At 34.0% G+C, this 57671-nt stretch carries 48 protein-coding genes and 1 other annotated feature (2 of these 49 cut by a window edge); of the genes, 45 read left to right on the top strand and 3 right to left on the bottom strand.

Features of this window, described 5'->3' with window-relative positions; genetic code table 11:
* From WBF61_RS08565 to WBF61_RS08550, 4 genes are all read left to right on the top strand, one after another.
* Positions 1-548, top strand: the 3' portion of a protein-coding gene (locus WBF61_RS08565; protein WP_424255659.1) for a DUF1836 domain-containing protein. Its footprint begins 37 nt before the window's first position; the window shows 548 of its 585 coding nt (coding positions 38-585); the start codon falls outside the window, past its left edge; its stop codon occupies positions 546-548.
* A gap of 10 nt (positions 549-558) precedes the next feature.
* Positions 559-1425: a DegV family protein gene (locus tag WBF61_RS08560; RefSeq protein ID WP_424255658.1), complete on the top strand. Its 867-nt coding sequence runs from the start codon at positions 559-561 to the stop codon at positions 1423-1425.
* 104 nt (positions 1426-1529) lie between these two features.
* The gene (gene recJ / locus WBF61_RS08555) at positions 1530-3866 is read left to right on the top strand and encodes a single-stranded-DNA-specific exonuclease RecJ (RefSeq protein WP_424255657.1); all 2337 of its coding nucleotides are present in this window, start codon (positions 1530-1532) and stop codon (positions 3864-3866) included.
* Positions 3867-3889: 23 nt separating this feature from the next.
* Positions 3890-4402: an adenine phosphoribosyltransferase gene (locus tag WBF61_RS08550; protein ID WP_424255655.1), complete on the top strand. Its 513-nt coding sequence runs from the start codon at positions 3890-3892 to the stop codon at positions 4400-4402.
* 123 nt (positions 4403-4525) lie between these two features.
* Here WBF61_RS08550 and lexA read toward each other — a convergent pair whose 3' ends face one another.
* Positions 4526-5149 (bottom strand): transcriptional repressor LexA, encoded by a 624-nt coding sequence (lexA, locus tag WBF61_RS08545; RefSeq protein ID WP_424255653.1) that lies wholly within the window; start codon positions 5147-5149, stop codon positions 4526-4528.
* A gap of 160 nt (positions 5150-5309) precedes the next feature.
* Between lexA and WBF61_RS08540 the strand changes: the two genes are divergently transcribed.
* The 3 genes from WBF61_RS08540 to WBF61_RS08530 all read left to right on the top strand — a co-directional run bounded on the left by WBF61_RS08540 (position 5310) and on the right by WBF61_RS08530 (position 8031).
* A complete protein-coding gene (locus WBF61_RS08540) occupies positions 5310-5549 on the top strand; it encodes a DUF896 family protein (RefSeq protein WP_424255651.1) in 240 nt (79 codons plus the stop codon).
* Between the two features lie 106 nt (positions 5550-5655).
* Positions 5656-7650 (top strand): transketolase, encoded by a 1995-nt coding sequence (tkt, locus tag WBF61_RS08535; protein ID WP_424255649.1) that lies wholly within the window; start codon positions 5656-5658, stop codon positions 7648-7650.
* 144 nt (positions 7651-7794) lie between these two features.
* On the top strand, positions 7795-8031 hold the full coding sequence (locus WBF61_RS08530; RefSeq protein WP_424255647.1) for a YneF family protein: 237 nt from the start codon (positions 7795-7797) through the stop codon (positions 8029-8031).
* Positions 8032-8477: 446 nt separating this feature from the next.
* Here WBF61_RS08530 and WBF61_RS08525 read toward each other — a convergent pair whose 3' ends face one another.
* Complete coding sequence (locus tag WBF61_RS08525) at positions 8478-9098, bottom strand: lysophospholipid acyltransferase family protein (protein ID WP_424255645.1); 621 nt, start codon at positions 9096-9098, stop codon at positions 8478-8480.
* Positions 9099-9369: 271 nt separating this feature from the next.
* Between WBF61_RS08525 and WBF61_RS08520 the strand changes: the two genes are divergently transcribed.
* The 35 genes from WBF61_RS08520 (at position 9370) to dtd (ending at position 52369) form a co-directional block, all read left to right on the top strand.
* Complete coding sequence (locus WBF61_RS08520; RefSeq protein ID WP_424255643.1) at positions 9370-12597, top strand: SNF2 helicase associated domain-containing protein; 3228 nt, start codon at positions 9370-9372, stop codon at positions 12595-12597.
* Positions 12598-12601: 4 nt separating this feature from the next.
* Positions 12602-12913, top strand: coding sequence for a hypothetical protein (locus WBF61_RS08515; protein WP_424255641.1), 312 nt, complete (start codon positions 12602-12604; stop codon positions 12911-12913).
* A gap of 192 nt (positions 12914-13105) precedes the next feature.
* Positions 13106-13894: a 30S ribosomal protein S2 gene (gene rpsB / locus WBF61_RS08510; RefSeq protein WP_424255639.1), complete on the top strand. Its 789-nt coding sequence runs from the start codon at positions 13106-13108 to the stop codon at positions 13892-13894.
* A gap of 131 nt (positions 13895-14025) precedes the next feature.
* The gene (gene tsf, locus WBF61_RS08505; RefSeq protein ID WP_424255638.1) at positions 14026-14907 is read left to right on the top strand and encodes a translation elongation factor Ts; all 882 of its coding nucleotides are present in this window, start codon (positions 14026-14028) and stop codon (positions 14905-14907) included.
* A gap of 167 nt (positions 14908-15074) precedes the next feature.
* Complete coding sequence (gene pyrH, locus WBF61_RS08500; RefSeq protein ID WP_424255636.1) at positions 15075-15800, top strand: UMP kinase; 726 nt, start codon at positions 15075-15077, stop codon at positions 15798-15800.
* Positions 15800-16357: a ribosome recycling factor gene (frr, locus tag WBF61_RS08495; protein ID WP_424255634.1), complete on the top strand. Its 558-nt coding sequence runs from the start codon at positions 15800-15802 to the stop codon at positions 16355-16357. Before pyrH ends, frr begins: the two co-directional genes overlap by 1 nt.
* A gap of 428 nt (positions 16358-16785) precedes the next feature.
* Positions 16786-17565, top strand: coding sequence for an isoprenyl transferase (locus tag WBF61_RS08490; RefSeq protein ID WP_424255632.1), 780 nt, complete (start codon positions 16786-16788; stop codon positions 17563-17565).
* Positions 17566-17583: 18 nt separating this feature from the next.
* Complete coding sequence (locus WBF61_RS08485; RefSeq protein WP_424255630.1) at positions 17584-18366, top strand: phosphatidate cytidylyltransferase; 783 nt, start codon at positions 17584-17586, stop codon at positions 18364-18366.
* A 55-nt stretch (positions 18367-18421) separates the two neighbouring features.
* Positions 18422-19564 (top strand): 1-deoxy-D-xylulose-5-phosphate reductoisomerase, encoded by a 1143-nt coding sequence (dxr, locus tag WBF61_RS08480; protein ID WP_424255628.1) that lies wholly within the window; start codon positions 18422-18424, stop codon positions 19562-19564.
* Positions 19565-19576: 12 nt separating this feature from the next.
* Positions 19577-20851: an RIP metalloprotease RseP gene (rseP, locus tag WBF61_RS08475; protein ID WP_424255627.1), complete on the top strand. Its 1275-nt coding sequence runs from the start codon at positions 19577-19579 to the stop codon at positions 20849-20851.
* 53 nt (positions 20852-20904) lie between these two features.
* The gene (locus WBF61_RS08470) at positions 20905-22617 is read left to right on the top strand and encodes a proline--tRNA ligase (protein ID WP_424255625.1); all 1713 of its coding nucleotides are present in this window, start codon (positions 20905-20907) and stop codon (positions 22615-22617) included.
* Between the two features lie 109 nt (positions 22618-22726).
* Positions 22727-27070: a PolC-type DNA polymerase III gene (locus WBF61_RS08465; protein ID WP_424255623.1), complete on the top strand. Its 4344-nt coding sequence runs from the start codon at positions 22727-22729 to the stop codon at positions 27068-27070.
* 212 nt (positions 27071-27282) lie between these two features.
* The gene (gene rimP, locus WBF61_RS08460; protein WP_424255622.1) at positions 27283-27756 is read left to right on the top strand and encodes a ribosome maturation factor RimP; all 474 of its coding nucleotides are present in this window, start codon (positions 27283-27285) and stop codon (positions 27754-27756) included.
* A gap of 33 nt (positions 27757-27789) precedes the next feature.
* On the top strand, positions 27790-29067 hold the full coding sequence (gene nusA / locus WBF61_RS08455; RefSeq protein ID WP_424255621.1) for a transcription termination factor NusA: 1278 nt from the start codon (positions 27790-27792) through the stop codon (positions 29065-29067).
* A gap of 14 nt (positions 29068-29081) precedes the next feature.
* Complete coding sequence (gene rnpM / locus WBF61_RS08450) at positions 29082-29366, top strand: RNase P modulator RnpM (RefSeq protein ID WP_424255619.1); 285 nt, start codon at positions 29082-29084, stop codon at positions 29364-29366.
* Positions 29363-29668, top strand: a complete 306-nt coding sequence (locus WBF61_RS08445) for a L7Ae/L30e/S12e/Gadd45 family ribosomal protein (protein WP_424255617.1) — start codon at positions 29363-29365, stop codon at positions 29666-29668. The genes rnpM and WBF61_RS08445 overlap by 4 nt, the downstream gene beginning before the upstream one ends.
* Before the next feature lie 14 nt (positions 29669-29682).
* Positions 29683-31968 carry a translation initiation factor IF-2 gene (gene infB / locus WBF61_RS08440; RefSeq protein ID WP_424255615.1) on the top strand — a complete coding sequence of 762 codons (2286 nt, stop codon included), beginning with the start codon at positions 29683-29685 and terminating at the stop codon, positions 31966-31968.
* Positions 31969-32016: 48 nt separating this feature from the next.
* The gene (gene rbfA / locus WBF61_RS08435; protein WP_424255613.1) at positions 32017-32367 is read left to right on the top strand and encodes a 30S ribosome-binding factor RbfA; all 351 of its coding nucleotides are present in this window, start codon (positions 32017-32019) and stop codon (positions 32365-32367) included.
* Between the two features lie 148 nt (positions 32368-32515).
* Positions 32516-33112 carry a hypothetical protein gene (locus WBF61_RS08430; protein WP_424255611.1) on the top strand — a complete coding sequence of 199 codons (597 nt, stop codon included), beginning with the start codon at positions 32516-32518 and terminating at the stop codon, positions 33110-33112.
* Between the two features lie 95 nt (positions 33113-33207).
* The gene (gene truB / locus WBF61_RS08425; protein ID WP_424255609.1) at positions 33208-34125 is read left to right on the top strand and encodes a tRNA pseudouridine(55) synthase TruB; all 918 of its coding nucleotides are present in this window, start codon (positions 33208-33210) and stop codon (positions 34123-34125) included.
* Positions 34126-34140: 15 nt separating this feature from the next.
* Positions 34141-35091: a riboflavin biosynthesis protein RibF gene (gene ribF, locus WBF61_RS08420; RefSeq protein ID WP_424255607.1), complete on the top strand. Its 951-nt coding sequence runs from the start codon at positions 34141-34143 to the stop codon at positions 35089-35091.
* Between the two features lie 339 nt (positions 35092-35430).
* Complete coding sequence (hrcA, locus tag WBF61_RS08415) at positions 35431-36468, top strand: heat-inducible transcriptional repressor HrcA (protein ID WP_424255605.1); 1038 nt, start codon at positions 35431-35433, stop codon at positions 36466-36468.
* A gap of 20 nt (positions 36469-36488) precedes the next feature.
* Complete coding sequence (gene grpE / locus WBF61_RS08410) at positions 36489-37049, top strand: nucleotide exchange factor GrpE (RefSeq protein ID WP_424255604.1); 561 nt, start codon at positions 36489-36491, stop codon at positions 37047-37049.
* A 48-nt stretch (positions 37050-37097) separates the two neighbouring features.
* Positions 37098-38924 carry a molecular chaperone DnaK gene (gene dnaK / locus WBF61_RS08405; RefSeq protein WP_424255602.1) on the top strand — a complete coding sequence of 609 codons (1827 nt, stop codon included), beginning with the start codon at positions 37098-37100 and terminating at the stop codon, positions 38922-38924.
* A gap of 134 nt (positions 38925-39058) precedes the next feature.
* Positions 39059-40213 (top strand): molecular chaperone DnaJ, encoded by a 1155-nt coding sequence (gene dnaJ / locus WBF61_RS08400; protein WP_424255712.1) that lies wholly within the window; start codon positions 39059-39061, stop codon positions 40211-40213.
* Positions 40214-40354: 141 nt separating this feature from the next.
* Positions 40355-42181, top strand: coding sequence for a translation elongation factor 4 (lepA, locus tag WBF61_RS08395; protein WP_424255600.1), 1827 nt, complete (start codon positions 40355-40357; stop codon positions 42179-42181).
* Between the two features lie 243 nt (positions 42182-42424).
* On the top strand, positions 42425-43159 hold the full coding sequence (locus WBF61_RS08390; protein ID WP_424255598.1) for a hypothetical protein: 735 nt from the start codon (positions 42425-42427) through the stop codon (positions 43157-43159).
* A 59-nt stretch (positions 43160-43218) separates the two neighbouring features.
* A complete protein-coding gene (locus tag WBF61_RS08385) occupies positions 43219-44379 on the top strand; it encodes an aminotransferase class I/II-fold pyridoxal phosphate-dependent enzyme (protein ID WP_424255596.1) in 1161 nt (386 codons plus the stop codon).
* 157 nt (positions 44380-44536) lie between these two features.
* Complete coding sequence (locus WBF61_RS08380; protein WP_424255594.1) at positions 44537-46267, top strand: Na/Pi cotransporter family protein; 1731 nt, start codon at positions 44537-44539, stop codon at positions 46265-46267.
* Positions 46268-46473: 206 nt separating this feature from the next.
* Complete coding sequence (locus WBF61_RS08375; protein ID WP_424255592.1) at positions 46474-47124, top strand: DNA-3-methyladenine glycosylase; 651 nt, start codon at positions 46474-46476, stop codon at positions 47122-47124.
* Positions 47121-47612, top strand: a complete 492-nt coding sequence (locus WBF61_RS08370) for a DUF3013 family protein (RefSeq protein WP_424255590.1) — start codon at positions 47121-47123, stop codon at positions 47610-47612. Before WBF61_RS08375 ends, WBF61_RS08370 begins: the two co-directional genes overlap by 4 nt.
* Before the next feature lie 35 nt (positions 47613-47647).
* The gene (prmA, locus tag WBF61_RS08365; RefSeq protein WP_424255589.1) at positions 47648-48598 is read left to right on the top strand and encodes a 50S ribosomal protein L11 methyltransferase; all 951 of its coding nucleotides are present in this window, start codon (positions 47648-47650) and stop codon (positions 48596-48598) included.
* A gap of 1 nt (position 48599) precedes the next feature.
* Complete coding sequence (locus WBF61_RS08360) at positions 48600-49364, top strand: 16S rRNA (uracil(1498)-N(3))-methyltransferase (protein ID WP_424255588.1); 765 nt, start codon at positions 48600-48602, stop codon at positions 49362-49364.
* 311 nt (positions 49365-49675) lie between these two features.
* Complete coding sequence (locus WBF61_RS08355; protein WP_424255586.1) at positions 49676-51886, top strand: RelA/SpoT family protein; 2211 nt, start codon at positions 49676-49678, stop codon at positions 51884-51886.
* 36 nt (positions 51887-51922) lie between these two features.
* Positions 51923-52369, top strand: a complete 447-nt coding sequence (dtd, locus tag WBF61_RS08350) for a D-aminoacyl-tRNA deacylase (protein WP_424255585.1) — start codon at positions 51923-51925, stop codon at positions 52367-52369.
* Between the two features lie 50 nt (positions 52370-52419).
* On the opposite strand, the gene WBF61_RS08345 is transcribed toward dtd, so the two are convergent.
* A complete protein-coding gene (locus WBF61_RS08345) occupies positions 52420-53742 on the bottom strand; it encodes an N-acetylmuramoyl-L-alanine amidase (protein WP_424255583.1) in 1323 nt (440 codons plus the stop codon).
* A 198-nt stretch (positions 53743-53940) separates the two neighbouring features.
* Positions 53941-54147, top strand: a binding site (T-box leader).
* Positions 54148-54207: 60 nt separating this feature from the next.
* On the opposite strand from WBF61_RS08345, the gene hisS reads away from it, so the two are divergent.
* The 3 genes from hisS to sppA all read left to right on the top strand — a co-directional run.
* Positions 54208-55536, top strand: coding sequence for a histidine--tRNA ligase (hisS, locus tag WBF61_RS08340; RefSeq protein WP_424255581.1), 1329 nt, complete (start codon positions 54208-54210; stop codon positions 55534-55536).
* Positions 55537-55554: 18 nt separating this feature from the next.
* The gene (gene aspS, locus WBF61_RS08335) at positions 55555-57324 is read left to right on the top strand and encodes an aspartate--tRNA ligase (RefSeq protein WP_424255580.1); all 1770 of its coding nucleotides are present in this window, start codon (positions 55555-55557) and stop codon (positions 57322-57324) included.
* 118 nt (positions 57325-57442) lie between these two features.
* Positions 57443-57671: the 5' portion of a signal peptide peptidase SppA gene (sppA, locus tag WBF61_RS08330; protein WP_424255578.1), read on the top strand. The gene runs 809 nt beyond the window's last position; the window shows 229 of its 1038 coding nt (coding positions 1-229); the start codon lies at positions 57443-57445; the stop codon falls past the right edge of the window.

The following is a 57671-nucleotide window of genomic DNA, read 5'->3' as shown; positions in this document are numbered from 1 at the left end:
AAGAGATAACGCAATTTAATTTCCCACGCTGGGAAGAATTGCCAGATTTTGATTTATATATGGATCAGGTGTTAAACCTAATAGATAATTATCTTTATGTTTTCAAACCAGAAAAACAAGATAAAATAATTACGGCATCTATGGTGAATAATTATGTCAAGTTAGATTTAATCCCTGCTCCAATAAAAAAAAGATACAATAAAAAGCATTTAGCTTATTTAATTGCTATATCTGTATTGAAACAAGTTTTAACTATTTCAGAAGTTAAAGAAGGTATTACGTACCAAGCCTCTGTAAGTGGGATTAGAGAAGCATATGACTTATTTTGTACCGAACAAGAAGCGGCTTTAAGTGCTATTGCTTCACATATAGAAATGAATAAGAATCAACCGTTACCTTTAATGCCTAATAATACCGAAATAGAGAATCTAGTTGTGCGTACTTCTTGTATAGCTGTTGCATCAAAAATTACAACTCAAAAAGTTCTTGTCTTTGTTAAAAACAATAAATCTAACACTGAAAAAAATAATATGAAAAATGAATTGTGAGGTAAATGATATGAATAAAGAAAAAGTTGCTTACTTGGTTGACTCAGGTTCCAATGTTCCTGAAGAGTACGTTAAATTAGGAAATATGAATGTTATTCCACTTAAAATTATTTATAAAAATGAAGAATTTATAGACAATGTAAACATCAGTCCTCAAGAAGTTTATGACCGTTTACCTGATGAAATCCCAACGACTTCGCTTCCTAGTGGAGAGGTTATTTCAACTATTTTCAAAAAAATACAAGATGAAGGCTTTGATAAAGTAATATGTGTTACTATTTCTAGCGGATTAAGTGGAACAAATAACATGGTCAGAGTAATTTCAGAAAGTTTTACTGATATGGATATTTTAACAATAGATTCCAAGAATATTGGTGTAGGTAGTGGGCTAATTGCTGTTCAAGCTTTTAAATACGTTGAAGCTGGGTTAAACTGGGAAACCATTAAGACGAAATTAGAAGAGGATGTTTTAAAATCAAAAATTTTTTTCCATGTGCCAACTCTTGAATATTTACAAAAAGGCGGTCGAATTGGTTTGGTAGCATCGATTTTAGGAAATATGCTAAATTTAAAACCAGTTATTACCTGTAATGAAGATGGTGTATATGATACAGTTGCTAAAGTAAGAGGAAATAAAAAAAGTGTTCAAAAAGCTATCGATCTAACAGCTGAATTCGCAGGAAATGCAAAGAAATATAACTTAGCTATTGCGTATGGTGGGAAAACAGCTAAATCTCAAGTAGAAGAGATACGTTCTAGTCTACTGAAAGAATTGCCTTTATTTGATGAGGTTTTCGAAGGAGAAGTTAGTCCGGCCTTAGGGGTTCACACTGGTCCTGGATTAATCGGAATTGGAATCATCGTTACTGAAGAGTAAAATCTAAAAAACGAAAAAACTTTCCTGAAAAAGGAAAGTTTTTTCGTTGTGCATTCATTTTTCAGTGATTTTTGGTATACTATTGAAGTTGGGAGTGAAACGATTTGTCAACGACAAAAGATAAATGGAAAGTTATAAAAACACAATATGATAATGTTAATGAAATAGAAAAAAAAGAACTAGAATCTAAATATACTCCACTTTTTATTTCTCTCTGCTTACAAAGAGGTTTAGATTCTGTAGAAAAGATTCAAAATTTTATAAATCCAAATGATTCTTGGATTCATGATCCCTATCTTTTAAATGATATGGAAAAAGCCGTTACTCGCATTATGGAAGCTATTGAGAAAGGTCAATTAATTACGGTATATGGTGATTATGATGCAGATGGAATTACGAGCACAGCAGTTTTAAAAGAAGCCATTGAGATGATTGGTGGAGAGGTAAATTATTATATTCCGAATCGGTTTACTGATGGTTACGGACCTAATACAGTCGTTTTTGAAAAATTGATATCAGAAGGTACAGAATTAATCTTAACATGTGATAATGGTGTGTCAGGACATGAAGCCATCTCAAAAGCAAATGAGTTAGGTGTTGATGTGGTAGTAACAGATCATCATGAATTACAAAGCACTCTACCTGATGCCTATGCGATAATTCATCCTAAACATCCAAATGCAGATTATCCATTTAAAGACTTAGCTGGAGTAGGTGTAGCTTTTAAATTAGCTACCGCTTTGTTAGGAGAAATACCTTTAGAAATGCTGGATTTAGTAGCAATTGGAACGATAGCTGATTTAGTTAGTCTAACAGGGGAAAATCGAGCGCTAGTTAAACAAGGTTTAGCAATATTAAAGGAATCACAAAGAATAGGGCTAATGGCTCTATTCAAAATTGCTAGTATTAAGCAAAGTGAAGCTGACGAAGAAACAATAGGATTTACTTTGGCGCCACGTCTGAATGCTGTTGGACGCTTGGGAGATGCGGGTCCAGCTGTTGAATTATTGACCACTTTTGATGAGGAAGAGGCGCTTCGTTTATCAGAAATGATAAATAAAAAAAATAGCGAAAGACAATTGATCGTAGCAGAAATAACTGCGGAAGCTTTAGAGATGGTTGAGTATGAAGATCCTGATCAAGGTGTTTATGTGCTGGCAAAAGAAGGTTGGCATGAAGGAGTACTAGGGATTGTAGCGAGTAAAGTAGTATCGAAAACTGGCAAACCAGCTATTATTTTGAACATCGATCAAGAAAAAGGCTATGCAAAAGGTTCTGGTAGGAGCACACCAGTCTATCACTTATACAATGGTCTTCAAGACACGGATCATTTATTAACAAAATTTGGTGGTCACCATATGGCGGCGGGGCTCACTTTACCAATTGATAATATAGCTAGTATAAAAATAGAACTTAACGCTTTTTTACAACAAAAACAAGGAAGCATGCTGTTAGAAGAATCACATGTAGTTGATAAAAAATTACATATAGCAGATGTTGAGTTGTCATCAATTGAAGAGTTTCAAAAATTAGCACCTTTTGGTACAGATAATCCAAAACCTGTTTTTCTTTTTGAAAAAGTTCACGTTCAAGAGATTAAAAGAATCGGTAGTGAAAAAACGCATCTGAAATTGCAATTGATTGAAGAGAACGAAACACTTGATGCTATAGGTTTTCATCTTGGAGCTATGGCTGAGAAAATAGGAGCAAAAGCTGAACTATCGGTTGTAGGAAAACTTAATATTAATGAATGGAATGGTTTACGTAAACCACAACTAATGCTAGATGATATAGTTGTTAAAGGAACTCAACTATTTGATTTAAGAAGCACTAATATTTCATCAACCATATGGCAATTACCAGAGGCTGATTACATCTTTTTTAATGAAAAAAATGTGAGAAAATATCAAGAAGATATTCCCAGAACGGGTTATACTCACTTTATAACTGAATTGAAGGATAGTGAGCACTTTGAAATGAAAACAGATAAACTTGTTTTGGTAGATTGTCCAGATGATTTAGAATTATTAAGTAAACTTTTACAAGGAAGTAAACCAACTAGTATTTATGCGAGTTTCTTTAATCAAGAGAGTGCCTATTTAGATGGCATACCAAGTCGGATACAATTTTCACATGTGTTTAAATACATCGCCTCACATAAAGATATTGATGCTAGACATAAAACTAAACTATTGTCAGGACATTTAAAAATAAAAGAAAATATGCTGATTTTTATAATCAACGTGTTTTTTGAAGCTGGTTTTGTTACAATACAAGATGGTATTATGAATATAGCTTCGAATATTGAAAAAAAAGAATTAACAGATACTAAAGTATATAAAAAACGATTGGGTAAGTTTGCTGCAGAAGAAATACTTATTTACAGTCGTTTTACAGAACTAGAAGAGTGGATTAAACTTCAAATAAAGAAAGAGTCATAATTTTGAAACGGAGGTAAATTTTAATGGATTTAAAAAAATATATAGCAGATGTACCTGATTTTCCAGAAAAAGGAATTATTTTTCGTGACATTTCTCCCTTAATGGCAGATGGTGAAGCTTATCGATACGCTACAAATGAAATTAGTAAATATGCAAAAGATAAAGGTGTAGATATGATCGTAGGACCGGAAGCACGCGGTTTTATTGTTGGTTGTCCAGTAGCTTATGAGTTAGGTATTGGGTTTGCTCCCGCTCGAAAAAAAGGGAAATTGCCGCGTGAAACAGTAGAAGTTAGTTATGGCTTAGAATACGGAAATGACGTCTTACAAATCCATAAAGATGCTATTAAACCAGGTCAAAAGGTGCTAGTTTGTGATGATTTGTTGGCAACAGGAGGCACGATTGCAGCGACTATTAAGTTGATTGAACAATTAGGCGGAGAAGTAGTTGGAACAGCCTTTTTAGTAGAGTTAAGTGAGCTAAAAGGTCGTAATAAAATTGAAGGTTATGATATTCTAGCATTAATGGAATATTAAAGGTACTTGTTATATTATAGTTTCAAGACTTAATAAATTTAACGATTAAAAAAAGCACGTCTTTTATTTATGGTTTCTCCATAAATCTAAAGACGTGCTTTTTTTGAATTACTGTTATAAAAATTAAAAAATATGACTGCGGTATAAACTGACTACTTTACCAAGGATTGTTACTTCATCTAATAGAATATCATTCATAGAATCATTTTCTGGTTGAAGACGATAATAATTGTCCTCACGGTAAAATCTTTTACAAGTTGCTTCATCTTCATTCGTTAGAGCGATAACGATATCTCCGTTGTTTGCGCTAGATTGTTTGCGAACAATTACTTCATCTCCATCAAAAATTCCAGCATTAATCATGCTTTCGCCACGTATTGTCAACATAAATAGAGTATCGCTTTCTTGTCTTAAATTAGGAGGAAGCGGAAAATAATCAGAGGCTTCTTCGACAGCTAAAATAGGTTCACCTGCCGCGACTGTTCCTAACAAAGGTATCTGTTCAAGTTGAATCCCTAATTTTGTTAATCCTTTTGAAGTTAATTCAATCGCTCGTGGTTTGCTAGGGTCTCTTTGTATAAACCCGTTCTTCTCAAGTCGCGACAAATGACCGTGTACAGTTGAAGTAGAAGATAGTGAAACAGCTGTTCCAATTTCACGTACGGTTGGTGGGTAACCTTTTAATTTTACTTGATCATGAATGTATTGCAAGACCTCAATTTGTCTTGATTCTGGTGTTTTACGCATAAATAGATGCACCTCAATTCTTTTATTATTTCTTATAAAGAATAACATAAATTTACCATTGAATCAAACAAATGTTCGCTAGCATTTAAAACGATTTTAATGCATTGGCGAAATATTTTTGGTATAGTATTTAAATAATAAGAATTAAGAGGTGTATAAAATGATATCTAAAGAAAGAATTGCAAGAATCAATGCCTTAGCAAAAAAATCTAAAAATGAGGGTCTAACTATTACTGAACAGGCAGAGCAAAAAAAATTAAGAGAAGCCTATTTAGCTGCTTTTAGAGGAGGTATGCGTAACCACATTGAGGGATTAAAGGTTGTTGATGAAAAAGGAAATGATGTAACACCAGAAAAATTAAAGAAAATCCAAAAAGAAAAAGGTCTTCATGACCGTTAAGATAAAGAGTATAAAAATACTTATTTTACCTATATAGCTTTCAACCGTTGATTTAAAAGCTAAAAAACAGTAAAATAGAGTTAACACAATTGAGAGGATGATTTAATTGTTTGACAACACTGACCAGTTAGCGATTAATACGATAAGAACACTTAGTATGGATGGGGTTCAAAAAGCCAACTCTGGGCACCCTGGATTACCAATGGGAGCAGCTCCAATGGCTTATACACTTTGGACAAAACACTTAAAAGTGAACCCTAAAAATTCGAAATGGGTGGATCGTGATCGTTTCGTCCTTTCTGCTGGACACGGATCAATCATGCTTTATAGCTTATTGCATTTAGCAGGCTATGATGTTTCAATTGAAGATTTGAAAAATTTCCGCCAATGGAATAGTAAAACTCCTGGACATCCAGAAGTGCATTTCACAGACGGTGTAGAAGCTACAACAGGTCCATTAGGCCAAGGAATCGCAAATGCAGTAGGTATGGCAATGGCAGAAGCTCATCTAGCAGCAACATATAACAAAGAAAACATGAATATAGTAAATCACTATACCTATGCTTTATGTGGTGATGGCGATTTAATGGAAGGGGTTTCATCTGAAGCGGCTAGTTTAGCTGGTCATTTAGAACTTGGGAAGCTAATCATGCTCTATGACTCAAACGATATTTCTTTAGACGGACCAACATCAAAAGCATTTACTGAAAACGTTGGACAACGTTTTGAAGCTTATAAATGGCAACATATTTTAGTAAAAGATGGCAATGATATTGAAGAGATTAACGCAGCAATTGAAGCTGCTAAATCTGAAACAACAAAACCAACTATTATCGAAGTGAAGACGGTTATTGGTTTTGGTGCTCCAAATGAGGGGACTCATAAAGTGCACGGTGCTCCGTTGGGTGCTGAAGGCATCCAATCAGCTAAGAAAGCTTATGGTTGGGAAGGTAAAGACTTTTTCGTTCCAAAAGAAGTAAGTCAACGTTTTGAAGAATGTATGGTTGATAAAGGTGCGCATTCAGAAAAAGAATGGCAAGTATTATTTAATGATTACCAGACTGCATATCCAGAATTAGCAGAACAATTTGAACAAGCGATGAACAATGAACTTCCAAAAGAATGGGATAGCCAGTTACCTAGCTTTGCGGAAAGAGATTCTGCTTTAGCTTCACGTGTTACTAGTAGCCAAGTGTTAACAGCTATTTCTAAAACAGTTCCTGCCTTCTGGGGTGGCTCTGCAGATTTATCTTCTTCGAATAACACAATGGTAGCAGGAGAAAAAGATTTTCAACCTGGACAATATGAAGGAAGAAATATTTGGTACGGTGTACGTGAATTTGCTATGACAGCTGCAGCAAACGGTATTGCCTTGCATGGTGGATCTAAAACATACGTAGGAACATTCTTTGTTTTCACAGATTACCTAAGAGCGGCAGTTCGTTTGGCAGCAATTTCTAAACTACCTGTAACGTACGTCTTTACACATGACTCAGTTGCTGTTGGGGAAGACGGACCAACACATGAGCCTGTTGAACATCTTTCTAGCCTACGTAGTATGTCTAACTTAACTGTATTACGTCCTGCTGATGGCAACGAAGTGGTTGCAGCATGGAAAATTGCTATGAATTCAACAGATCATCCAACGATGTTAGTATTGTCACGTCAAAATTTACCAGTGCTGCCTAAAACAAAGGACTTAGCACAAGACTTTGTAATGAAAGGTGCTTATGTTATTTCACCACAGGATGGAGAGACTCCAGAAGGTATTTTAATCGCAACTGGGTCTGAAGTTGCATTAGCAATAGAGGCACAGAAAGCTCTTAAATCAGCAGGGAAAGACGTTTCTGTCGTTTCTATGCCAAGTTTCGATTTATTTGAGAAGCAAGATGCACTATACAAAGAGTCTGTTCTACCTAATGCAGTTCGCAAACGCGTTTCTATTGAGATGGGTTCAAGTTTTGGATGGGAACGTTACGTAGGGTTAGATGGAGCAATGGTTGCAATCGATAAATATGGTGCAAGTGCACCTGGCGATAAAGTAATTAAAGAATACGGATTTACAGTAGAAAACATTGTTGAAAAATACAACAAGTTATAAAAAATAAAATTTAATTTGCGACTATGTAAATTGATTTTTCGTCAATTTACATAGTTTTTTTTTTGAAATCAGTTTGCCTATTTATTTTTGAACAAAACTCTAGTACAATTAGGCAGTGAGAAAGTTTGAAAGGAGTGAATACAAATGAATACAGGTTTAGCAATTGTTTTAATAGTTGTTGCACTAATTGCCGGTTTAGTTGGAGGGTTTTTCATAGCAAAAAAATATATGATGGATTACTTCAAGAACAATCCGCCTATTAATGAAGACACCTTACGTATGTTAATGATGCAAATGGGACAAAAACCATCTGAAAAGAAAATTAGACAAATGATGGCGTCTATGAAAGTTCAATCAGAAAAACAAAACAAGAAAAAATAAGATAATAATTTAACTTATACTTATCTTTCAAATCATGCGAACAGGTTATATCTGTTTGCATTTTTTTGTGTAATTTTAGAAGAAAGAGTTGGTTATCAATACTCAAATGAACATTAATAAAAAATTAAAAGAAAAAAGTAGACATTTTTTGGAAGATTAATTTTTAATGAAGAAGCTCAACTAGGATTCCTAAAATAGAAGAGTTGATACAATAAAATCTTGGGAAGATAAAAAAGGTAGGAAGATAGTAGCCACTGTTATTATTTTTCAATAATTTGAGAAGGAAACTCGATTAATTTATTAGGTTATGATAAAAAAAGGAAATAGAAAAACGTGTTAGGCTATTAGTCTAAAGAGAGTTTATATAAAACGCTGGAAATTCAAAAAAGTAAAACACTATATAATAAAAAACGGCTCTTTTTAAAATAAAAGAGCCGTTTTTATTATTAAGGAGTAATTTTATAAACGTAAGTTGGATCAATCTCATGGTCTAACTGATCAAAAGATTGCTGGATTTCTAATTCAATTTCCTTTAGTCTATCTTTTGTTAGTTTTGTGCTCTTATCAATGTAGATGGGGTCACCAAAGCGCACTGTTACTCTTTTTCTCTTTAAGAGATCTATTAAAGTTAGCGGTCCTTGATAAACAGCTGGTATTATTGGGACACCACTCAGTTTGGCGATAGTTGCTGCTCCTCCTTTTAATTCAGAGGAGTGCCTAGTTCCAGTTGGGAAAATAACTAAATTCAAATTCCCTTCTTTTAAAATTTTCACTGGAATTTTTATAGCGCTAGGTCCTGGATTATTGCGATCAACTGGAAAAGCATTGCAACGTCGAATGACCCAAGCTAAAAGAGGATTTTTAAACAATTCTTTTTTTGCCATGAATGAAAACTCATGTGGTTTTGCAGCCAATGCAAGATAAACGGGATCAATCCAAGTTCGATGGGGAGCTACTAATATAAACGATTCTTCAGTAGGTAATTTCCCTTTATTCTGATAGTGTGCTTTGCCGTTTAAGAGTAGCAATAATAAACCAACAAAGTCTCGTAATGTTCTGAAAAACAATAGACCTCAACCTTTCATAATAAATAAACTAAAGTTACATAATAATGATATAATTATGTATGAGATAATCTGTTTTAGCAAGCTTTTTCAAAAGAAACTAATAATAAGTGATATGAATAAAAATAATTGAGTTAAAGAGACTATAGTTAATTGAACTTCTTTTATTCTAAAATGAAATAGTTTTCTTTTTGTTTGATAATGGCGTACAATGAAGAGATAGAAAAATTCGAGATGAAAACTTTTAAAACGTATGAAAGTAGGGGAACGTTGAATGAAATGGAGTATTCCGGAAAGAATTATCGATCAAGGAAGAAAATATGTTGCTGATAAACGAGTTCTTTCAGTTAATTCAAACTTTGAAACGAAAATATGGAACGCTGAAGTTGTTGGAGACCAAAGATATCGAATTGAATTAGATGGTACAACTAAAGAAGAAGATTTCTGTGAGTGTCTTTATTGGAAAGAACACGGTTATTGTAAACATACAGTTGCTGTAGAATTAGAACTGCGAGATAGAGGGATTAGTCGTATTATGACAAAAGAAAATGCTAAAGAAGTTGCAACGGATTCGCCTAGTCCGGGCCATGAATTGACTGAATCCTTTACGCGTATTTTCTTGAACGAGCATAGAGAATCACTTTCTGTCTCAGGAAAAGAACGAGTGTTAGAACTAGAATACAAGATTGAAATAAAACCCATGAGTACGGCTCTTGTTCGCACAAAAACTGAAGTTTTAGCTCTAAGTATTCGCGTAGGAGTTGAAAAATTATACATTGTAAAAGACTTGCCTGCTTTTTTTGAAAGCTATATGTCACAGAGTGTTTTTGAACTAAAATCAAATCAAACTCTTGATTTTAAACAGGTTCATTTATCTGAAGAGGACCAAGAAATTATGGATTTTCTTCAGAAACAATTCTACTCCAATCAATTAATGGTTGGTAATCAAAAAGAACCTGTTCTTTTAACAAATAACAAAAGATTTTTAATAATAACGCCTATATTAGCTGAAATTACACTGCAAATGCTACAAGATAGTGGCAACCTTCAATTCGTTAATGGGAAAGAGAAATATAAAAAAGTAATATTTATTGAAAATCAAATGCCTATCTCATTCGAATTATTTCAAAAAAATGAATCTATTACATTAGATATTTTGAATTTAATAGATGCCTATTTAGAGGAATACCAATGGTTCATCTCTTCTAATGTTATTTTCCAACCATCTAAAGAACAAATACGTGCTAGCCAACCATTAGGTTACTTTCTTGAACGATATGATGGGAATGATATCGAAATAAACCCTCAAAACATGCCTGATTTTACAGCATATGTTATGCCGTTGCTAACTAAAATAGGAGAAGTAAGTATCGATGAAGAATTGAAAAATTCATTTATTCAAGAACCTTTAAAGACAATAATTTACTTTAAATATGATAAAGACACAGTACATGCGACAGTTGAATTCAATTACAAACAGCTAGTTCTATCGACAAATGTTGAAGAAAATCATTTGCCAGATCCAGGCGTACAAATTATACGCGACAGTCAGCAAGAAATGAATGTATTGAATCGTTTAAAAGAATTTGACTATCACCGTACAACGACGACTTATGCAAAGCGAATGGTAAGAGATGATGATTTTTATACTTTATTTACTAAAGAAATTCCGACGCTAGAATTAGATGCTACTGTTTATGTGGATGATTTGTTAGATAGTATGTTTTTAGATCAAATTGATCCAGAAACAAATATTGATGTTCAAAAAGATGGCTCATTATTAGATATTCGATTTGATATTGGTGGCATTACTCCAGAAGAGATTGACAGTGTATTAAAAAGCTTAAGCGAAAAGAAATCTTTTCATAAACTAGATAATGGGACATTAATTGATTTAGAAACTGAAAAATTCAGACAAATTAGTGATGTTCTTACTGAGTTACGGGTATCGAAAAGTTTTCAAAATGGTAAAATAAGTCTACCTAGTTATCGTGGATTAGAGTTACAAGAAAAATTTGGTTTAGAGGAAAAGAATAAGCAAACATTGTCTAGGAAATTTCAAAACTTAATTGAAGATCTGAATTTTCCAGAACAATTCGAAGCAGATTTGCCAAAAAGTCTTAATGCAGATTTGAGACCTTATCAAGTTGTTGGATTCAAATGGCTGAAGATGTTATCGAAATATGGGTTTGGTGGTATTCTTGCAGATGACATGGGACTTGGAAAGACTATTCAAGTAATCACGTATATTCTATCTGAAATTGAAGAGAAAAAAGAAAATAGTCCCTTTCTAATCGTTGCTCCCGCTTCTTTAATTTACAATTGGAATCACGAGTTAATAAAGTTCGCTCCATCTATTGATAATTTTGTTGTTGCAGGTACAGCTGAGGAAAGAATGGATATTATTCAAACTGTAAAGAGTAATCAAGTTTTGATTACTTCCTATCCAAGTTTTAGACAGGATGCGGATATCTACAAGAAACAAGAATTTAGTTTATTAGTATTAGATGAATCACAAATGGTGAAAAATTATCATACCAAGACAGCCCAAGCACTTAGAGGGTTGAATATAAAAAAACGATTTGCATTAAGTGGAACCCCAATCGAAAATAAAATAGAAGAATTATGGGCTATTTTCCAGTTAATCATGCCCGGGTTTTTCCCAACCATTAAACAATTCAAAACATTACCTTATGAGCAAGTTTCTAAAATGATTCGTCCATTCGTTTTAAGAAGACTTAAAAAAGATGTTTTGAAGGAGTTGCCGGATAAGATTGAAACAAATCTTTATAGTTCAATGACAAAAGAACAAAAAACAGTCTATCTTGCTTACCTACAAAGGATACAAGAGAGTGTACAAAAAATGTCCGGTGATGATTTTAAAAAGAATCGAATTGAGATACTATCAGGATTAACTAGACTGCGTCAAATTTGTTGTGATCCGCGATTATTCCTTGATGATTATGAAGGTGAGTCAGGAAAGCTTGAACAATTAAAAGAATTACTAGAAACAGCAAAAGAAAGCAAAAAACGCGTACTAATTTTTTCTCAGTTTACTTCTATGTTATCAATCATAGAGCGTGAACTGGCTGAGGAAGGGATAGATACTTTTTATCTAAGTGGACAAACGAAACCAAAGGATCGACTGGAAATGGTCAATCGCTTTAATGATGGTGAAAAAGAAATATTCCTTATCTCTCTAAAAGCTGGTGGAACAGGATTAAATCTAACAGGTGCTGATACCGTTATCTTATACGATTTATGGTGGAACCCTGCGGTTGAAGAACAAGCAGCGGGCCGTGCTCATCGATTAGGTCAAAAGAAAGTTGTCGAAGTGTGGCGTTTAATTGCTGAAGGAACAATTGAAGAGAAAATAAATTCAATGCAACAAGAGAAAAAAGCGTTATTTGATCAAGTTATTACTTCAGAAGGAAAAGAGCAACAATCAATAAACCAACTGACAGAAGCAGATATTCGCGAAATTTTAAGTATCGGTAATTAATAAGGTGATTATCCATATTAGTGAAAAAGAAAAATGGTCAACTGCATTGAGAAATACCGGGAATTTAAATAAAGAACAGATAGATTTTGAAATAGAAGTCGTAGTAAATGATTCAGCTATAAAAGGGTATTTAGAACCCGAAGTGACAAAAATAATTGAAACGTATCTGTTTTCTACTATACTATTTGTTGCTTGTGATAACTCTATGAAAAGTCACAATATGAAAAAAAGAACAATTAAATTCAAACATAAGAATTGTTTCTTCTGGTATTTTAGAAATTATCGAACAACAACATGCAGGAGCAGCCTATGTTAAACCATAATAAGAGTAACTATTAATGAATTTCTACTTGATTTATTTCGTAATAAGCCTTATAATAATAAGCGGTGTTGAAACACCAACTAATTTCACACCCCAGCGGATGTAAAGGACGGTGCTTGAGCAATCAAGTCTCCTTACAGTTGAACTTGGGGGAGGAAAAAATAAAACCAATGGAGGAAACAAATCATGGCAGTAATCTCAATGAAACAATTGCTTGAAGCAGGCGTACACTTTGGTCACCAGACACGTCGTTGGAACCCAAAGATGAAACGTTTTATCTTTACAGAAAGAAACGGTATCTACATCATCGACTTACAAAAAACAGTTAAGTTAGCTGATGCTGCATATACGTATATGAAAGAAGTATCTGAAAATGGCGGAATCGCTTTATTTGTAGGTACAAAAAAACAAGCACAAGAAGCAATTAAAGAAGAAGCAATCCGTTCAGGACAATTCTACGTAAATCACCGTTGGTTAGGTGGAACATTAACTAACTGGGATACAATCCAAAAACGTATTAAACGCTTAAAAGAAATTAACAAAATGGAAGCAGACGGAACTTTTGAAGTTCTTCCTAAAAAAGAAGTTGGGATCTTACTAAAACAACGTGATCGTTTAGAAAAATTCTTAGGCGGAATCGAAGATATGCCTAGAATTCCAGACGTTATGTTTGTTGTTGACCCACGCAAAGAACGCATTGCAATTCAAGAAGCTCACAAATTAAACATTCCTATCGTGGCAATGGTTGATACAAACTGTGATCCTGATGAGATTGATGTAATTATCCCATCAAATGATGACGCAATTCGCGCTGTTAAATTGATTACTTCAAAAATGGCTGATGCTATGATCGAAGGAAATCAAGGAGAAGACGAAGTTGTTGAAGAAACTTTTACAGCTGAGGCACCTGTAGCTGCTGAAACTGCATCAATCGAAGAAATTGTTGAAGTAGTTGAAGGTAAAAACGCTGAATAATTAAATGACTAACAGCTGTCTCGAGCAAAGGGAGAAGTGAGAAGCGACTTTAAACGAAGCGGCATCATTTCAACTATAGCTGGGACAGCTATTTTTATAAAGAATTAGAAATTATTAGGAGGAATAGTAAAATGGCACAAGTAACGGCTAAGTTAGTTAAAGAATTACGCGATATGACAGGCGTAGGCATGATGGATTCAAAAAAAGCTTTAGTAGCTGTTGATGGGGATATCGATGCAGCAGTTGACTATTTAAGAGAAACAGGGATGGCAAAAGCAGCTAAAAAAGCTGACCGCATCGCTGCTGAAGGACTAGCAGGAGTATTTGTTAATGGAAACGTAGGTTCAATTACTGAAATCAACTCTGAAACAGATTTTGTTTCAAAAAATGAGCAATTCCAAAAATTAGTTAAAGATGTTACTGAAGCAATTGCTGAAGGAAATCCTGCAACTGTTGAAGAAGCTCAATCATTAAAAGCAGGTAACGGAACAATTGAAACTGAAATTCTTTCAGGAACAACTAAAATTGGTGAAAAAATTGAGTTGCGTCGTTTCTCACGTGTTGAAAAAACTGACGGAGACGTATTTGGTGCTTATACACATATGGGTGGACGTATCGCAGTTTTAGCTGTTTTAGAAGGTTCAAACGACGAAGATTTAGCACGCGATATCGCAATGCATATTGCTGCAATTAATCCTAAATATGTTTCTCGTGATCAAGTTTCTCAAGAAGAAATTGACCATGAAACTAAAGTCTTAACGGAACAAGCTTTAAATGAAGGCAAACCTGCTAATATTGTTGAAAAAATGATTGTTGGACGTTTGAATAAATACTTAGCTGAAATCTGCTTAGTAGACCAACCTTTTGTTAAAGATCCAGATATGACTGTAGGTAAATATGTTGCCTCTAAGGGCGCTACAGTTAAATCATTTGTTCGTTTTGAAGTTGGAGAAGGTATCCAAAAACGCGAAGAAAACTTTGCAGAAGAAGTAATGAATCAAGTAAATAAATAATAAATTAAGGAGGGCACAGTTTAATTGTGCTCTTTTTTTTACATATTTAAGGTATTAAAATGCTTTGAGATTAAAAATAATTCGTTATTTATATAGATTATAAATGAAGTTTTTTATAAAATATGGTAAACTAGACAAAGTGTGTAAGAGTCAATGGAGGGAAAACAATGATTGAACCGAAATACAAACGTATTATTTTAAAAGTAAGTGGAGAAGCATTAGCTGGAGATACAGGATTTGGTATTCAACCGCCAGTTATTAATAATATATGCAAAGAAATAAAAGAAGTGAAAGAACTAGGAATTGAAATAGCCATTGTTGTTGGTGGCGGAAATATTTGGCGCGGACAAGTCGGTTCAGAAATGGGAATGGAAAGAGCCCAAGCTGACTACATGGGAATGTTAGCTACCGTCATGAATGCATTGGCGTTGCAAGATTGTCTAGAAAATGTTGGAGTTCCAACGAGAGTTCAAACCTCAATTGAAATGCGACAAATTGCCGAACCTTACATTCGTCGTAAAGCAGAAAGACACCTAGAAAAAGGCCGCGTAGTTATTTTTGCTGGTGGTACCGGAAATCCTTATTTTTCTACAGATACTACAGCAGCGTTACGTGCAGCTGAAATTGGTGCTGATGTTATATTAATGGCTAAGAACAATGTTGATGGTGTTTATTCAGCAGATCCAAAAATAGATAGTTCAGCTATAAAGTACGAAGAGTTAACTCACTTAGATATTATTAATAAGGGTCTTCAAGTAATGGACACTACTGCAAGTTCGTTAAGTATGGATAACGATATACCGTTAGTTGTTTTTAACCTTAATGAACCTGGAAATATAAAGCGCGTTGTTTTAGGAGAAACTATTGGGACTACTGTCAGGGGGAAAAAATAATGAGTACAGAATTATTAAAAGAAACAAAAGAAAAGATGACTAAAGCGGAGCAAGCTTTCCAAAGAGAGTTAGGGAGTATCCGAGCAGGACGTGCGAATGCAGCTTTGTTAGATCGTGTTCAAATAATTTATTACGGTGCTCCAACACCGTTAAATCAAATTGCACAAATTTCAATACCTGAAGCTCGCGTATTGATGATTACTCCGTTTGATAAAACTGCACTTAAAGATATCGAAAAAGCACTTATGCAGAGTGATATAGGTATCAATCCTAACAATGATGGGAATGTTATTCGTCTAGTTATTCCTCAATTGACAGAAGATAGACGTAAAGAGTTAGCCAAAAAAGTTGGTAAAGAAGCTGAAAATTCAAAAATTACTGTTCGGAATATTAGACGTGAAGCAATTGATGAATTGAAAAAAGCTGAGAAAAATAATGAGTTAACTTCTGACGATGTTCATTCTTATGAAGAAGATATTCAGAAATTAACAGATGGAAGTATAAAAAATATTGACGCCATAGCTTCTGAAAAAGAAAAGGAACTATTAGACGTTTAATTGATAGGATTGAAAATGAAAACACCTCATCGACCTTGTTGTAGGTCTGTGAGGTGTTTTCTACTTTGTTCTTATTTATTAGCTGCTTCAGTTTTATCTTCTTTTAAGAAAAAGCTAGTTACTCTTGCTGCTACGTAAGAGACTAAAAAGCTAACAATCATACGTTTGATTAACTTATTCATCTTAATCATCCTTTCAGTTAGTTATACTCTCTATTTCTACCTTAGAAAAAGTATACCATTATTTTTTATAAACGAATAATGTTACGGTTTTATAAGAATCAAGTAGAAATTGTTTACATATAAATCTAAGGATTCTTTTTTAAAAGAGAATCTCTAGGAATCTCTTAAGATGTTCATTTATTATAGGCATTTATAGAAGATTTTGATACAATGGTATAAGTCAGTGAATGGATTGGAGAAATTCAAATGATAAATTTTTTTAAAAAAAAGAATTATAAAGAAGAAATAAAAGAAGAGTTAAATATATTTGATGAAAAAGAAAAAATTCCTTCTCATATTGCAATCATAATGGACGGGAATGGGCGATGGGCGCAGAGGAGATTTTTGCCTAGAATTGCAGGACACAAAGAAGGCATGAATACCGTAAAAAAAGTAACTAAAAGATCGAGTCAACTAGGTGTTAAAGTTCTGACTTTATATGCTTTTTCTACTGAGAACTGGAAACGTCCTGATCCTGAAGTGACTTTCTTGATGCAATTACCAGTAGATTTCTTTGATACATTTGTACCTGATTTAAAAAAGGAAAACATAAAAGTTCAAGTTATTGGTTTTACAGAAGGATTGCCATCACATACTAGAAAAGCTGTTATGGAAGCTGTTGAAGAGACAAAAAGTAACACAGGTATGATATTAAATTTTGCATTGAATTATGGTAGTCGAAGTGAAATACTTGAGGCTACTAAGAATATAGCGCAATTAGTAAAAGATAATAGTTTAGAAATAGATGAAATAGATGAAACTATTTTTGAATCCCAATTAATGACTGCTTCTTTAGGTGCATATCAAGAGGTTGATTATTTAATTAGAACAAGTGGAGAAGAAAGAATGAGTAATTTTCTTCTTTGGCAGAATGCTTATAGTGAGTTTTATTTCACAAATGAGTTATGGCCAGACTTTAATGAAAAATCACTAGAAAATGCAATTGGTGTTTATCAAAAGAGGCACAGACGTTTCGGTGCATTATAATATTTAGGAGGAAAATTAGTGAAACAAAGAGTCATTACAGCCCTACTTTCTTTAATCGTTTTTGTCCCGATTGTATATGTAGGTTCAGTTGTTTTAACGACTGCTGTAGCTGTTTTAGGTTTAATTGCTCTATTTGAGTTATTTAGAATGAGAGGACAGTCATTATTATCTATAGAAGGATTAATAGCTAGTATAGCTCTATTATTAATAGTGATTCCTTTTGATCAAGAGATAGTTGGAACAGTTTATTCATCAACTATGCTTTTTTATATTTGTAGCTTATTGTTATTAGTATCAACAGTGTTTTCAAAAAACAAATTTAATTTTGACGACGCAGCAATGGCAATATTAGGGTCTATTTACATCGGTTATGGATTTAAATATTTCCTTCTTATTCGTTTTGAAGGTTTAAGACTTCTTTTATTAGCTTTATTTATTGTTTGGGCGACGGATATAGGAGCCTACTTAGTAGGACGTAAATTTGGGAAGAATAAACTTGCACCACATATCAGTCCCAATAAAACGATTGAAGGATCCCTAGGGGGTATTTTTTGTGCATTAGCTGTCTCTACCATTTATTTCTTTATTTATCCATTAGATTTTTCATTTGGTATGACAGTGCTCTTAGCTATCTTAATATCTGTATCTGGCCAATTAGGAGACTTAGTTGAATCAGCTTTAAAACGTCATTATCAAGTTAAAGATTCTGGGAGAATCCTACCGGGTCATGGAGGGATTCTAGATCGTTTTGATAGTATTTTATTTGCAATGCCAGTATTGTACTTACTGACATTAGCCTAATTCATGGAAGGAAGTGAAAAAGTAATTATTGTTTTAAGATAATTGCTCTGCTATCATGAAAAAGATTTGCTTATTAGGCGCAACTGGTTCAGTTGGTACGAGTACGGTCCAAGTTGTGCAATCATACCCGAACTTATTTAAAATAGTTGCCTTTTCTTTTTATGAGAATGAAGTAAGAGGACGAGAATTAATTGAACAACTAAAACCAAAGTTAGTAGCTGTTAAATCTCTGGAAATGGCCCGGAAATTGAAGTTAGATTACCCTGCGATTCAATTTACATACGAAGTAGAAGGGTTATCTGAACTAGTTGTTTTAGAGGAAGTAGATACAGTCATAACTGCACTAATGGGCAGTGTTGGGTTGCGTCCAACACTCGCAGCGATAGATGCAGGGAAAGAAGTGGCGCTTGCCAACAAAGAAACACTGGTTATGGCCGGTGAGTTAGTTATGAGTTTAGCAGAAAGAAAAAATGTGAAAATTTTCCCTTTAGATAGCGAACACTCTGCAATATTTCAGTGTTTACAAGGCGAAAAACTAGAACACGTAAGTCAGCTGTTAATTACAGCATCGGGTGGAAGTTTTAGAGATTATTCAAGATCAGAATTAACTCATGTAAGTGTTTCGGATGCATTAAATCATCCAAATTGGGCAATGGGTAAAAAAATAACGGTTGATTCAGCATCTATGATGAATAAGGGTTTAGAGGTTATAGAAGCTAGGTGGTTATTTAATATGGACTATGATAAAATAAAGATTCTTTTACATCGCGAAAGCATTGTACATTCTTTAGTCCAGTTCATTGATGGAACTATTAAAGCTCAATTAGGTGCTAATGATATGAGAGAACCTATTCAGTATGCATTAGGATTTCCTGAACGTATGGCGATAAAAAATCCTAATTATTTCGATTTAGTCTCTATTGGGAAATTGCATTTTGAAGAAATGAATTTTGAACGTTTTCCGCTGTTACAGTTAGCTTTCGATACTGGAAGAATAGGCGGAACAGCTCCAACTGTTATGAATGCCGCTAATGAAATAGCCGTAAATGCATTTATCAATGGGAAACTATCTTTTTTAGATATTGAAAAACTGGTTTACAAAGCTGTTTACGAAGAAAAAGAAATACAGAAACCAGATCTTTCTATCCTTCTGGAAGTTGATAAGGATACGAGGAAAAAAGTTTTGAGTTGGATTTAAAGGAGAGATAGAATGTTCACTACAATAATTACCTTCATTCTTGTTTTTAGTGTATTAGTTATCTTCCATGAATTTGGACATTACTATTTTGCAAAAAAAGCAGGAATATTAGTTAGAGAATTTGCCATTGGTTTTGGACCAAAAATTTTTTCTTATCGTAAAAATGAAACTACATTTACTATACGTATTTTACCAATTGGTGGTTACGTTAGGATGGCTGGGTATGAGGAAGAAACAGAAATTAAGCCTGGTATGTCAGTAGGCATCTTGTTAGATGAAAAGGATGAAATTACTACTATCAATACGTATAAGAAAAAACAATTACTTGATGTAGTACCAATTCAAGTTAGCGCAATCGATTTAGAAAAAGATTTATATATTGAAGGCTACCTTGCTGGTAGCGATACTCAATTGGTACGATATACGGTAAACCGGGATGCTCTTTTAATCGAAGAAGACGGGACAGAAGTTCAAATTGCCCCACTTGATGTGCAATTCCAGGCAGCTAGCCTGCCGCAAAGAATGATGACTAACTTCGCAGGCCCTATGAATAATATCATTTTAGCCGTTATTACATTCACTATAATGGCCTTTCTACAAGGCGGAGTAGTAAGTGATGAAAACAAATTAGGAGCGGTTGTAGAAGGAAAACCAGCTTATGAAGCGGGTTTGTTACAAGGAGACAAAATTAGTGCAATCGACAATAAAGAAATGACTAGCTGGAAAGAGGTCGTTGAAGTTATCCAAAAAAATCCGAACCAACCATTGAATTTTAAAATCCAATCAAAAGATGGTTCTGAAAAAGAAGTAGAGGTTATTCCTGAAGTTAGTAAAGCAAATGACGGGTCTGAAATTGGTATGATAGGGGTACAAGCACCTGTTGATACTTCTTTTACCGCTAAATTATTATTTGGCTTTACCTATACATGGGCAGTCGTTATTCAAATACTAACGGCACTAGGTTCTATTTTCACAAAAGGATTTTCTATCGATATGTTTGGTGGACCGGTAGCGATATATGCAACGACAGAAGCTGTCGTTAAAACAGGCTTTATCGGTGTATTAAACTGGATGGGTGTGTTAAGTATCAATTTAGGGATTATTAACTTATTGCCCGTTCCAGCTTTAGATGGTGGAAAACTCTTATTAAATGCTGTTGAAGGAATTAGAGGCAAACCCCTAAGTCAAGAAAAAGAAGGAATCATTACTTTAATTGGAGTAGGATTACTGGTTTTATTAATGGTTTTAGTTACATGGAATGATATCCAAACTTATTTTTTGAAGTAATGTTTATTAAAAACATAAGTACTATATTTAACTACTAAAGGAGATAAATAGTCATGAGACAATCGAAATTATTCGTGCCAACCTTACGAGAAACCCCAAATGATGCTGAAGTATTGAGTCATCAATTACTGCTAAGAGCAGGGTATATTAGACAAATATCTAGTGGAGTATACAGTTATCTTCCTTTAGCTAATAAAGTCTTAGAAAAAATAAAAACAATTATTCGTGAAGAGTTCGAAAAAATTGATGCAGTTGAAATGTTGATGCCTTCTCTATTGCCACGTGAGCTTTGGGAAGAATCAGGGCGTTATGAAACATATGGAGAAGATTTAATGAAATTAACGGATCGTCATGGTAGGGATTATTTATTAGGGCCAACACATGAAGAAGCTTTTACTGTTTTAATTAAAGATGAAATCAATTCTTATAAACGCCTTCCTCTATCTTTGTATCAAATTCAAACTAAATATCGCGATGAAAAAAGACCGCGTTCTGGTTTGTTAAGAAGTCGTGAATTTTTAATGAAAGATGCTTATTCATTCCATGATAGCTACGAAAGTTTAGATAAAACCTTTATAGATTTTGAAGAAGCTTATACCAATATTTTTAATCGTTGTGGGTTAGACTTTAGAAATATCATTGGTGATGCGGGAGCAATGGGTGGAAGTGACTCAAAAGAATTTACAGCTATCTCAGATGCAGGTGAAGATATTATTGCTTACTCTGATTCAAGTAATTACTCAGCTAACTTAGAAATGGCAACCAGTTTTTATATGCATAAAAAGACTAGCAAAATTGAGAAAGAACTAGAAAAAATAGCAACACCTAATTGTAAGACCGTTGAAGAAGTTGCGACATTTTTAAGTGTTGATGTAAGTGAAGTTATGAAAAGTTTATTGTTTATAGCAGATGGAGAACCCGTGCTAGCAGTTGTTCGTGGTGACCACGAAGTGAATGATGTAAAACTTAAAAACTTTTTGAATGTTGATTTCTTAGAAATGGCAACAGATGAAGAAGCCATTCAATTCTTAGGAGTAAATTTTGGTTCTGTTGGTCCTGTAAATGTAAAAAAAGACATTCGTGTTTTAGGTGATTTATATGTACAAGACATGGTAAATGCAGTTGCTGGAGCAAATGAAGAGGGTTATCATTTTATGAATGTGAATCCTTTGCGTGATGCTTCTATCGAAACTTTTGTAGATTTACGATTTGTCAAAGAGGGAGAATTATCTCCGGATGGGCAGGGAGTATTAAAGTTTTCAAAAGGAATAGAAATCGGACACATCTTTAAACTAGGGACTCGTTATAGTGAGTCAATGGGAGCAACGGTATTAGATAAAAATGGGCGTTCAATCCCAGTTGTTATGGGTTGTTATGGTATTGGAGTTAGCCGACTACTTTCAGCAATTGCTGAACAAAAAAGTGATGATAAAGGTTTAATTTGGCCTAGACAATTAGCCCCTTATGAACTTCATTTAGTACCAGTCAACATGAAGTCAGATGACCAAGTAACTCTAGCCGAAGAATTATATGGTTCACTGCAAAAAGCTGGATTTTCGGTATTATTAGATGACCGTTCAGAACGAGTTGGAGTGAAGTTTGCTGACTCTGATTTAATAGGATTACCTATCCGTATAACAGTAGGTAAAAAAGCTGCTGAAAACATAGTGGAAATTAAAATCCGTAAAACAGGAGAAACGATTGAAGTCAGAAAAGACGAAATGATTTCAACGATGGAGATATTACTGAATCCTGAAAATAATTAAAGGTCAAAAATACAAAGGGAGCCGATACAAGTACAATTTTTACTTGTCTGTGCTTCCTTTGCTATTTTATTTAGAATAAGTATGAGTAATTGAAAGGAGTCAGTCGTTCGTGAGTTTAAATCCAGAAGAATTATTCCAAAAATTACTAGAGCAAATAGGATTAGAAAACGCAGTAGAATACCAACCTTATTTTGAAAAAGGTGAGGTGAAAAAAGTTATCGTTCATAAATTATCGAAAACATGGCATTTTAATTTGAAATTTGAAGATGTGTTACCTTTTGAAGTTTACCAAGTATTTACTGAAAAGCTTCAATTGACCTTTAGCTCTATTGCGACTGTTAAAATAACGATTGAAGTACTGAATCCTAAAATAACGATAGAAAAACTTGAACAATACTGGTCCATAGCTGTCAAAAGAAGTGGCGTTTCTTCTCCTATATGCAATCGTGCTTTTCAAGAGCAGCTTCCTTTATTAAGTGGCAAGAAGATTCTTTTTTTAGTAGAGAATGAAGTGGTAAAAGGTCATTTAACTAATCAATATCTACCACCTGTTGAAATGGCTTACCAAAGTTTAGGGTTTCCGTCTTTTAAAATAGAACCCATTATCGATGAAGAGAGCTACAATAAAAAAATTACAGAATTTAAAGCAAAAAAAGAAGAAGCAGATGAGTTATTAAGCATTAGAGCAGGTGAAAACTTAAAGAAAGCGGAAGATGAAAAAAAATACAATAAAGAAAAAGGCATTGAGAATAGTGCCAAAGGTCCAATTGTTTTAGGTCGAAAGATTGCGGATAAAGAAGAAATAAAACAAATGGATCAAATCATTGAAGAAGAAAGAAGAGTTACGATCGAAGGGTATGTATTTGATGTGGAAATTCGTGTTCTACGTTCAGAGAGACAACTATTGATTGTTAAGATAACGGATTATACGTCCTCTTTCACTGTTAAAAAGTTCTCCAACACACCTGAAGATGAGGCAGCTTTTGCAGCCATAAAAAAAGGGATGTGGGTAAAAGCACGTGGAAGCGTTCAAGAAGATAATTTTATGCGTGATTTGGTTCTAAATGCGCAAGATATCTCAGAAAGTTTTCATGAAGAACGCAAGGATAACGCTCCAGAAGGCAAAAAGCGTGTAGAAATGCATTTACACAGCAATATGAGTCAAATGGATGCAACAAATAATATAACTGATTTAGTTGCTCAAGCAGCTAAGTGGGGCCACCCAGCTATTGCCATTACAGACCATGCTGGTGCACAATCATTTCCAGATGCCTATCAAGCTGGACAAAAATATGGTGTGAAAATATTGTATGGAATAGAGGCTAATATTGTTGATGATGGTATACCAATCGCTTACCATCCGAGTGATATAGAATTAGCTGAAGCCACCTATGTCGTTTTTGACGTAGAAACTACAGGATTGTCTGCAGTTTACAACAAGATAATAGAGTTGTCGGCTGTTAAAATGTATAAAGGGAATATAATTGAAAAATTTGAATACTTTATTGATCCGGGTCATCCATTGTCACAAACGACAATTAACCTAACAGGTATTACTGATGAAATGGTTAGAGGTTCAAAAACAGAAAAAGAGGTCCTTTCTCTTTTTGAAGAATTTGCAGGCGAACATATTCTTGTTGCTCATAATGCTAGTTTTGATATGGGTTTTTTAAACACGAGCAATGCTAGGCAAGGTCTAGCAGAAAATGTAAATCCAGTCATCGATACGTTAGAGTTGTCCAGATTTCTTCACCCCCAACTAAAAAGTCATCGACTAAATACCTTGGCAAAAAAATATGGTGTAGCTTTAGAACAGCATCATAGAGCTATTTATGATGCTGAATCTACAGGCTACTTATGTTGGCTATTTTTAAAAGAAGCACAAGAAGATCATGAAATCACAAACCACAATCAACTAAATGATCGAATTGGAGAAGGAGATTCTTATAAGCGTGCTCGACCTTTTCATTGTACACTCATTGCTACAACTCAAAAAGGGTTGAAAAATCTTTTTAAATTAGTATCTTTATCAATGACACAGTATTTTTTCAGGACTGCTAGAATTCCTCGATCTGAACTAATTAAACTAAGAGAAGGAATAATCATAGGGTCTGCTTGTAACCAGGGAGAAGTATTTGAAGCAATGATGCAAAAGGGTGTCGAAGAGGCAAAAAATAAGGCTAAATTTTATGATTTCTTAGAAGTTATGCCAAAAGAAGTTTATGCACCTTTACTTGAACAAGAGTTAGTTAATTCTGAACAAGATTTAGAAGAAATCATCCGTAATATGATCCAAATAGGAGAAGAGTTAGATAAGCCTGTCGTTGCAACTGGTAATGTTCACTATTTAAATCCTGAAGATTATATTTATCGTAAAATATTAATTAACTCACAGGGTGGAGCGAATCCTCTAAATAGAAGTGAATTACCAAAAGTTCATTTTAGGACCACAGACGATATGTTAGCTGCTTTTTCATTCCTGGGTAAGGAAACAGCCTATAAAATTGTAGTAGCAAACACTCAAAAGATAGCAGAATCTGTCGATGAAATGACACCTGTAAAAACGGAGTTGTATACACCAAAAATAGAAGGATCAGAAGAAGAGATTCGGAAGTTAAGCTATGATGAAGCACACCGTCTATACGGAAGTCCTCTACCAGAAATAATTGAAAAAAGACTAGAGAAGGAATTGACAAGTATTATCGGAAATGGCTTTTCTGTTATCTATTTAATTTCACAAAAATTAGTTCATAAAAGTATCTCTGAAGGGTACTTAGTTGGTTCACGTGGATCGGTTGGGTCTAGTTTTGTCGCGACAATGACTGGTATCACTGAAGTTAATCCAATGCCACCACATTATCGTTGTCCAAAATGTAAATATTCTAAATTCTTTACAGATGGTTCAGTTGGATCTGGCTATGATTTACCAGAAGAAACTTGTCCAAATTGCCACATTAGGCTGCATAAAGATGGTCATGATATCCCATTTGAAACATTTTTAGGTTTTAATGGAGATAAAGTTCCAGATATTGATTTGAATTTTTCTGGAGACTATCAATCAAAAGCACATGACTATACGAAGGTTCTTTTTGGAGATGAATATGTCTTTCGTGCAGGTACAATTGGCACAGTAGCTGATCGCACAGCATTTGGTTACGTGAAAGCATATGAACGTGATCAAAACTTGAGTTTGCGAGCTGCAGAAATTGATCGTCTAGCCAAAGGTTCAACGGGTGTTAAGCGTACAACAGGACAACATCCAGGAGGAATTATTGTAATCCCAGATTATATGGATGTTTATGATTTCACGCCTATTCAATTTCCAGCTGATGCACAAGATTCTGAATGGAAGACGACTCATTTTGATTTCCATTCTATTCATGACAATGTCTTGAAATTAGATATTCTAGGTCATGATGATCCAACAGTCATTAGGATGCTACAAGACTTGTCAGGAATTGATCCTTTGACGATTCCAACGGATGATCCAGAAGTAATGAAAATTTTTGGCGGAACAGATGTGCTTGGTGTTACATCCGATCAAATTCAATCTAAAACTGGAACACTAGGCATTCCTGAATTTGGAACTCGTTTTGTAAGAGGGATGTTAGAGCAAACGAAACCAACAACTTTTGCAGAATTACTTCAAATTTCTGGGCTTTCTCATGGTACAGATGTATGGTTAGGAAATGCGGAAGAATTGATACGCGAAAATGATATCCCGTTATCTGAAGTTATAGGTTGTCGTGATGATATCATGGTTTATTTAATGCATAATGGGGTTGAGGACGGGCTAGCGTTCAATATTATGGAATCTGTTCGTAAAGGAAAAGGAATCCCCGATGATTGGCAAAAAGAGATGAGAGCTGAAAAGGTTCCAGAATGGTATATTAACTCATGTTTAAAAATTAAGTATATGTTCCCGAAAGCTCATGCTGCTGCTTATGTGTTAATGGCTCTTCGTGTCGCTTATTACAAGGTTCATTTCCCTATTTTGTATTATGCTGCTTATTTCTCTGTACGTGCAACAGACTTCGAGCTAGTTGCAATGTGTCAAGGCAAAGAAAGTATCAAAGTTAAAATGAAAGAAATAACCGATAAAGGGTTAGATGCTTCGACTAAAGAAAAAAATGTACTAACTGTTTTAGAGCTAGCTAATGAAATGGTCGAGCGTGGATTGACTTTTAAAATGATTGATTTAGATAAATCAGATGCAAAAAATTTCGTAATAGAAGGTAATTCTTTAATAGCTCCATTTAGAACGGTTCCTAGTTTAGGTACCAATGTGGCTAACCAAATAGTAGAAGCACGATTAGATAAACCGTTCTTATCTAAGGAAGATCTAAGCAAGCGTGGAAAAGTTTCAAAAACGGTTATTGAATACATGAATGAAAATGGTGTTTTAAAAGGAATGCCAGACGAAAATCAACTATCGCTATTTGATTTATTTTAAATGAAATAGTAAAGAATAGATATTGGGTTATAGATAATACGTGATCCTCCTTAAGTCGAAAATTTAAAATGATGATTAACATTGGTTTTGTTGCTATGCTTAGGGATTTGTGTTATTATTTAACTGTATTTAGATATCTTGGTAGAGAGTGAGCGGCGACGCTCACTCTTTTTCGGCAGTCAGGTATATGTATCTAAAAGGAGGCGGTATAGATGACAAGTGTGGTTGAAACGGTTAATGATATTGTCCAACCCATAGTAAACAGTTTTGAATTTGAACTTGTTGATGTAGAATTTGTTAGAGAAGGTAAAAATTGGTTTTTAAGAATATATATTGATAAGCCAGAAGGTATTACTTTGGAAGATTGTGCTTTTATTAGTGAAAAAGTGAGTGAAACAATGGACGCAATGAATCCTGATCCAATACCGCAAGCTTATTTCTTAGAAGTATCTTCGCCGGGAGCTGAAAGACCATTAAAGAAAGAAGAAGATTATATTCAAGCTGTTGGGGAATATATTCATATTTCGTTGTATGAAGCTCTTGATGGTGAAAAAATTTACGAAGGAACATTAAAGCAAGTTTCAGAAGAAACATTGATTTTATCAGTACGTATTAAAACTCGAGTAAAAGATATCGAGTTTGATCGTAAAAAAATTGCAAAAGCTAGATTAGCAATTAAATTTTAAATTAAATGGTTAGTGGACAGGAGAGAAATTGAAATGAGCAAAGAAATGCTAAATGCCCTTGATACTTTAGAGCAAGAAAAAGGCATTGCAAAAGAAATCGTAATTGATGCTCTGGAAGCTGCTTTAGTTTCTGCATATAAAAAAAATTACGGTCAAGCGCAAAACGTAGAAGTTGAATTTGATATGAAGAAAGGCGACATCCATGTTTACGCTGTAAAAGAAGTTGTTGATGTTGTTTTTGATTCACGTCTTGAGGTAAGTTTACAAGATGCGCTAGATATTAACAGTGCTTATGAATTAGGAGATTCCATTCGTTTTAAAACAACTCCTAAAGACTTTGGTAGAATTGCAGCACAAACTGCTAAACAAGTTATCATGCAACGTGTTCGAGAAGCAGAGCGTAACATTATCTATAACGAATTTATTACTTATGAGAATGATATTATGCAAGGGATTGTTGAACGACAAGATCACCGATATATCTATGTAAATCTTGGTAAAATTGAAGCCGTACTGTCTAAGCAAGAACAAATACCGAATGAAGTTTATAAACCACATGACCGTATAAAAGTTTATGTAACAAAAGTTGAGAACACTTCTAAAGGACCTCAAATTTTTGTTAGTCGTAGTCACCCAGATTTACTGAAACGTTTGTTTGAACAAGAAGTTCCAGAAATTTATGATGGTATTGTAGAAATAAAATCGATTGCACGTGAAGCGGGAGATAGAGCAAAAGTAGCTGTTATGTCGAGAGAAGAAAATATTGATCCAGTTGGTACTTGTGTTGGTCCTAAAGGCCAGCGTGTACAAGCAATTGTTAATGAGTTAAAAGGCGAAAACATGGATATTGTTGAATGGAGTACAGATCCTGCAACATTTATAGCGAATGCATTAAATCCCGCACAAGTTATTAATGTAACATTTAACGAAAGAGAAGGCAGTTGTAGGGTTGTTGTACCTGATTATCAATTATCTCTTGCAATTGGTAAGCGAGGACAAAATGCGCGTTTAGCAGCTAAATTAACTGGTTTTAAAATTGATATTAAATCAGAATCAGATGTACAAAGTTCACTTATTGCTGAAGAAGAAGCTGGTTTAGAACGTACTGAAGAGTTTGTTTCTGCAATTGAAGACACAATCAGTACGGAACAAGAAAGCTCTTTAACAGAAGTAATTGAAACAGTTGAAAATCAACAAGATTTTTCAACTGAAATAGAGCTAAACGATGAAGTAGAAGAAGGCATATTAAATTCAGAAGAAGCCGAAGAAATGATTGAGTTGGCTGAAGATGAAGCTGAACACAAAGAATAACAGAGGTGAAAGATATGCAAAAGCGTAAAATTCCAATGCGTAAATGTATTGCTTCAAATGAAATGAAACCTAAAAAAGATATGATTCGTATAGTGAAAAATAAAGAAGGCGAAATCAGTATTGATCCAAGCGGCAAAATGGCAGGACGTGGTGCTTATGTATCAATTGACCCAAAAATTGTTAAACTTGCCTGGGATAAACGTATTTTAGATCGTACATTTGAAATAGCTTTGACAGATTCTTTTTATCAAGAACTATTAGATTATGTCACACGTCAGAAAGCGCGGATGAGTTTATGAATGAAGATCAAAAAGCTCTTAACCTCTTAGGCATAGCGATGAAAGCTGGTAAATTGGTTACAGGTGAAGATTTAACATTAAAAGAAATTAGAAAAGAGCAAGCAAAAATAGTATTGGTTTCTACTGATGCTAGTGAACAAACTAAGAAAAAAATCTCGGATAAATGTCGTTATTATAATATTCCGATAGTTGTTCATTTTACAAAAGCAGAGTTAAGTCATGCAATCGGAAAAGAACGTACGATATGTACAACTTTAGATAACGGCTTTGGGAAAAAAATCCGCGAATTATTATTAAATTAACGGAGGTTGTTAAAATGGCTAATTTGCGAGTATTTGAATTTGCAAAAAAACATGATCTACCTACTAAGAAAGTAATTGAAAAGGCTAAAGAATTAGGAATTAATTATAGTAGTCATATGTCTTCAATGGAAGATAAACAAGTTGCGATGCTAAATGAAACATTTGCTGCAAACAAGAAAAGGAATTCACCTACAATGACAAAACAAGAAGACACACAAAAAAATACAACACAAAAAGGCGGTAAGGGTATAGTAAATAAACAGAATCAATCCAATAGTAATGCAAAACCAAAAACAGATAATACTAAAAAAGCAACGTCAGCAACAAGTCGTCCAGCAGCAAAACCTGCTGAAAAAAAAGCAGCTCCAGTTGTAAAACGTACGACAAATCCAATGGAACAAAAAACAACTGGGAACAGTAACAAACGTGGCGGTTACCGTGGAGCACAAGGTACTCACGGTGGATTTAACAAACGTAAGAGAAAAGGCAAACGTGGAGAAACTAAACCAGTAGCACCACCAGTTCCGCGTAAATTTAAGGAGTTACCAGATGTTTTAGTCTACACTGACGGAATGACTGTAGCTGAGATTTCAAAGAAAATTTATCGTGAGCCAGCAGAAATTATCAAAAAACTTTTCCTACTTGGTGTTGTAGCAACGTTAAACCAAAGCTTGACTAAAGATGCTATTGAGCTTCTTGCAGCAGAATATGGTGTTGAGACAGAAGAAAAAGTAAAAGTTGACGTCTCAGATTTAGATGTTTATTTTGATACAGAAATTAAAGAAGAGAATTTAGCAACTCGCCCTCCAGTTGTTACTATTATGGGACACGTTGACCATGGTAAAACAACATTGTTAGACTCTTTAAGAAATACTAAAGTTAGTTTAGGTGAAGCAGGCGGAATTACACAACATATCGGTGCATACCAAGTAACGTCTAACGGAAAGACGATTACCTTCTTAGATACACCAGGGCATGCTGCCTTCACTACAATGCGTGCTCGTGGTGCGGACGTTACGGATATTACTATTATTGTTGTCGCTGCTGATGATGGTGTTATGCCACAAACGATTGAGGCTATCAACCATGCAAAAGCTGCTAAAGTTCCGATTATTGTGGCTGTTAACAAAATTGATAAGCCTACAGCTAATCCTGAACGAGTAATGCAAGAATTAACCGAATATGGTTTGATTCCAGAATCATGGGGCGGAGATACAATATTTGTTGAAATTTCGGCTAAATTTGCTAAGAATTTAGATGAACTATTAGAAATGATTTTATTAGTTGCAGAAGTAGAAGATTTAAAAGCAGATCCTAAGAGAGCTGCGTTAGGTTCAGTAATTGAAGCTCGTCTAGATAAGAGTAAAGGTCCTATTGCCACTTTACTTGTCCAAGAAGGAACACTCCGCGTTGGGGACCCAATTGTAGTAGGAAATACTTACGGACGTGTACGAGTAATGGTTAACGAACTTGGTAGACGTGTTAAAACAGCAGGCCCTTCTGCTCCAGTAGAAATCACTGGTTTGAATGCTGCTCCACAAGCTGGCGATCAGTTTGTTGTATTCGAAGATGAAAAATCAGCTCGTGCAGTTGGTGAAACACGTGCTCAAAAAGCGATGGCTAGCCAACGTCTAACAACTAATCGTGTAACATTAGATAATTTATTCTCAAGTCTAGAAGATGGAGAAATAAAAGAAGTAAATGTTATTATTAAAGCAGACGTTCAAGGTTCATCAGAAGCACTAGCATCTAGTCTACAGAAAATTGAAGTTGAGGGTGTTCGTGTTAAAATAATCCACACAGCAGTGGGAGCTATCAATGAAAGTGATGTTACTCTTGCCGCAGCAAGTAACGCCATCATTATTGGCTTTAACGTACGTCCAACTCCACAAGCTAAAGAACAAGCTAGTCAAGAGAAAATTGATATTCGTCTACACCGTATTATTTATAATGCTATTGACGAAATTGAAACAGCAATGAAAGGTATGTTAGATCCAGAATATGAAGAAAAAGTTACAGGACAAGTAGTTGTTCGTGAAACGTTTGCCGTTTCTAAAGTAGGAACAATTGCTGGTGGATTTGTAACAGATGGTCATATTTCTCGTAACAGCAGTATTCGTTTAATCAGAGAAAATATCGTTATTTTTGAAGGCGAATTAGCTAGTTTGAAACGCTTTAAAGACGATGCAAAAGAAGTTAAAAAAGGCTTTGAATGTGGTTTCATGATTAAAGATTTCAATGACTTAAAAGTTGATGATATTGTTGAAGCATATGAAATGGTTGAAGTTAAACGTAAGTAATCTTTTCATTTTTATTATAAGAAAAGATGAAGAAAGCGAGGAAGAATCATGGCGAATTTTAGAACTGGGCGAGTAGCTCAAGAAATTCAAAAAGAGGTCAATGATATTTTAGTAAAACGCGTGAAAGATCCGCGCGTATCAAACGTTACAATTACGGAAGTGAAAGTAACTGGAGATTTACAACAAGCTACGATTTACTATAGTATTTTATCTGAAAAAGAAAAAGATCTTGAAAGAGTTCAACTAGGTTTAGATAAAGCGACTGGATTGATTCGAAGTGAATTAGGGAAGCGATTGACGTTATATAAAACGCCTGAACTAACTTTTTCATTAGATGAATCTGTTTTATATGGTAGCCGAATTGATGAGTTGTTACGTAATTTAAACAAGAGTGAATAATTATAGAAAAAGTTTTTTGACTTGTTTTTCTAATGGTTATTACTAGCGATTTAATATGGGGCTGAGACAACTGTCTCAGACCCATATTATTTTTTTGCATTAGTATAGTGTAAATTCAATTAATAGTATATTTGGAGGTTAGATAAGAATGAGCTTATACTCATATATTGGAACAGAAGTACAAATAGAGAGTCATCCGTTAGACGATACGAATATTGTTGCGTTAATCGCACGAGATACGTTAGATGCAGGTGTGACAGACGAAATGGTAGTGGACTATATACGAGCTCAAACTAATAATGACGCTGTAACTATTGATCAAATTAGGTTTTATGATAAAGAAGCAGAGATCGTTGGAACATTTGAAGTTTTAGAGATAGTTAAATCGGGAGATATATTAAAGCATTTTAGCACTCCTTACGTTTACCAAACAACAGATTTTCCGGTATGGGAGCCTATTGAAAATGATACAGTTGTTCCTGATGGGTTTACTACAAACGATGTAGAAGACTACTACAAAATGATGGATGAAGCTAGAGCTGTAAATGATAGTCAACAAAAAGGATTTTTATCATTCTTAACGTCTTATTTTAAAGATTCAAATAAGATAGAACTTTACAGTTGTTGGGCTGGCGATGAATTAAATAAAGAACAATACCGACGAACAATTAGCTTTGATAGTGCCATGCGAAATAAAGTGTTATTTGAAATGCGTGAAAAGGAATTTATTAGTGTTACTAAATAAAATGGACACAAAAGTATTGATTGTTTTCATTTTTTATTTATTTCATTAAATTTTGATACATTGTTAGAGTTTTAAAAAGAAAGTAGGGATTTATTTTGGATGGTATTCTTCCATTGTGGAAAGAACGTGGTATGACAAGTCACGACTGCGTCTTCAAGCTCAGAAAAATATTAAAAACAAAAAAAATTGGTCATACTGGAACTTTGGATCCTGATGTTGATGGTGTATTGCCTATATGCATCGGGAATGCGACTAAAGTGGTTGAGTATATGATGGAAACAGGAAAAAGTTATATTGGTGAAATCACTTTAGGTTTTTCGACAACTACAGAAGATAAAAGTGGAGAGATTGTTGAACGACGCGCTGTAGAAAAAACACCTTCAATTGAAGAAATTGATCAAGCAATGGCTAAAATGGAAGGTATTATTACTCAAATTCCACCAATGTTTTCTGCTGTAAAAGTTAACGGGAAACGTTTGTATGAATATGCAAGAGCAGGTGAAATCGTAGAAAGACCAAGTAGAAGCGCAAGAATCAAAAAATTTATCCGAACAACAGCTCCAATTTTGAATGAAGAAGAAAAAACAGTATCTTGGAGATTTGAAGTAGATTGTGGGAAAGGTACCTATGTAAGAACGTTATCTGTAGATTTAGGAGAATCATTAGGTTACCCAGCGCATATGTCAGATTTGACCCGTACTTCAAGCGGAACATTTGAATCAAAAGATTGTTTAACTTTATCTCAAGTAACGGATATAATGAACGATGAAACCATTCAAGAACGATTATTTCCGTTAGAATACGGAATAAAAGAGCTTGATTCAGTTGAAATTGATGAAGAACTTTGGAATAAAGTGAAAAATGGGGCTGTACTACCAAGGACTGTTTTTGGCAATCAAGCTACATTCCCATTAGTTGTTATGTACGAAGGTCTAGCTTGGAGCATTTATGGGAAACATCCCGTTAAGCTGGATAGCGTAAAACCAATTAAAGGACTGAGATCATTTCAATAAAGGAGCTTTTTTAGTATGGAAATTATAAAATTACGTCACCCTTATAAGAAAAGTCAAATTCCTTCTGTGAATGTTGTCATGGCTTTAGGTTTTTTTGATGGAGTCCACAGAGGTCATCAAAAAGTTATCAAACAAGCAAAACAATTAGCAGTAGAAAATAACCTTAAATTGTCCGTAATGACGTTTAATCAACATCCTTCTATTGTTTTTAAAAAAATAGCAGTTGAAGATATGTATTATTTATCATCGATAGAAAAAAAAGAAGCAATTATGAAGGACTTAGGTGTTGATATATTATACGAAATAGAGTTTACTTCATCATTCGCATCACTAGACCCTCAATCGTTTGTTAATCATTACATTGTAGACTTAAATGCAAAGATAGTTGTAGCAGGATTTGATTATACTTATGGAAAAAAAGAGATAGCTTCTATGGAACATCTTCCGAAATACGCAAAAAATCGGTTTGATATCGTGGTAATTGAAAAACAAACGATTAATGATGCTAAAATTAGTTCTACACGTATAAGAAAGGCAATCGATAGCGGAAATATAGCGGAAGCTAATCGTTTGTTAGGGTATACTTATGAAACAACAGGCCGGGTTATTCATGGGGACGCACGTGGTAGACTATTAGGTTTTCCAACGGCTAATATTAATGTGACTAAAGATATACGTATCCCAACCGTTGGCGTGTACGTAGTTGAGATTCTTGTCGGGAATGAACGGTATCAAGGAATGGCATCAATCGGACATAACATTACATTTGAGGCGGGTCGTCCTTTAACTGTTGAAGTCTATATATTAAATTTTGATCAGGATATTTACGGGGAAAAAGTAACGGTCTATTGGTTAGAATATTTAAGAAATGAATGGAAATTCGATTCAATCGAAGCCTTAGTTGAACAACTAAAAAAAGATGAAGAAGATACTAAACTATTTTTTAGAACACGAAACAAAAAATAAAAAAAAGATATCCTTTTATAAGGAAGATGAAATAAACCCAACAGTTAGGTTATCTGATCTAACTGTCGGGTTTATTTACTTTAACGTTTAATTATTTAATTTGACTGAATAAAAATTTGTAGCAAGATTTATTTAGTTTAAACTAATATTTTTCATATAAAAAAGACCTTAAGAAAGCTTTAGTAAGTAAATTAAGCCTTAAGGACTAAATTTTAAATAATAAATAATTTTTTGTATAAAAAAAGTAATAATCGTTGACAGGTATGAATATCTTTGGTAAATTAATACTTGTGTTAGCACTCATCTATCTTAAGTGCTAAATAAAGAGGTGATGTTACTATGTTAACGGAAAGACAAATTCTCATATTAAAATCCATCATTTTTCTCTACACAAATTATGGCACTCCGATTGGATCTAAGACATTAATGAATGAAGCAGGATTGAGTTATAGTTCCGCTACCATTCGTAATGAAATGGTTCGTTTAGAGGAGCTAGGGTTTATTGAAAAAACTCATTCTTCTTCAGGAAGAATCCCTTCAATTAAAGGGTATCGTTTTTATGTTGACCATCTTATCCATCCGATGGAAGTTCAGAAAAAGGATTTGATAACGATAAAGAAATCGTTTAGTAACGATTTTCATCAGTTAGATGAAATTGTTATCCAATCTGCTGAAGTTCTTTCGCAATTAACTAGTTATACCGCTATTTCTTTAGGACCGGAGTTGAAAGATAGCCGATTGACTGGCTTTAGATTAGTTCCGTTAACTGAAAATAAAGTAATGGTGATACTAGTGACAGATAAAGGGCATGTTGAAAATCAAATGTTTTCTTTACCGAAAACAATCCAGCCTAAGGACTTAGAAAAAATGGTGAATATTTTTAATGAACGATTAGTGGGTCATACCTTGATCGAAGTATTTAAAAAACTCGAAACAGAAATTCCTGCATTAATTAATAAGTATGCTAAATCAGCAGCAGGTATTTCTTCAGCACTCGACACCTTTATACTACAAACTGGACGTGATCAGATACATGTAGGTGGAAGAATGAATATGCTAGACTATTCTAACGGAATGAATGTTGAGAAATTCAAATTAATTTATTCTTTAATGGAAGATCAACGTGATTTAGCACATTTATTAACTCCTCCTCAAAGTGGGATTGAGGTTAAGATTGGTCAAGAGCTAGACGATGAACGATTCGAGGGATTTAGCCTGATAACTGCAAGCTATAACGTTATAGGTTATGGAACAGGAATGATTGCTTTGTTAGGACCGACTAGCATGCCTTATTCAAAAATGATTAGCTTAGTCGATGTTTTTAGAAATGAGCTTTCAAAAAAAGTAATGGATTACTACCATTCAATGGAAGATTAATCAAAAAGGAGCGATGTAGGATGAATGAAAATCAAGAAGAAACGAATAAAAACACTAGTGAAGATTCTCCTGAAACCGTTGAAGAAATTCAATCTGAAGAGAGTGACATCATTGAAGAAATTGAAGAAATCGATGAATTAGAGAAAATGAAAAATGATTTAGATGAGAAAGAAGATCAGTATCTTCGTTTACAGGCTGAGTTAGCTAATATGCGTAAAAGAAACCAAAAAGAAAAAGAAGATACTGCTAAGTACCGTTCACAATCATTGGCTACGGAATTATTACCAGTGATAGACAATTTAGAACGTGCTTTGGCCATTGAAGTTACAGACGCTCAAGGCGAGAGTTTGAAAAAAGGATTAGAGATGGTGATGGAGTCAGTCAAAGTTGCCTTGAAAAATGAAGGTATTGAAGTTATTGACCCGTTAAATCAACCTTTTGATCCAAATTATCATCAAGCAATTCAAACAGCACCTCTAGAAGAAGGACAAGAAGCCGATACAGTTGTAAATGTATTTCAAAAAGGTTATTCTTTAAAAGATAGAGTTTTAAGACCAGCAATGGTTATTGTTGCTCAATAAAAGCTCAAATGAAGTAAAATAAACTATAATAAAAAGGGGTAATTAAAAATGAGTAAAATAATTGGTATTGACTTAGGTACAACAAATTCAGCAGTAGCTATTTTAGAAGGTGGAGAAGCTAAAATTATAGCAAATCCAGAAGGAAATAGAACTACACCATCCGTAGTTGCATTTAAAAACGGAGAAATGCAAGTAGGAGAAGTTGCTAAACGTCAAGCAGTTACAAACCCACACACAATTGGCTCTATTAAACGCCATATCGGTGAGTCTGGTTACAGTGTTGATGTTGATGGGAAAAAATACACACCTCAAGAGATTTCAGCAACTATTTTACAATATTTAAAAGGATATGCTGAAAGCTATTTAGGAGAAAAAGTGGATAAAGCTGTTATCACAGTTCCTGCTTATTTCAATGACGCACAACGCCAAGCAACTAAAGACGCTGGTAAAATTGCTGGTTTAGAAGTAGAAAGAATCATTAACGAGCCAACTGCTGCAGCACTGGCATACGGTTTAGATAAAACAGATAAAGAAGAAAAAGTTCTTGTATTTGACCTTGGTGGTGGTACATTTGACGTATCTATCCTTGAATTAGGAGACGGAGTATTTGATGTTCTTTCTACAGCAGGAGACAACCATTTAGGTGGAGATGACTTTGATGAAAAAATCATTGCGTATCTTGCAGAAGAGTTCAAAAAAGATAATGGAATTGATTTGTCAAAAGATAAAATGGCCGTTCAACGTTTGAAAGATGCAGCTGAAAAAGCTAAAAAAGATTTATCAGGTGTTACTTCAACACAAATCAGCTTGCCATTCATTACGGCTGGAGAATCAGGTCCTTTACACTTAGAAGTTAACTTAACTCGTGCTAAATTTGATGAATTAACTTATGATTTAGTAGAACGCACAAAAAACCCTGTTCGTCAGGCTTTAAAAGATGCTGGACTGTCTGCTTCTGAAGTAGATGAAATTATCTTGGTTGGTGGCTCTACTCGTATTCCTGCAGTAGTAGAAGCTGTTCGCAAAGAGACAGGCAAAGAACCAAACAAATCAGTTAACCCTGACGAAGTAGTTGCTATGGGAGCTGCTATTCAAGCAGGTGTTCTTACTGGTGATGTTAAAGATATCGTATTATTAGATGTTACACCATTATCATTAGGAATTGAGACAATGGGTGGTGTGTTTACAAAATTAATCGACAGAAACACAACGATTCCAACAACTAAATCACAAGTATTCTCAACAGCAGCAGATAATCAACCTGCAGTTGATGTACATGTTTTACAAGGTGAGCGTCCAATGGCTACAGATAACAAAACTTTAGGACGTTTCCAATTAACTGATATTCCTGCAGCTCCTCGTGGAATTCCACAAATTGAAGTATCATTTGATATTGATAAAAACGGAATCGTTAACGTACGCGCGAAAGATTTGGGAACTCAAAAAGAGCAAACTATTACAATTAAATCATCTTCAGGTCTATCTGATGAAGAAATTGAACGCATGGTTAAAGATGCTGAAGCTAATGCTGAAGCTGATAAAGCACGTAAAGAAGAAGTTGATTTACGTAACGAAGTAGATCAATTATTATTCCAAGTAGAAAAAACGTTAGGTGAATTAGAAGGCAAAGTAGACGAAGCAGAAGTTAAAAAAGCTGAAGGTGTTCGTGATGAATTAAAAGCTGCTGTTGAGTCTAATGATTTAGAAGCAATGAAAACAAAACGTGATGAATTAAATGAAATCGTACAAGCTTTAACGGTTAAACTTTATGAACAGGCTGCTCAAGAGCAAGCAGAAGCTAACCCTGAAGCTGCACAAAGTGGAGATGACGATGTTGTTGATGCTGATTTTGAAGAAGTAGATGACAACAAATAATCAACAAATAGGATGATAAAGTAAAAGCCAAGGCAAAATGCTTTTGGCTTTTTCTTCTAGATATGATATGCTCTTGAAGTTGAGTTTTAGTAATCGTATTCTATGAAGAGTTATCTTTGTGACGATGGAGGGATATTATGGCAAAAAGAGATTATTATGAAATTTTAGGCGTATCAAAAAGTGCTACAGATCCAGAAATTAAAAAAGCGTATCGTAAACTATCAAAACAATTTCATCCAGACATAAATAAGGAAGCAGATGCAGATGCAAAGTTTAAAGAAATCACTGAAGCGTATGAAGTACTAAGTGACGGAAATAAACGAGCTGCATATGACCAATACGGTCATGCCAGTACCGATCCTAATTTTGGTAATGGTGGCGGAGGATTTGGTGGAGGATTTGGCGGCGGCGGTTTCGGCGGCGGAGGATTTGAAGATATCTTTGAATCTTTCTTCGGTGGCGGAGGTCGTACAGCTAATCCTAATGCTCCAAGACAGGGAGAAGATTTGCAATATCGAATGGACTTAGAATTCGAAGAAGCCATCTTCGGTAAAGAAGCAACCATCCAATACAATAGGGAAGCAGAATGTAAAACATGTCATGGAGATGGCGCTAAGCCTGGAACACACCCAGTAACTTGTACTAAGTGTCATGGTGCAGGAACATTAAATGTAGAGCGCAATACACCTCTTGGTCGTGTAATGACTCGTCAGACATGTGATGTTTGTGGAGGAAAGGGTAAAGAAATTAAAGAAAAATGTCCTACTTGTTACGGTTCTGGTCGTTCTAAAGAAAAGCATTCTGTAAAAGTAACCGTTCCAGCAGGTGTTGAGGATGGAAATCAGATGCGACTAAATGGTCAAGGAGAAGCCGGGAAAAATGGTGGACCGTATGGAGATTTATACGTTGTTTTCCGGGTGAAATCTAGCGATTTATTTGATCGTGATGGCTCAGAAATTTACTATGAACTACCAATTAGCTTTATACAAGCCGCCTTAGGTGATGAGATAGAAGTACCTACTGTTCACGGTAAAGTTAAACTAAAAATCCCAGCAGGAACTCAGACAGGTACTAATTTTAGGTTGAAAGCTAAAGGAGCTCCGCGTTTAAGAGGGGCTGGTAACGGCGATCAACACGTTAAAATAAAAATAATTACACCAAAAGATTTATCTTCAGAACAAAAACGAATTTTACGCGATTTTGCAAAAGAAAGTGGCATTGAAGTAACCGAACAAGATGAATCACTTTTTGGGAAAGTAAAAGATGCTTTTAAAAAAGATTGGAAATAAAAACAATGAAAAGAAGTCTAGGTATCTAGGCTTCTTTTTTCGTTGAAAGCAGTTATTCTAAACATTGTAATTAAGGCATTTGACTGTTATAATTTAAAGTGACACTTTTTGGAATAAAACATGGAAGTAGGCATTAATTAAATGAATAAAAAAGAATTAATTGAAAGACAAAAAAATATGCGAAATTTTTCTATAATCGCTCATATTGACCATGGTAAATCTACTTTAGCAGACCGTATTTTACAAATGACGCGCACAGTAGCAGATCGTGATATGCAAGAACAACTTTTAGATTCAATGGATTTAGAGCGTGAAAGAGGAATAACAATTAAATTAAATACTGTAGAGTTAAATTATGCAGCTAAAAATGGTGAAAATTATACTTTTCATTTAATTGATACTCCAGGACACGTCGACTTTACGTATGAAGTTTCAAGGAGTTTAGCCGCTTGTGAGGGAGCTATACTTGTTGTAGATGCTGCACAAGGGATTGAAGCTCAAACGTTAGCTAATGTTTATTTAGCTTTAGATAACGAATTAGAAATCCTTCCGGTTATAAATAAAATTGATTTACCTGCTGCGGATCCTGAAAGAGTCAGACAAGAAGTTGAGGACATCATTGGACTAGATGCAAGTGAGGCTGTATTAGCTAGTGCTAAAATTGGTTTAGGTATCGAAGATATTTTAGAGCAAATTGTTGAGAAAGTTCCAGCTCCTGATGGTGATTTAGATGCCCCATTGAAGGCATTAATTTTTGACTCAGCCTATGATTCCTATCGTGGTGTGGTTTTAAATATACGCGTGATGGATGGTATTATTAAGACAGGCGACACAATGAAATTAATGAATACGAATAAAACATTTGAAGTTGCGGAAGTTGGCGTTTTCTCACCTAAACCAATCAAAAGAGACTTTTTAATGGTTGGTGATGTAGGCTATGTTACAGCTAATATAAAAACTGTCCAAGATGCACGTGTTGGGGATACAATAACATTAGCAAATAATCCAGCGTCAGAAGCATTGCCTGGCTATAGAAAAATGAACCCTATGGTCTATTGTGGTATGTATCCAGTTGATTCATCACGTTTTACTGATTTACGTGAAGCCTTAGAAAAATTAGAGCTGAACGATGCGGCTTTACAATTCGAAGCAGAAACTTCACAAGCATTAGGATTTGGTTTCAGGTGTGGATTTTTAGGACTTCTACACATGGATGTAGTTCAGGAAAGACTTGAAAGAGAGTTCAATTTAGACCTCATTACAACAGCGCCTTCAGTTATCTATCATGTCAATTTAACGAATCAAACCCAATTAGTGGTTTCAAACCCAGCAGACATGCCAGAACCTGGTGTTATTGAGTCTATTGAAGAACCTTACGTAAAAGCGAATATTATGGTGCCAAATGATTATGTAGGAACGGTTATGGAGATAGCACAACACAAACGAGGCAACTTTATTGCGCTAGATTATTTAGATAACAATCGAGTTAATGTTGTTTATGAAATTCCTTTGTCTGAAATCGTGTATGATTTCTTCGATAAACTAAAATCTAGTACTAAAGGCTATGCTTCATTAGACTATGAGATGATAGGTTATAGAGTTAGTCGTTTAGCGAAAATGGATATCCTCTTAAATGGAGAAAATGTAGATGCGTTAAGCTTTATAGTTCATAATGACTTTTCTTATAATCGAGGGAAAGCTATCGTTGAAAAATTAAGAAGTATTATTCCTCGACAACAGTTTGAAATACCAATTCAAGCGGCAATAGGTAGCAAAATACTTTCTCGTTCGACAATTAAAGCATTACGTAAAGATGTAACGGCTAAGTTGTATGGTGGAGATGTAACACGTCGCCAAAAATTACTGAAGAAACAAAAAGCTGGTAAAAAACGAATGAAACAAGTCGGATCTGTTGAAATTCCACAAGAAGCGTTCATGTCCGTTCTTAAGATAGACGACGATAAATAAACCGTCCTATCAAGGTTTAACGTTTAATTAAATACTAGAATAACAACATTTGTCTACCATTTGCCTACCGAAGAAATTTTAACTATTCTAAGATGAAACATGCTTTTTTGTAAAAAACTACTAATAAGATCACAAAATCTTTATTAGTAGTTTTTTCTTTTTGAGCAATAAACATAAAAATATATCTTGTTTACCTATTTAGTTTATTATAATTTTTGATAAATAACGAAAGAGGTATTGCAAATGGATTTTATAATTAGTTTATTATGTGTTATGGGATTTACCCTAATCCACTATTCCTCAAAATATATGCGGTTTGCAGATAAAGCGCCTCGTAGTAAGTTTTTATCTTTTTCTGGCGGTGTTGCGGTTTCTTATGTTTTTGTTGATTTATTACCAAAGTTAAATGACTATCAATTAATTTTATTAGATCGTTTAGAGAACAGTATTTGGAGACATATAGAAAATCATATTTATATTATTGCATTAGTAGGGTTAGTCTTATTCTATACTTTAGAGCGTTTAGCAAAAAGTTCTAAAAATAATTTACAATTAAAAGAAAAAACTAAAGCAGATGCATCTGTTTTTTGGATTCATATGAGCGCGTTTTTTATCTATAATGCAATTATTGGCTACCTTTTAGTTAAAGAACAGTTTGATAATTCCTATGGCATATTTTTTTATTTCATTGCACTGAGTGTTCATTTTATAACAAATGATTGGTCCCTTAGAAGAGACCACATAAAAGTATATGATCAATACGCGAGGTATCTTTTAGCAATAGCACCTATTTTTGGGTGGCTTGTAGGTGTACTAACTGAAGTAAATGAATTCGTATTATCAATACTACAGGCATTTATAATAGGTGGAATTATTTTAAATGCTTTAAAAGAAGAATTACCAGAAGAAAAAGAAAGTAGTTTGACCAGCTTTTTATTGGGCGTAATAGGCTATACATTATTGCTCCTGCTCATTTAAACAGAGAATGGGTTTGCAAAGCGATTGAAAAATACTATTATATTTTGAGGAGGAAGACTATGTCTAGCAATCTAAATGAACAATTAACCCTGATACAACCTTCTTCGATCTTAAAGTTTGATGCAGAAGTTTCACTAATTACTGGAATAACGAAATTAACTTTAGGAGAACCTGATTTTAATACTCCGGAGCACATTAAAATAGCTGGAATGGATGCTATTAAAAATAATCATACACATTATGCACCAACCGCAGGTGAATTACCTTTACGAGAAGCGGCTTCATCTTTTTTAAAAGAAAAGTATGACTTAAGTTACAATCCCAAATCAGAGATTTTAGTTACAGCAGGTGCTACAGAAGCAATTTATACGGCATTATTTGGAATCTTAAATCTAGGCGAAAAAGTTATTATTCCTACACCTATTTTCCCTGGATACATACCTGTTACTATACTTAGCAGATGCACACCTATTTTTATTGATACCTCTAGTAATCATTTTGTTTTATCTCCAGAAATGGTTCAACAAGCTTTGTTGGAGCATGGAGAAAGTGTAAAAGCGGTTGTGTTAAACTATCCTAATAATCCTACAGGCGTTACTTATACAAGGGACGAGGTTATTAATTTAGCTAATGAGTTGAAAAAACATGACCTCATTGTTTTAAGTGATGAAATATATAGTGAGTTAACTTATAGTGGTACACATGTTTCAATCGCTAAATTTATCCCTGATCAAACGTTAGTGATAAATGGTGTTTCAAAATCTCATGCTATGACAGGTTGGAGAATTGGTTTACTTTGTGGACCAGCTAATTTAATTCAAGAAATTAATAAAGTACACCAGTTTTTAATAACTTCTACAGCTACTATGGCACAAAAAGCAGCATTAGTTGCATTTAGAGATGGTAAAGATGATGCGCAGCTTATGAAAGTTGAGTATCTAAAACGACGAGACTATGTTTATGATTGTTTACAAAAACTTGGATTTACTTGTCCTAAACCAAATGGAGCTTTTTATTTATTTGCTAAAATACCTAGTGGTTACATTCAAGATAGCATGGATTTCTGTTTAGATTTAGCAAAAAAAGGTAAAGTAGCTTTCATTCCTGGAGATTCATTTGGTCCAGGTGGTGAAGGGTATGTTCGTATTAGTTATGCTGCTAGCATGGCTACTCTAATAACAGCAATGGAAAAATTAGCAGAATATATGGGGAATAATTAGATAGTTTAAATTGTTTATAAAAAGTATGCTACATTAAAAAAGTTAAAAGAAAATAACTATTGATTAATGTAGAGTGTTTCTGGATAATAGAGAAGGAAGTTTAAGTGTAAGTTGAAAAACGCTTGTTAAGAGCTTCCATTTGAATGGAGGAAAAGTTTTGGATGTACAATTAATGGTGTTCCAATTTTTAGGTGGACTAGGGATTTTCTTATTTGGTATTCAGATTATGGGAGACGGATTGCAAAAGTCTGCAGGTGATAGCTTACGTGAATTACTAAATAGGTTTACTTCTACTCCCCTAAGAGCGGTTTTGACTGGGATATTAGTAACAATTTTAATACAAAGTAGTTCTGGTACGACAGTTTTAACCGTTGGTCTAGTAAGTACTGGTTTTATGACACTTCGTCAAGCAATTGGTGTTATTATGGGGGCCAACATAGGTACAACGATTACTGCATTTATAATTGGGATTAATGTAGGCGAATATGCTTTACCGATTTTAGGAATCGGTGCAATATTGCTCTTTTTCTTTAAAAAACAAGTAATCAATAATGCTGGACAAATTATGTTTGGTTTTGGTGCTTTATTTTATGGTCTAGAATTAATGGGTAGTGGAATGGCACCTTTAGAAGACTTACCAGCATTTACCGATTTAATGGTTAATTTATCTAATCATCCAATTGTAGCAGCTTTTACTGGTACAGGTATGACTCTTATTATGCAAAGTTCTAGCGCTACTGTTGGTATTCTACAAAAGCTTTACATGCAGGGAAGTGTCTCACTAGATGCTGTGTTGCCAATCTTATTTGGAGATAATATAGGAACAACGATTACAGCAATCTTAGCAACTATTGGAGCTAGTACAGCTGCAAAAAGAACAGCAGGTGCACATGTCCTTTTTAATGTTGTAGGAACAATAATATTCTTAATATTCCTTAACCCATTTACAAACCTAGTTGTGTTAATTAGTCAAACACTAGGTTTAAATCCAGCTTTACAGATAGCGTTTGCCCATGGACTGTTTAATATTGGGAACGTGTTAATCCAGTTTTGGTTTATAAACAACATCGCTAATTTAATGGAAAAAATTATTCCTGGGAAAGATTCAATTGTCGTGTACGATACGACAAATCTTGATACGAAAGTTATTCAAATTTCACCTAACTTGGCTTTAAATCAAGCAAAGCTAGAAATTAATCAAATGAGTAAATTTGCAATTGAAGAATTCCAACATTCATTTACCTATTTTCAGAGTCAAAAAGATAGTGATTTTGTTACGGTAGAAAATTTAGAAGAGGCTGTAAATAAAATTGATAGAAGACTGACTGAATACTTAATGGTTGTTTCTGCAGAAAAATTAACAGTCGCAGAATCTAATGAGTTAAGTTCTTTGATTGATATTATGAAATATTTAGAACGTATTGGAGATCATAGTGAGAATATCGCTAAAAATGTCAAAGAAGTTCTAAAAATTGAAAAGAAAAATAAAGCTAGAAACAAAGAAAAAGGCCGTACGAATAGTGATAAACCTTTACTTTATGACGAAGACGTTATTGAAATGTTTGAAATGGTAGAGTCTATCGTTAAAAATGCTGTTCTTGCATATGAAGAAGACGATAGTGATTTAGCTGAAAAAGTTATTAGTCAAGATCCACTAATTAACAAAATGGAAATTAAAATGCGCAAAAAATACATTGAATCAGTAAATAATGGCTCTGAAAGATCTGGTGATGGGATATTGTTTATTGATATCGTTTCAAGTTTAGAAAGAATCGGAGACCACTCCGTTAAAATTGCTAGACATGTAATCCATGCACAATCTTTTCACACTATTTCAGATACATTTGAAAAAACGAAAGAAAAATATTTTTCTTTTGAAAAAGATTAATATCGGTTAATCAGTATTCAACTAATAAGATTGAAGTGAAAAAAACAGCAAGAGCTAAAAACTTTTGCTGTTTTTTTTACTTTTTCCAGTGCTATTATTTCATAAAAAAATCAGTTGGAGTGTTAAGGTGTATTTACGGATAGGAACTATTTGTTGTATACTTGTGATGTAAGAGTACTTATTTTTAGGCAGGTGTTTACTCTAAAATGGATTTCTTATTTGATTCAAATATGACAACAGAAGAAATTGCTCAGAACTTATTAGGTTGTCTTTTAATTAAAGTAACTAAAGAAGGAACTTGTTCGGGATGGATCGTTGAAACTGAGGCATATCTCGGAGAACTAGATGAAGCGGCCCATAGTTATGCTATGAAACGGACACCAAGAATAGAATCAATGTATAAAGAAGCAGGTACAATCTATGTTTATTCCATGCATGCTCATCAATTATTAAATATAGTTGTACAAGAGTCAACTATCCCACATGCTATATTAATTCGTGCAATAGAACCTCATACTGGAATTGAACTGATGACTCAAAGAAGAAAAAAGGAAGGGTTATTATTAACAAATGGTCCAGGAAAATTAACAAAAGCAATGGGAATAGATAAAAAAGATGATGGAACTTTAATTAATAAAGAGTCTTTGTATTTATCTCAAATAGAAAGAAAAAAACCGAAAAAGATTGATAAAACTGCTCGAATTGGTATTCCTAATAAAGGAGTATGGACAGATGCTTTATTGCGGTATACCGTATCTGGAAATCCTTATATTTCTGTTAAAAAAGGGAAACTAGACAATGGCTTTGGGTGGGAATGTGTAAATAATACAATTATGAGAATCGAGGAAACAAAATGACAAAACAAGATATGATTGATTACTTAGATAGTTCTATGAGTGAAGCTAATTTAGAATTTGATTGGTCTATTGAATGGAAAAAAAGATTGAATGTAATTGAAGTAACTTTTACAATCTACGCAGAAACGGAGCCTGAATTAGTTATCCAAGATGTTGAGGGAACAGTAAACACAGAAAATATAATCCAGTTCGAAGACGCCATTTGTTTTTATGATCCAGAAAAATCAAAAATAATTCTAGATGATTATTTAGCGGTTTTCCCTTTTGATTTAAAAAAAGGCATTGAAAAAGGGTATATAGATGCTTTTATAAAGATGTTAAGGATAGTTGTAACAGAAGGCCAATCTGATTTACTTGATTTTGCAACTGACTCCACGATTGAAACATTTGAAATAGAATGGAATCAAGCTAACTTTAATCAGACTATTCAAACGTTTAAAGAAACCAATCGTTATAATATGGAAAAAGTACAATACCCTAAATTTTAAAAATGATAAGCTTAAAAAAGGAGACAATGATTACAATGAATTGGATTGAAGTGAGTGTACAAACCGCGACTGAAGCGGTCGATGCTGTTTCAAATATCTTAGTTGAAGCAGGTTCTGAAGGTGTCTCTATTGAAGATATCCAAGATTTTTTAAACGTCCCTGATGATGGGTTTGGACAAATATGGTCGTTAAATAGAGCTGACTTTTTAGAAGAAGGTGCACTTGTAAAAGCTTATTTTTCAGAGTCATTATTTTCTCCAGAAATTATTTCTACTATTAAAGAACAAATTCTAAATTTGGAATTAGTGGGTCTATCTATAAAACCGAATATTTTTACTATCTCTGAAGTAGCTGAAACTAACTGGGCTACAGCGTGGAAAGAGTACTATCATTCTCTTAAAATAACAAGATTTTTAACAATTGTTCCGAATTGGGAGGACTACCATCCACAACACTCAGATGAGCGAATTATAAGATTAGATCCAGGATTAGCTTTTGGTACGGGCACACACCCTACAACAATTTTATCTTTACAATCATTAGAAAATTATGTAAGAGGAAATGAACTAGTTTTAGATGTTGGGACTGGGTCTGGTGTATTAAGTATCGCAGCAAAAGCTCTGGGAGCTGGAGACGTTTTTGCATACGATTTAGATGACGTAGCTGTTAAATCAGCTTACGATAATATCAAGTTAAATGATTATGCATTGGATGTTAAAGTTGCTGCAAATAACTTATTGCAAGATATTAAAATGAATGCGGATATTGTGGTTGCTAATATTCTTGCTGAAATCATCTCACCTTTAATTCCGCAAGCTTGGTCTGTTTTGAAACCAGGAGGTTTATTTTTAACCTCAGGGATTATAGAAACAAAAAAAGATACGATTCTATTCGAATTGAAAGAACAGAATTTTGAAATTATTCAAATACTACAAATGAAAGATTGGGTTGCTGTTATTGCTAAGAAGCCTGAAGAGGACAATTGAGATGCAACGTTACTTTATTGTTGAGAAACTTAAAGATGATTATCAATCAACTGAAATTATATTGACGGGAGAACAACACCACCATATTGTTCGAGTTATGAGAATGGAGATTGGTGATCAAGTTTACCTAGTTTTTCCTGAACATAAAGCAATAATAGCAAAAATAAAGCATATAGAAAATGAATCTGTTACTTTAGTATGGGTTTCAGATGAAAACAGTCAAAAAGAATTGCCGATACAAGTATCTATTGCGAGCGGTTTGCCAAAAGGAGATAAGCTAGATTACATCATACAAAAAGGAACGGAATTAGGAGCTTCTTTTTTTATTCCTTTTCAAGCAAGTTATTCCATCACTAAATGGGATAAGAAAAAAAGCGAAAAGAAACTAGTTCGGCTAAAAAAGATAGCTCAAGAAGCAGCAGAACAATCACATAGAACAAGGATCCCTGAGGTAATGTCCGTTATTTCATTTAATGAATTGCTTAATTTATCTACCTCTTATGATGCGTGTATAGTAGCGTACGAAGAGAGTGCAAAAGAAGGAGAAAGTTTAAATTTTTCAAAAACACTGAACGAATTGCAACCGAATGATAGGGTATTACTGGTATTTGGACCTGAAGGTGGTTTAAGTCGTGAAGAAATCGAAAGGCTTACTGAATTTGGTATGAAGATTTGCTCATTAGGGCCGAGGATATTGAGAACTGAAACAGCCCCTTTGTATGCATTAGCTGCGATATCTTATCATTTTGAATTAAGTAAGAAATAGTAGGTTTTTTTATTAAGCAACTGAATTTAAAATCAAGAAAGTGTCGTTTTTACGGCACTTTTTAAATTTTTAAATAGAATAGCAAGTAGAAATATCAAAGAGACATAATTTTTGTACTATCATGCTTGTGAAGGCTAGTGAGCTCGTACAAGCATTGAACTAAACAAAATTTAACGGTATAATAACAGGAAGATATTAATACTGTAATACTTTTATAAGTATATTTGTTATTTTTTCAATGAAATTTTCTGTTGAAAGTAATAAGTAGATAGTATTAAAAAACAAATTTGATACTAAAAAGAGGTGACGATATGCCAAAAAATAAAATTTATACATCTCAAGAAGTTATAGCTTTAACTGTTGCTTATATGAATAGTAGTCACGTTGCATTTGTAAAAAAAGCATGTGATTTTGCGACAAAAGCCCATGAAGGCCAGTTAAGAAAATCTGGAGAAGCTTATATTATTCACCCTATTCAAGTTGCAGGCATATTAGCTGAACTTAAGATGGATCCAGTAACTGTTGCAACAGGTTTTTTACATGATGTAGTTGAAGATACGACTATTACATTTGAAGATATTTCTAATGAATTTACACCAGAAGTAGCTATGTTGGTTGACGGAGTAACTAAACTAGGGAAAATTGAGTTTAAATCACATGAAGAACAACAGGCAGAAAACCACCGAAAGATGTTATTAGCAATGGCAAAAGATTTACGTGTTATTATGGTCAAATTAGCTGATAGACTTCATAACTTGCGGACACTAAAGTATCATCGTCCAGATAAACAAAGACGAATTGCTAACGAGACTTTGGAAATTTATGCACCTCTAGCAGACCGATTAGGGATTAACAAAGTGAAATGGGAATTAGAGGATACTTCTTTACGCTATCTAAATCCACAACAATATTACCGGATTGTCCATTTAATGAATTCTAAAAGAGAAGAACGTGAGTCCTATATCTCAAATACAATTCAAATCATTCAAGATTCCGTTGATGAGTTGAGTATTAATGCTGATATTTATGGACGACCAAAACATATCTATTCAATTTATAGCAAAATGAAAGATCAGAAAAAACAATTTAATGAAATTTACGATTTATTAGCGATTCGTGTGATTGTTGATTCGATTAAAGATTGTTACGCTGTTTTGGGCGCTGTTCATACACGTTGGAAACCAATGCCTGGTAGATTTAAAGATTATATAGCAATGCCTAAGTCAAATATGTACCAATCTATTCATACTACTGTTATCGGTCCTAACGGTAGACCAGTAGAAGTTCAAATACGAACGGAAGAAATGCATCAGGTAGCTGAATACGGTGTTGCTGCGCATTGGGCATATAAAGAAGGCATTACTAAAAAAATGGAAAGTACGGATGTAGGAGAAAAAATATCTTGGTTCAGAGACATCCTAGAGCTTCAAAGTGAATCTAATGATGCCAGTGATTTTATGGAAAGTGTTAAAGGGGATATCCTCAAGGACAAAGTTTATGTTTTTACTCCCAAAGGCGATGTAAGTGAATTACCCTCAGGAGCTGGACCGTTAGATTTTGCTTATCATATCCATACTGAGATAGGGAACAAAACTATTGGGGCTAAAGTAAATGGTAAAATAGTTCCTTTAAATTATAAATTGAAAACAGGCGATATTATTGAAATTTTAACTTCACCAAACTCATCTGGTCCAAGCAGAGATTGGATAAGTGTTGTTTCAACGAGTAAAGCAAAAAATAAAATTAAACGTTTCTTTAAGTTACAAGATCGCGAGGAAAACATCATTAAAGGTCGAGAATTGCTTGAAAAACAACTTCAAGAATTACAATTTCTACCTAAAGATTTTTTAACAAAACAAAATATAAAGATACTATCAGATCGTTTTAATTTTACTACAGAAGAAGACTTGTATGCTGCTATAGGCTTCGGTGAAATTACGGCATTATCTGTAGCGAACCGATTGACTGAAAAAGAAAGACGAGCAAGAGAAACTGAAAAGAAAGCTCTAGAAATTGATACGATTGAAGTAAAAACTAAAAAAGAAACAGATAAAATTAAAGTTCGTCATGAAGGCGGAATTGTTATTCAAGGTGTGGATAATTTATTAGTTAGAATTAGTCGTTGTTGTAGTCCTGTCCCTGGCGATCCAATAGTTGGTTATATTACTAAAGGAAGAGGAGTATCCATTCATAGAGCTGATTGTCCTAATGTAAAAGCCGCAAAAGATGCCGAGAATCGTTTAATTGATGTAGAATGGGAAGATACTTCATCTCAAGGTCAAGAATATGATGCAGATCTTCAAATCGAAGGGTATAATCGCTCTGGATTGCTTAATGAGGTCCTGCAAGTTGTTAATGGTATGACACGCAATTTAAATAATGTTAGTGGTAAAGTAGATAATAATAGGATGGCTACTATTACTTTAACTGTAGGAATCCCCAATTTAAATCATTTAGAAAGAATTATAGACAAAATAAAAATGATTCCAGATGTTTATAACGTTCATAGAATATCATCTTAACTAAGGGTGTTTATTAAGATAGAAACGAGGTTTGTTTTGAAAGTTATTATTCAAAGAAGTAAAAAAGCAGAAGTAAAAATTGAAAATGAGATAATTGCTAGTATTGAGTATGGTCTAGTATTATTAGTGGGAATTGAATCAGCTGATACGAAAGAAGACGTTGATTATCTAGTAAGGAAAATAACTGCTTTACGTATATTTTCAGATGAATCAGATAAAATGAATTTATCAGTTGAAGATGTAAAAGGGGATATTTTATCAGTCTCTCAATTTACATTACATGCAGATACAAAAAAAGGAAATCGTCCAAGTTTTATTCAAGCGGCAAAGCCGGAAATAGCTATTCCTTTATACGAATCCTTCAATGAAGGGTTAAGAAGGAATAATATACGCGTTGCAAATGGTGTTTTTGGTGCAGATATGCAAGTATCATTAGTAAATGATGGACCGGTTACAATTATACTAGATAGTAAAAACAAATAAAAATACCTGTATCCATTTTTTTAAAAGAAAATGGATACAGGTATTTTTTATTAAGAAGAAAAATAATTATTTAATGCTTGATAGATACTTTCAACTGCGAATGCTTGATAGGAATCTGTATAAATAGTGGCTTGATCCACTGTATTGTTTAGATAACCCAATTCCAGTAAAACGGATGGTCTAGTGTTTTCGCGTAACACATAATAATCGCCGAAGCGTGTGCCATTATTTGGCAAAGGATTATTTATTTGCAGTTGTTTATTGATTGTTTCAGCTAAATTTTTATCATTTTCATGGTAATAGTAAGTTGTTGTCCCGCTAATTTCATTCGGTATTTCCGTTGAATCATAATGAATACTAATAAAGGCATCAGCAGAAGCTTGATTACTAATGTAAGCACGATCATTTAAACTAACGAAATCATCAGAGTTTCGAGTAAGAATAACATTAACTCCTGCTTGTTTAAGTCTACTAGACAAAGCCATTGCTGTTTTTAAAGTCGCTTGTTTTTCGTTATAACTAGAAGCAGGAGCTCCTGGATCTTCTCCACCATGCCCAGCATCTATTACAATAGTAGCTTCAGAGAGAGATGAGATATTGGCTGAAGGTGCAGCAGTTTGATTTCCTGATAAATCAACTACCCAGTTAGCAACATATCCTGTTTGTCCTTTACTGTTTTTAATTTTATACCATTCTCCTTCAGTACTTATATAAGTAAGATTATCTCCTTTAGAAGCCTTAAAAAGAACGGATTCATTAACGGAAGGACCACTTCGGATATTCGTACCTTCAGATCTTACTGTTAAAATTTCAATAGAAGTATCTTCATTTGTTTTAGGTGAATATACTATTGGAATAATTGATTTTTTCTCTGCAGTTATTTCAATTAAATCAGAACTAACCCAAGCAACTTGTCCATTATATTGTATCTGAGTCCAATTATTTTGTTGAAAAAGGACAGTTAGTTCAGTTCCTTTAGTCGCTTTTCCTAAGATAGTAGCGTCTAAGTTGCCTTCACTTCTAATATTGGCAGATTCTGCTGAAATAGTACCTAGTTTATTAGAAGCAGCACTAAATTCTGTATTTCCAATCAACCAACTAGCAACCCAACCGATTTGATCATTACTTAATCGGATTTTATACCACTCGTTTTCTTCTTTTATAATATTAATTTTTTCACCACCAACAACTTGTGTCATGATGTCATAGGATAAACCAGGACCGGTACGTATGTTTACAACACTTGCATCAACTTTAATAGTGTTCTGGTTAGCAAGGACAAGTGTTGAAAAGGTTGTTATACTAATAAACAAAATAATGGCTAGAAAAACAATTAAATTTCTTGGTTGCTTTAATTTATTAAATTTTTTCATTCAATCCCTCACTACCTTCATATTGCAAATAAGTGCAAACGTTTAATTTGTATTTAACTTGATTATAGCAATTAAACTACCTGTTATGCAATGAAATACTAAATCATTTTGGGAATAAATCATTATTAATCATAAGAATCTAGTTTTACGAACTTGACAAGTACTTTTCTTTCTTGTAATGTAACACTAGAAGAATATAGATACCTGTTGAAAGAAAAAGTAAGCTTTTTAATGCGCAAAAAGAAAGAATCATCTTGGCTGAAAATGGTTCCCGTTATGAGACTGAATGACATTCTGAAGGGTTAATAGTGAAAAGCTATTACGTTACGAGCGTTAATCGTTGAGGAGAGCTTGAGCTCTCAAAAAAAGGTGGTACCACGAGAAAAAATTAAACTCGTCCTTATTCTTTCATAGAATAAGGGCTTTTTTTATTTTTATTTATTTAAACTAAGGAGTGTTCAAACGATGCAAATTCAAAGACCTAAAGGAACGGCTGATCTATTACCAACTAGTTCATTAAAGTGGCAATATATAGAAGAAACAGCAAAAATAATCTTAGGAGATTACCAGTTTAGCGAAATAAGGACTCCTATTTTTGAAAGTTACGATTTATTTTCACGTGGTGTAGGAGAAACAAGTGATATTGTTTCAAAAGAGATGTATGATTTTTATGATAAGGGCAAACGTCATATGTCACTTCGACCAGAAGGAACAGCCCCTGTTGTTCGCGCATTTGTTGAAAATAAATTGTTTGGACCAGAGTTTGCAAAACCTTACAAAGTTTATTATATGGGACCTATGTTCCGTTATGAACGCCCTCAAGGCGGTCGTATGAGACAATTTCATCAATTAGGTGTTGAAGTTTTTGGTAGTATGAATCCAGCAATTGATGTCGAAACAATGGCTTTAGCAATGGATTTATTTAATGAACTAGGGTTGCAACATTTTTCTTTAGTTATTAACTCGCTTGGAGATATAGAAAGTAGAAAAGCATATAGAGAAGCTTTAATTGCTTATCTTGAACCTCATTTTGCTGAACTTAGTGAAGATTCTCAAATCAGACTGTATAAAAATCCTTTACGAGTGTTAGATAGTAAAAATAAAAAAGATCAAGAAATTGTAAAGAATGCTCCATCTATTCTAGACTATTTAAACGAAGAGTCTAAAAATCACTTTAATGCAGTTAAAGAGATGTTGGATGTATTAGATATTCCTTACCAAATTGATAGCAATATGGTAAGAGGGTTAGATTATTACAATCACACTATTTTTGAGATAATGAGTGATGCTCCGGGATTTGGTGCTATTACAACGATTTGTGCGGGTGGCCGTTATGATGGACTTGTAGAAGAAATCGGCGGACCTGCTACTCCTGGATTTGGGTTTGCTTTAGGCTTAGAACGTTTAATCTTAACATTAGAGGCTGAAGAAATTGAGATACCGAATACGCATGAAGTTGATGTTTATGTTGTTGGATTAGGAGAATCAACAAAGATAGAAACGTTAAAATTAGTACAAACTATTCGTCAAGCAGGTTTCTCTGCAGATAGAGACTATTATGACCGAAAAGCAAAAGCGCAATTTAAAACTGCTTCTAAGTTGAATGCTAAAGTAGTTTTAACTATTGGAGAAGAAGAATTAACTAATGGCGAAGTTAATTTTAAAGTGATGAAAAATAATACTGAATCAAGTGTTAAGTTAAAGGAAATTTATAAAGATTTCGAAAAAGTGTTCAATTTGAATACAACTGACATGACTGCATTTAATGATTTCTTTAAAAAAGAAAATAAATAATACTAGGAGTTGAATAAAATGGCAGAGCGCACAGAATATTGTGGAAGAATTTCGAAAGACCTATTGGGCCATACAGTAACTCTTAAAGGTTGGGTTCAAAAAAGACGAGATTTAGGGGATTTAATATTTATTGATTTACGAGATCGTGAAGGAATTATCCAAGTTGTTTTTAATCCTATTTTTTCTAAAGAAGCATTGGCAATTGCCGAGAATGTCCGAAATGAGTACGTACTAGAAATAAAAGGAAAAGTAGTAGCACGTAATGAAAATGTTATCAATAGAAACATACCTACCGGAGAATTAGAAGTCGAAGTTGAAGAAATAAAGGTTTTAAATGAGTCTAAAACAACGCCTTTTTATATTGAAGATGGCGTAGCTGTTTCAGATGATAAAAGATTAGAATACCGGTATTTAGACTTACGCCGTCCAGAGATGACTAAGAATTTTATGTTAAGACATAAAATGACAAAGTCAGTTCGTAATTATTTGGATAATAATGAATTTATTGATATAGAAACCCCTTATTTAACGAAATCAACACCTGAAGGTGCTCGTGATTATTTAGTTCCTTCTCGTGTTCACCCTGGTCATTTTTATGCCTTACCACAATCTCCACAATTATTTAAACAGTTATTAATGGGTGCTGGATTTGATCGTTATTATCAAATTGTCCGTTGTTTCAGAGACGAGGATTTACGTGGTGATCGTCAACCAGAATTTACTCAAATTGATATAGAAACTAGTTTTTTGAAAGCAGAAGATATTCAAAAGTTTACTGAAGAAATGTTAGTCAAAGTTATGAAAGATACAAAAAATATCGAAATACCTAGACCTTTCCCACAAATGGCTTACGCTGAGGCAATCAATCGTTTTGGTAGTGATAAGCCAGATATCCGTTTTGGTTTAGAACTTGTCCAAATTAGTGATTTAGTTCAAGATTCTGAGTTTAAAGTATTTAGTGGAGCTGTATCTAATGGTGGAGAAGTTAAAGCAATAAATATTAAAGGATCAGCCGATAAATTTTCTAGGAAAGATATTGATGCTTTAGGAGAATTTGTCTCTATTTATGGAGCTAAAGGTTTAGCTTGGTTAAAAGTAGAAAAAGATGAATTAAAAGGACCTATTGCTAAGTTCTTTAAAGATAACTCTCAAGATTTAATCAATCGTTTAGAAGCAGAACCTGGAGATTTGTTAGTGTTCGTTGCGGATAAAAAGTCGGTAGTAGCCGATTCGCTAGGTGCGTTACGGTCTAAATTAGCAAAAGAATTAGATTTGATTGATAAGTCCGTATTTGAATTTCTTTGGATTGTTGATTGGCCGCTACTTGAATATGATGAAGAAGCTAAACGATACAGTGCTGCTCATCATCCTTTCACAATGCCAAGAGAAGAAGATATTGATTTATTAGAAACTTCACCAGAAAAAGTTCAAGCTCAGGCTTATGATATTGTTCTAAATGGCTATGAGTTAGGTGGTGGTTCATTGAGAATTCATTCTCGTGAAGTACAAGAGAAGATGTTTTCTGCTTTAGGTTTTACAAAAGAAGAAGCACATGCTCAATTCGGTTTCTTGTTGGAAGCATTAGAATACGGATTTCCACCTCATGGAGGAATAGCATTGGGATTAGATCGTTTTGCGATGTTATTAGCAGGTGAAGAAAATATTCGCGAAGTTATCGCATTCCCTAAAAATGGTAGAGCTGTTGATCCATTGACAAAAGCTCCAAGTTTGGTAAGTAATGCGCAATTAACCGATTTATCTATCAAAACAATTAAAATAGAAGAGTAAAAGTCTAACGCAAAATTAGTTTATTAATAAGCATTAAGAAGCTTTATAAGGAAGTTCTTAATGCTTTTTTTTATCAAAAAGATTCTTGAAGAAGTTATAATTTAAAGGAGGAAAAATAATGACAACGAAAAGGTGGACAGCTATTTCTATAGCAATAGGACTTTTTATACTTTCTTTTATTATTAGTGATTTAACTTTAAAAGTTAATCCTACTGGGAAATCAGATAGTACACTAATGGAAACAGCGAATACATTGTTGGGACAACAAGAATTGGGTGAAACTATTGTATCTAAAGGAAGTCAAAGTGAACGTATAGTACTAATAAATGTCGATGGCGCAATTTTAG

This window comes from Carnobacterium sp., assembly GCF_049673005.1.
Lineage (GTDB): Bacteria > Bacillota > Bacilli > Lactobacillales > Carnobacteriaceae > Carnobacterium_A.
The sequence above is the reverse complement of the archived record's forward strand: the minus strand, read 5'-3'. Positions and strand labels throughout refer to the sequence as shown.

Excerpts from the sequence above, each read along its gene's own strand:
- WBF61_RS08370 (WP_424255590.1), top strand. The coding sequence starts at position 47,121 with ATGACAAAACAAGATATGATTGATTACTTAGATAGTTCTATGAGTGAA.
- WBF61_RS08375 (WP_424255592.1), top strand. The coding sequence starts at position 46,474 with ATGGATTTCTTATTTGATTCAAATATGACAACAGAAGAAATTGCTCAG.
- hisS (WP_424255581.1), top strand. The coding sequence starts at position 54,208 with ATGCAAATTCAAAGACCTAAAGGAACGGCTGATCTATTACCAACTAGT.
- WBF61_RS08490 (WP_424255632.1), top strand. The coding sequence starts at position 16,786 with ATGATAAATTTTTTTAAAAAAAAGAATTATAAAGAAGAAATAAAAGAA.
- aspS (WP_424255580.1), top strand. The coding sequence starts at position 55,555 with ATGGCAGAGCGCACAGAATATTGTGGAAGAATTTCGAAAGACCTATTG.
- WBF61_RS08560 (WP_424255658.1), top strand. The coding sequence starts at position 559 with ATGAATAAAGAAAAAGTTGCTTACTTGGTTGACTCAGGTTCCAATGTT.
- WBF61_RS08540 (WP_424255651.1), top strand. The coding sequence starts at position 5,310 with ATGATATCTAAAGAAAGAATTGCAAGAATCAATGCCTTAGCAAAAAAA.
- WBF61_RS08360 (WP_424255588.1), top strand. The coding sequence starts at position 48,600 with ATGCAACGTTACTTTATTGTTGAGAAACTTAAAGATGATTATCAATCA.
- WBF61_RS08530 (WP_424255647.1), top strand. The coding sequence starts at position 7,795 with ATGAATACAGGTTTAGCAATTGTTTTAATAGTTGTTGCACTAATTGCC.
- rnpM (WP_424255619.1), top strand. The coding sequence starts at position 29,082 with ATGCAAAAGCGTAAAATTCCAATGCGTAAATGTATTGCTTCAAATGAA.
- dxr (WP_424255628.1), top strand. The coding sequence starts at position 18,422 with ATGAAAAAGATTTGCTTATTAGGCGCAACTGGTTCAGTTGGTACGAGT.
- prmA (WP_424255589.1), top strand. The coding sequence starts at position 47,648 with ATGAATTGGATTGAAGTGAGTGTACAAACCGCGACTGAAGCGGTCGAT.
- infB (WP_424255615.1), top strand. The coding sequence starts at position 29,683 with ATGGCTAATTTGCGAGTATTTGAATTTGCAAAAAAACATGATCTACCT.
- WBF61_RS08520 (WP_424255643.1), top strand. The coding sequence starts at position 9,370 with ATGAAATGGAGTATTCCGGAAAGAATTATCGATCAAGGAAGAAAATAT.
- frr (WP_424255634.1), top strand. The coding sequence starts at position 15,800 with ATGAGTACAGAATTATTAAAAGAAACAAAAGAAAAGATGACTAAAGCG.
- rbfA (WP_424255613.1), top strand. The coding sequence starts at position 32,017 with ATGGCGAATTTTAGAACTGGGCGAGTAGCTCAAGAAATTCAAAAAGAG.
- pyrH (WP_424255636.1), top strand. The coding sequence starts at position 15,075 with ATGATTGAACCGAAATACAAACGTATTATTTTAAAAGTAAGTGGAGAA.
- lepA (WP_424255600.1), top strand. The coding sequence starts at position 40,355 with ATGAATAAAAAAGAATTAATTGAAAGACAAAAAAATATGCGAAATTTT.
- rpsB (WP_424255639.1), top strand. The coding sequence starts at position 13,106 with ATGGCAGTAATCTCAATGAAACAATTGCTTGAAGCAGGCGTACACTTT.
- tsf (WP_424255638.1), top strand. The coding sequence starts at position 14,026 with ATGGCACAAGTAACGGCTAAGTTAGTTAAAGAATTACGCGATATGACA.
- dnaK (WP_424255602.1), top strand. The coding sequence starts at position 37,098 with ATGAGTAAAATAATTGGTATTGACTTAGGTACAACAAATTCAGCAGTA.
- WBF61_RS08470 (WP_424255625.1), top strand. The coding sequence starts at position 20,905 with ATGAGACAATCGAAATTATTCGTGCCAACCTTACGAGAAACCCCAAAT.
- ribF (WP_424255607.1), top strand. The coding sequence starts at position 34,141 with ATGGAAATTATAAAATTACGTCACCCTTATAAGAAAAGTCAAATTCCT.
- WBF61_RS08345 (WP_424255583.1), bottom strand. The coding sequence starts at position 53,742 with ATGAAAAAATTTAATAAATTAAAGCAACCAAGAAATTTAATTGTTTTT.
- nusA (WP_424255621.1), top strand. The coding sequence starts at position 27,790 with ATGAGCAAAGAAATGCTAAATGCCCTTGATACTTTAGAGCAAGAAAAA.
- WBF61_RS08385 (WP_424255596.1), top strand. The coding sequence starts at position 43,219 with ATGTCTAGCAATCTAAATGAACAATTAACCCTGATACAACCTTCTTCG.
- WBF61_RS08390 (WP_424255598.1), top strand. The coding sequence starts at position 42,425 with ATGGATTTTATAATTAGTTTATTATGTGTTATGGGATTTACCCTAATC.
- WBF61_RS08550 (WP_424255655.1), top strand. The coding sequence starts at position 3,890 with ATGGATTTAAAAAAATATATAGCAGATGTACCTGATTTTCCAGAAAAA.
- lexA (WP_424255653.1), bottom strand. The coding sequence starts at position 5,149 with ATGCGTAAAACACCAGAATCAAGACAAATTGAGGTCTTGCAATACATT.
- WBF61_RS08445 (WP_424255617.1), top strand. The coding sequence starts at position 29,363 with ATGAATGAAGATCAAAAAGCTCTTAACCTCTTAGGCATAGCGATGAAA.
- hrcA (WP_424255605.1), top strand. The coding sequence starts at position 35,431 with ATGTTAACGGAAAGACAAATTCTCATATTAAAATCCATCATTTTTCTC.
- WBF61_RS08355 (WP_424255586.1), top strand. The coding sequence starts at position 49,676 with ATGCCAAAAAATAAAATTTATACATCTCAAGAAGTTATAGCTTTAACT.
- grpE (WP_424255604.1), top strand. The coding sequence starts at position 36,489 with ATGAATGAAAATCAAGAAGAAACGAATAAAAACACTAGTGAAGATTCT.
- rimP (WP_424255622.1), top strand. The coding sequence starts at position 27,283 with ATGACAAGTGTGGTTGAAACGGTTAATGATATTGTCCAACCCATAGTA.
- rseP (WP_424255627.1), top strand. The coding sequence starts at position 19,577 with ATGTTCACTACAATAATTACCTTCATTCTTGTTTTTAGTGTATTAGTT.
- WBF61_RS08430 (WP_424255611.1), top strand. The coding sequence starts at position 32,516 with ATGAGCTTATACTCATATATTGGAACAGAAGTACAAATAGAGAGTCAT.